Below are 52848 nucleotides of genomic sequence, written 5' to 3' on the forward strand. Positions count from 1 at the left end.
GTAGTAGACGCCGAGTGTCCCGTCCAGCCAGGCCGGCGACCACTTGGCCATCACGCCCCAGTCACCGCTGTTGTGCGGGTTCAGGTCATTACCCCGACGCACGTTGGTCAACGCGTCGCACGGTGCCAGGCCACACCCCAACGGGCTGCCCGGAACCACGGCGTTGGTGTTGCCCAACAGGAACGATTTCGCACCGAAGCCCACCAGGTCGGAACCACCGTAGTAGGTGCCCGCTTCCGGCAGGCGAGCGGCGTCCCAATCCAGGAAGTACTGGGCACCCACGGTCAACTCGGGGTTGACGGTGAACGTCATCGACAACTGGTTACGCGGAACGAACAGCTCCTTGGCTTCCGTACCCGGTGACGCGGCCAGTTTGGCCAGGTCTAGGCCGGACTGGCCGTAGCTGATCGAGTGCACCGGGTTGAGAATGGTCTCGCCCCAGAACACGTTGTGCTGACCGGCCTTGGCGCTGAACAACGATTCCTCACCCACTTCGGTGCTGTAGAACACGAACGCATCGAGAATCTCGCCCGACGGACCGCTGTAATAACGCTGGGCGTAGTTGCTCAGGTGCGGGCTGCCAAAACCGACGTTGTCGTTGGTGACGGGGGCCAGGCGTGGATCGTTGGCGACCAGGCCGGAGCGTGAGTCATTGCCGTTGACGAACGGGTTGGARTTGGAGCCGGTGTTGTCATACGCCTTGTCGTACCAGCTGGCAGCACTGACGCGAAAGCCCATGGCGTTCTTGTAGACCACGTCCATCTCGGTCAACAGGTCGACACGGTTGGTGATGTTGGTTCCGGACTTGCGGAAGTTGTAGTCGCCATCGTTGTTGTTTGGCGTCCCCAACATGCGCGTGTCGGCGCTTTCGGTGCGCACACCGTAGTTGTACTTGACGGTGTTATCGATACGCGCGGCCCAGTCCGGGTTGCCCGTATCCAGCTCAACCGCCTGGGCGGTCGGCATGGAAGCCGCCAGGATGGCCGAAGCCAGCAAGGTGTAGCGCGAAACCGTGAACCCTTGACGCATATTGTTGGGCATTGCGTGTCTCCGCCTGCTTATATTTTTTTACTAGCGTAGCGACATTCCCGCACTTCCTTGTTCCACGGGCTTTCCTGATTACATTTTTTTACGGGTCAAGGCACCGAATATGGCTGTGGAGTAAAAAATTCACAGACAAGCGGTGTTGAATTAAATATTTCAATGTTCTAGTCTCGATTCCACGTTGTACGAGATCAACCGCTGTTAGCACCTAAAAAACAAACAATCGGGAGCAAACATGAAAGCGAAAGTGATGTTGGGACTGTTCATGACGGCCGCAGTTTCTCTGCCAGCCTGGGCCGCGGACTGGACCGTGGGTGCTAACGTTGGCAACGTGCCTTGGGAGTTTCAGGACTCCAAAGGTGAGTTTGTCGGCTTCGAAGTCGATGTTGTAAATGAGGTGGCCAAACGCGCCGGAAAGAGCGTCGAGTTCGTCAACATTCCTTTCAACGGCCTGTTCAGTGCCGTGCAATCCAAACGAGTCGACATTGCAATTTCATCAATCACCATCACTCCGAAACGTCTTGAGTCGGTAGCCTTTGCGCAGCCTTACTTCGACAGTGACCAGTCCCTCACCGCACTGACCACGTCCAAGGTCAAGAGCCTGGGCGATATGAATGGCAAGGTGGTGGGCGTCGACACCGGCTCCACCGGTGACATGTGGATAGGTCAACACAAGGATGAGTACAAATTCGAAGATGTTTCGCGCTACGAAGGGCTTTCGCCGGCCATGCTCGATCTGGCTTCCGGGCGCATCGATGGCTACCTCAGCGACATTCCGGCGGTGCTCTATTACATCAAGGACAAGCCGCAGTACTCCATCGTTGCGCGAATTCCCACCGGCGAACGCTATTCGCTGATGCACGCTAAAGGTTGGGAAATGAGCGATCAGGTCAACGACATCATCAGCAAGATGAAAGAAGACGGCACACTCGGAAAGATCCACAAACAGTGGTTCGGCACCGAAGCCAACAAAGATTCGAGCACCCTGCAGGTGACCGCTGTCCTCAAGTAAGCCTTGCCGATGATGCGTGAAAGTGGCGACGCCAGTTCGCCACTTGTATTGACCGAGGTAACCCATGGATCTTTTGCAGACATTTTTTAACTGGAACGTGCTCGTCGAGTCGCTTCCGCTGATGATGCGCGGCCTGGGCGTGACCATTTTGCTGGGGGTGGTGAGTATTGCCCTTGGCCTGGTGGGCGGGCTTTTGCTGGCATTGCTGCGGTTGTACTCCTACGCACCTGTTCGAGCACTTGCGCGTATCTACATCGATATCATGCGCTCCATTCCACTGCTGGTTTTGTTGGTGCTCATCTACTACGCGCTGCCTTTTGTGGGCATTCGACTGTCGTCTTTTGCTGCCGCTGCCAGCGCGCTTTCGCTGGTGTCATGCGCCTACAGCGCGGAGATTTTTCGCTCGGGCATCGAGGCCATTCCCCGTGGCCAGTTCGAAGCTTCGGCCTCTCAGGGCATGAGCTTTTTCAATACCATGCGCGACGTTGTTTTGCCGCAGGCCATCCGCATCGTCATGCCGCCCATGACCAGCAATTGCATCAACGTCATGAAAGACACGGCGCTCGCCTCGGTGGTAGCGATGCCGGACTTGCTCAAGCAAGCCACCCAGGCGCAAGCGCTGGCGGCCAATCCGACGCCGCTGGTAGGGGCCGCGTTGCTGTACCTGTTGCTGCTGTTGCCGTTAGTGCAAATGGTCAGCTGGGTCGAACGTCGTAACGCCTCTGGAGGAAAAACCGCATGAGCACGTTGATCGACATTGAAAAACTCGACAAGTACTACGGCAACTTCAAGGCGTTAAGCGATATCAACCTGCAGGTTGAAGAAGGCGAAGTGGTGGTGATTCTGGGCCCTTCCGGCTCGGGGAAATCGACCTTGATCCGCTGCATCAATCTGCTGGAGAACTACCAGCAAGGGCATATCCGCGTGGCCGGCGAGCGGGTTGAAAGCGGTCCGCGACTGGCCGCCATCCGCAGTGAAGTGGGCATGGTGTTTCAGAGCTTCAACCTCTATCCGCACCTGACTGTGCTCGACAATGTGTCGCTGGCGCCGATTCGTGTGCGCGGTCTGAGCCGGCGTGATGCGCATGCCAGGGCCAAGGAACTCCTGGTGAAGGTCGGCATGGGCGATCACTCGCACAAATACCCCAGCCAATTGTCCGGCGGCCAGCAGCAGCGTGTTGCCATTGCCCGCACCATGGCCATGGAACCACGGGCGATCCTGTTCGACGAACCGACGTCGGCACTGGACCCGGAAATGGTGGGCGAGGTCCTCGATGTCATGCAAAACCTCGCGCGTTCCGGCGTCACGATGGTCGTGGTCACTCACGAAATGGGCTTTGCCCGGCGGGTCGCCGACCGGGTGATCTTCATGGAAAGCGGACGCATTGTTGAGCAGAACACCCCGGAGCCGTTTTTTACCGCGCCTCAGGAACCCCGCACGCAAGCGTTCCTGCAAGCCATCCTGCACCATTGAATCAGACTGGAGAAAAGTAGAGTGAATCCTCTCGATATAGATTACGTTCGCAAGCAATTTCCAGGTCTGGCCGGTGGCTATGCCTACATGGATAACGCCGGTGGCTCGATGGTGCTGAGCGCCGTGGCTGAGCGGGTCAGTGATTATCTGCTCAACAGCAGCGTGCAGCTGGGCGCTTCCTACCAACCTTCTGTCGATGCGGGCGAGCGCGTGATGCAGGCGCGTCACGCGGTGATGCAGTTGATCAACGCCGAGCATCCCGAAGAAGTGATCATGGGCGGCTCGACCACTCACTTGTTGCAAATACTGTGTCGTGCCATCGCTCCGTCCATCGTGGCAGGTGATGAAATCATCGTCACCAATTGTGATCACGAAGCCAACATCGGCCCTTGGGTCAAGCTGTGCGAAAGTCGCGGTGCGACCCTGCGGGTATGGCAGGTCAATCCTGATAGCTGTGAGCTTGAACTGGATGACCTTCAGGTTTTGCTCAATCACAAAACCCGTTATGTGGCCATGACCCACACGTCGAATATTCTCGGCTCGGTCAATCCGGTTGCCGAGGTTGCGCGGCGTGTCCATGCGGTAGGCGCCAAGCTGTGTGTGGACGCCGTCGCTTATGCGCCACACCGTCTGGTTGATGTGCAGGCCAGCGGCGCCGATTTCTACGTCTACAGTTTCTACAAAACCTTCGGTCCGCACTTTGCTGTGCTGTGGGGACGTCGGTATCTGTTGCTGGAGATGCCGAGCCTCAACCATTTCTTTATCGGCCAGGACGTAGTGCCTTACAAATTGCAGCCCGGTAACGTCAACTATGAGTTGTCCTTCGGCTGTATCGGCATTTGCGATTACCTGCTCGATATCAGCACCAGGCTTGGCGCAGAAGGCAGCGAGCGCAAACGCATGCAGGCGGCTTTCGATGCCTTCGAAGTGCAGGAAGATCTGCTTGCCGAGCGTTTGCTGGCCTTTTTACGTCAGCGCGAAGGTGTTCGAATCATTGGCAAGGCGCATACCCGCAATCGGGTGCCAACGATCAGTTTCGTGGTCGAGGGCGTTCAGTCCGAGGCGGTCGTGCGCAGGGTCGATGAGCATCGGATTGGCATCCGCTTTGGTGATTTCTATGCGCGGCGGCTTATCGAAGCCCTTGGGCTTGACCGGTTTGGCGGGGTAGTGCGAGTGTCGCTGGCGCATTACAACACGCTGGAAGAAGTCGACCGGCTCATCGCGGCGCTGGATCAAGCCATCACAGCGTTACGTTGATCGACGCACACACTTTTTATTTTACGAGCCTTCCCTATGGCCTTACCTGAAACCCTTGCAGCGCTGCGTGACTGTATCGCGGCCCAGCACGAACAACTGACCGGTCGCCTGCGCGATGCTGCACGATTCCTGATCGACAACCCGCATGAGGTCGCACTCAGCACGGTGGCCGAACTGGGTAAGCGTTCAAACATCGCACCGTCGGCTTATATTCGGCTGGCTCAGGCCCTGGGCTTTTCTGGTTTCAAGGACTTGCAGCGGTTGTTCCGCGCACCGCTGCAACAGGCTGCCGACACCCACTACAGCGAGCGAATCCGCCACTACGGCGGTGAGACCTTGCTGGAAGATCCGAGTGATGTCGGCGGGATTTTGCGCGAGTTCAGCCAGGCCAACATCGTTTCTCTGGAACACCTGGCGGAGGGCGGTGAGCAGGCCAATATCGAAGCGGCTATCGCCCACTTGCAAGCCGCTCGAACCACCTTCGTCATCGGCATGCGCCGCGCGTTTCCGGTGGCTGCGTACCTCAGTTATGCATTGAGCCGCGTCGGTCAGCGCACCGTGCATATCAGTGGTGCGGGCGGTACGTTGCCCGAACAGGTCAGTGCCATTGCCGATGATGATTTGTTGATTGCTGTCAGCTTTCCTCCGTACGCCCGTGACACCGTTGAGGCTTGTCGTCTGGCGAGGGAGGCGGGTGTGACGCTGGTTGCGATCACCGACAGCGTACTCAGCCCTATCGGGCAGATGGCCGATACGGTGATTGAGGTCAACGACGCCGAGTTACTGGGCTTTCGGTCACTCACCGCTTCGTTCTGCATTGCACAAACCCTGGCCATGGGGCTGGCCTTCCGCGAGTGGGGCTCCCTGAGTCATGAGCGGTTAAACGATATCGACTGTTAAACGCCCTGTTTTCAACTTTTTGATCCATTAGCCAGAACTTCAGGAGTACATCCCGATGGTTTCACCTGCCCGCGATTTGATCGGTTACGGTAAAAAACGCCCCCAAGGCACTTGGCCCAATGGTGCGCGTTTGGCCGTCAGCCTCGTCATAAACTACGAAGAAGGTTCCGAGCGCTCGCTGGCCATGGGTGACCCGGACCAGGAATCAATGACCGAGTGGGGCAGCTATTCAATACCCGACGGCACCCGCAATCTGGCGATGGAGTCGATGTATGAGTACGGTTCTCGCGTCGGGATCTGGCGCATTCTGGATATTCTCGAACAGCAATCGGTTCGTGCGACGTTTCATGCGTGCGCAGTGGCCTTTGAGCAAAACCCTGATGTCGCCCGTGCGGCGGTGGCCGGTGGTCATGAAATTTGCAGCCACGGCTATCGCTGGGAGGAAGTCTTTCGCCTGACCGAGGAGCAGGAGCGTGAACACATGCGCCTGGCGATCGAGTCATTCGAGCGCACCTGTGGCAAGCGTCCTGTTGGCTGGTATTGCCGCTATGGTGCCAGCGTCAACACACGTCGCCTGGTCGTGGAAGAGGGCGGCTTTCTCTACGATTCCGATGCCTACAACGACGATGTTCCCTACTTTGTCGAGGTTGAGGGGCAGCGTCACCTCGTGGTGCCTTACACCGCCGACGTGAACGATTTTCGCTACTGGAACTCGCCGGGGCTGTCCCAGGCATCGGACTTTTTCGAGTACATGAAAGAAAGCTTTGAGGTCCTTTATGAGGAGTCCGCTGAAGGACCCCGCATGATGTCGATCGGGTTGCATCCACGCATGGTGGGCCGTCCGGGGCGGGTGAGGGCGATCAAGCAATTCATCGAATATGCCAAGCAACACGGTGGGGTCTGGTTCGCTACACGAGAAGAAATCGCTCGTGCCTGGCTTCAACGAGCTTGATCGCGTGGCAATCACACCGGGTCAAAAAAGTGATGCGCTATTCCCCACTGTGATGAAAAAGTTCAGGGGGAACAGCCAGCCCGCCTGACCGGCTGGTGCCGGTTACTTCTGGAAGAGGCCTGATATGCAACCTTTTGATACGGTCATTCGCAACGCCCGCGTGGTAACCGCCGCGGACACGTTCACCAGCGATATCGGTATTCGTGATGGGCGCATCGTCTCCCTTGGCCTGGACCTGCCGCAAGGTCACCAGGAAATCGACGCGGCAGGCCGGCATGTCACCCCCGGTGGCATCGACAGCCATGTGCACCTCGACCAGCCGACTGGCGACGGCTCGGTGATGGCCGATGACTTCTTCAGCGGCACGGTCTCGGCGGCCTGCGGCGGCACCACCACCGTCATCCCGTTCGCCTGCCAGCAGAAGGGCGAAAGCCTGCGCTCTGCCGTCGATGACTACCATCGTCGGGCCGGTAACAAGCCGGTGATCGATTATGCCTTCCACCTGATCGTCACCGACCCCACCCCGCAGGTGCTGCGTGAAGAACTGCCGGCCTTGATTGCTGAAGGCTATACATCGTTCAAGATCTACATGACCTACGATGCGCTGAAGTTGGGCGACCGAGAGATTCTCGAGACGTTGTCGGTCGCGCGCCGTGAGGGCGCCATGGTGATGCTCCACGCCGAGAACAGCGATTGCATCGCCTGGCTTACCGAGCGACTACTGGCGGCCGGGCTGACTGCGCCGCGTTACCACGCCGCGTCGCGGCCGATGCTGGTGGAGCGCGAAGCGACCCATCGTGCCATCGCCCTTGCCGAGTTGGTGGACGTGCCGATCTTGATCGTGCACGTGTCGGGTCGCGAGGCCGTGGAGCAGATTCGCTGGGCCCAGAGCCAGGGGTTGAAGGTGTACGCCGAAACCTGTCCGCAGTACCTGTTCCTGACCGCCGACTCGCTGGGGTGTGACGACAGCTTCGAAGGTGCCAAGTGCATCTGCAGCCCGCCGCCGCGCGATGTTGCAAACCAGCAGGTGATCTGGGATGGCCTGGAGAACGGCTCGTTCGAGATTTTCTCGTCAGACCACGCACCCTTTCGCTTCGATGGCCCGAATGGCAAGAAGGCCCACGGTGAAGTGGTGTCGTTCGACCAGATCGCCAACGGCATTCCCGGTGTCGAAACCCGCATGGCACTGCTCTGGTCCGAAGGCGTGCGCACTGGGCGCATCACCCCGCAAAGCTTTGTTGCGCTGACCTCCACGAATGCCGCCAAGATGTATGGGCTGTATCCGCGCAAGGGCAGCATCGCTATTGGCGCGGATGCCGACCTGGTGATCTGGAACGAAGGTGAGTCAGTGCAGCTGTGCAACGAAATGCTGCACCACAACGTCGATTACACGCCTTACGCCGGCATGACGCTGAGCGCCTGGCCGGCCATGACCCTGTCTCGCGGTGAGGTGGTCTGGGACGGCGAGCCGCGCGGTGAGGCGGGTCGCGGCCAGTTTCTGCCGTGCGAGCGCCCGGCGCCCGCGCAACTGCGCCGACGTAAGACTGAGTTGCCATTGTGAGTGCGGTCGCGCAGGTGGCCGAGATCCTGATTCGTGCTTGGCGTGAGGGGCGCCAACAACCGTTGCCAACCCTGGAACTGGCTAGCGAAGCCGAAGCCTATGCCGTGCAGCACCAGGTAGCGGATGCCCTCGGCTGGTTCGCCTCCGGGCCGCCAGCGGCCTGGAAACTGGGCGGCGCTCCGGGAGGGCTGATCAGCGCCGCCGGGGTACCGGCAATGGCGGTACACCCGTCGGGTTGGCAGGTTCCGCCGGGCGATGCCTTCGGTTTCGGGATCGAGGGAGAACTGATCGTGCGCCTGTCGCGCGACCTCGATCAGCACACTGATCTGGCCATGGCCTGTGCGGCGGTTGATGTGTGGATGCCGGGCATCGAACTGTGTGGCACGCGCTGGCTGCAGGGCGATCAGGCCGCGCCACTGCTTCGGCTGGCCGACCAGCAACTCAACCGCGCGCTGGTACTCGGTGCACCGCAAAAGCTGGGGGAAATGCCGGATTGGTCAAGACAACAGGTGGCGTTGCGGGTGGCCGGGGAGCCTGAGTTCGTCGGCGTTGGCAGCCATCCATTCGGTGAGCCGCTGAGTTCGCTGCCGTGGCTGGCGCGTCACGCTGCTGCACTGGGCAGCCCCTTGCGAGCCGGTGACCTGGTGGCGAGTGGTAGCTGGACCGGTATCTACTGGGCGTCGGCCGGGGTGCAAGTGGAAGTTGAGTTTGCCGGGATAGGACGGGTTGCCTTGTCGACTTGATACGTTTCAAAGGCTTGCTGATGTTCAGTTTACGGAGCCAGCCGGCGCATTTCGAGTACATGAAAGAAAGCTTCGAGGTCCTTTATCAGGAGTCCGCTGAAGGCCCCCGCATGATGTCGATCGGGCTGCATCCACGCAGGGTGGGCCGTCCAGGGAGGGTGAGGGCGATCAAGCAGTTCATCGAGTATGCCAAGCAACACGGCGGGGTCTGGTTTGCCACGCGTGAAGAAATCGCTCGTGCCTGGCTTGAGCGAAGTTAAAGGCGTGGCACTCTGCTGATTTCAAATTGCGCTGAGCGCTGCGGACTGTTTCGCGCGCTCGGCAATCAAGCAAATCTGTTCAAACAAAATGACCGCGGCATTGATCGAGGTGATTTTGTTGGCGTGATCTTTAGTCGGCATTGGGCAGACCACATCCCCCCCGATCACGTTCATCCCACGCATGCCATGCAGCACTTGCATGACATCCCACATACTCAGGCCTGGGTAGCCGGGTTCGATGTTGGAGACGCCGGGTGCGTAAAGGGGGTCAAGGGAGTCCAGGTCAAACGTGATGTAGACCGGCGTATCGCCGATGATTTCGCGGATCTCCTTGAACACGGACTCAGGTCCCCGTTTATGAAATTCCAGTGCCTCAATGACCCGGTAACCGGCTTTCTCACTAAAATTCCCTTCGGTCTCGGCGTCCATGTGCCCGCGCATACCAATCTGGATCACTTTTTTCGGGTCGACTAACCCTTCGTCACACATGATCTTCGCCCAGGCACCAGCCCATTCGACATTGCCGAGGAATTTGTCCCCGTAATCACTTGCGTCATAAGAGTCATGGTGGGCGTCAAAGTGGACCATGGCCAGCGGTTGGTTGACGACAGTGGATTGTGAGCTCACCAGCGCGCGCAAAATGGGCAGCGTGATGGAATGGTCGCCGCCGATAGAAACGGGTTTGACGCCTGCGGCAACCAAAGGCATGTAGAACGCCTGGATATCCTTGATTGTTTGATCGTTGTGCATCGCGTTCGGCAGTGGCGCGTCACCCATGTCTCGAACCCTGCATTCATTCCACGGCGATAGCTTGAACTCCCGGTGGACGCGACGATAACCCATGGACACATCCCTCAACGCGCGGGGTCCAAAATGTTGATCTCGCTCATTCCAGCCATTGCCACTGGAGTGCGGGACGCCAATCAGTCCTATGTCGACTTCGGTCGGATCACGTTCAAGTTCACAGCGAAACAGAGTGGGAACCCCCCACCAGGCAAACATTTCCATCTGTTCGAAATTCTTGTCGGTCATCACTTGCCCCTTATCCAATGTGCAATGCATTTCGCAGGACGCCGCGTCACGGAACGCGGCGGATGGGGCGCAGCATGTCCGTTTGATTCCATTGGATAAATGCAAAGTAATCATTCCTGGCATTGATAACTATCAATGTATTGCGCGTTGCATCCGTGAAATTTTCTCTGTAGGTTTTCATGAAATTATAAAAACATAATTTCACGAGGCCTCGAATGTTCCAGCAATCCAAGCGACACGTCGCCAGCTATTACGCCCACAGTTGCGCCAATCTCTTGAGTGCCCGGCCCGCACTTGTGGGGGAGCGCGACACCGAAGTCGTGATCATCGGCGCCGGGTTCAGTGGCCTGCACACCGCATTGCGCCTGGCGTTGGCCGGCCGGCGCGTGACGCTGCTGGAGGCCAGCCGTGTAGCGTGGGCCGCTTCGGGGCGCAATGGAGGGCAGGCCATTCTCGGCTGGTCCTGTGACATGCCACCGCTGGAAGCTGCATTGGGTTATGAGCGCGCAAGGCGCCTGTGGGACGGCATGCGTTGGGCCGCTCAGGAGTTGCGTGAATTACCGGGGCGACACGGTTTCGACTGTGACTATCGTGCCGGACACCTGTGGACCTCGGTCATGCCGCGCCGGGTCAGCCTGCTGACCGAGTGGCAATACGAGGCCGGTCACAAATGGGGGCATGATGGCTTGCAGTTCATCCCGCGTAAGCAGTTGTCCGATTGGGTTGCCAGCGATCGCTATCAGGCCGGTCTCTACGATCCAGAAGGTGCTCACCTCAATCCACTGAAACTGGCGTTGGGCCTGGCGGCGGCTATTGAGTGTGCTGGCGGTCGCATCCATGAACAGAGCAAAGCGTTGAGTTATCGAGAAGAGGGCGGTCGTTTCCGGGTGGATACCGAGCATGGGTCGGTAAAGGCCGATGTGCTGGTACTGGCCTGCAATGCCTATCTGGACCGGCTCGATCCGCAACTGTCCAGTTGTGTGTTGCCGGTCGGGACGTATCAAGTGGCGACCGCCCCCCTGACGCCAGAGCAGGCCACGGCGCTGCTGCCGAGCAATGTGTGCGTGACCGATAACCAGTTTGTCCTCGACTACTTCCGTCGCACACCAGACAACCGCTTGCTGTTCGGTGGCGGCTGCACCTACCTGGGCGGCATGCCCAAGGACATTGCCGCGGCAACACGACCGTTTCTGGAACGGGTCTTCCCGCAGCTCAAGGGTGTTGATCTGGAGTTTGCCTGGGGCGGACACATTGACCTCACCTTGAACCGTACACCGGACGTCGGACGTCGGGGTAATCGTTACTGGCTACAGGGTTACTCCGGCCACGGCGTGCTCCCGACACTGGCGGCCGCCCGCGCGGTGGCTGATGCGATTCTCGGTCAGGAGGATGAACTGGCGTTGTATCAAGGCTTGAGCAATGGCCGTTTTCCCGGCGGCAAGTACCTGGCCGCGCCGCTGGAAGCGATAGGCAAGGCCTGGTATCGACTGCGCGACAGCATTTGATGAGTCATTTACCGGAACCCCAGCCATGAACAAGCAAGAAGAAATCGCCGCGCTGGCGATCCTGATTCACGATCTGCGCAAACACAAGAAATTCACTTTGAAGGACCTGGCTGACCAGATCGGTCGCTCGGTAGGTTTTCTGTCGCAAGTCGAGCGAGGTCTGTCTCGGCCCACCGTGGCAGATCTGACGGCGATCAGTGAAACCCTGGACGTACCGACGACGTATTTCTACAGCCTGCCCAAACCCAAGGAGTTGGCGTGGGTCACGCGGCCGGACGAACGCCGCACCTTGTACTTCGCCAACGGCATTACCGACATTCTGGTTTCGCCAAAAATACGCGCCTCATTTTCCATGCTCGAAAGTCATCTGGAAGCCGGGGCCAGCAGTGGTGACAGGCACCTGACCGACAGCTCGGAGCAGGGCGGCTACGTACTTGAGGGCGAGTTGACGCTGTGGCTGGGCGACGATGAAGACCCTGTCACGTTACGAACCGGCGACAGTTTTCAGTTCGACAGCCATACCCGATGCCGTTACGGCAACCTTACTGAGCAGCTCACGCGAGTGCTTTGGGTTTACACCTGATAACAAGACAAGGACCAACAATGATGGATGCTACCTGCTCTGATCTGCTGGCTGAGGTGCGGGCATTTCGCCAACGCTACCCCGAGGTGCGTTATGTCGACCTGATTTCCCTGGACATTCCGGGGCATTTTTACGGCAAGCGTTATCCCGTAGACATGCTGGAAAAAGTGGCGGCCGGCAGCGCGCTCAAGCTGCCGCAGAACTGTGTGCTGTTGGGCGTGCAGGGCGGGTTGTTCAAAATCGGTGACTACTGCTTCAACGACGGTGACCCGGACGCACCGCGCCGGCTGGTCCCTGGCACCCTCAAACCGGTGACTTGGGAAGCGCAGCCGCTGGGACAGATGCTGATTACTTCGGACGGCACCGAAAAGCCGATTGTGTTCGAACCGCGCGAAGTGCTGGCGCAAGTACTGGACCGGCTGGCGCGCAAAGGTATTCACCCGGTGGTGGCCTTCGAACTGGAGTTCTACCTGTTCGATAAACAGCTGCGTGACGGCTTGCCTCAGTTCCCACGCGATGGTGTGTCGGACGATGCCGATGATCAGCCGAACATGCACATCGAGCGCTTGTCGCGCTTTGCGCCTGTGCTGGACGAAATGGTGGAGGCGACGCGGGCTCAGGGCATTGATGCCACCGTGATTACCGCCGAACTGGGGCCGGGCCAGTTCGAGATCAACTTCGGTCATCTCGACGATGGTCTGCGTGCTGCCGACTGGGCCGCTCTGTTTTGTCGTAGCACCCGTGGCGTTGCGCTCAAGCACGGATACCGCGCCAGCTTCATGGCCAAGCCTTACTTGCAGCATCCGGGCAGCGGCATGCATGTGCATGTCAGTTTGTATGACAGTGCTGGCAATAACCTGTTGGCGGCTAACCAACAGCAAGCGCTACGCCATGCCGTGGCGGGGTGCTTGGAACTGCTGCCGCACAGCATGCCGATCTTCGCGCCGAACCAGAATGCCATGCGCCGTCTGGGTGGTACGGTGAACGTGGCCACTCAAGCGAGCTGGGGTTTCGAAGATCGCGATGCGTGCTTGCGTATTCCGGAGTCAGATACGAAAAACCTGCGCATCGAATATCGTCTGGCCGGTGCCGATGCCAACCCTTATCTGGTACTGGCGGCGATTCTGGTGGGATTGGAACATGGCCTGGAAGCAGGCAAAGAGCCGATCCCGCCGCTCAACGAAGACCGCAACAGTGGCATCGGCTTTCCGCTGGACATGCTTGAAGCCGTTCGCGCGATGCAGCACCAACCACAACTACGCAAAGGTTTGGGGGCGGAGTTTGTGGAGGTCTATTGCGAAAACAAACGTCAGGATCATCTGGCGTTCATGCAGGAGATCAGTGCCCGGGAATATCGCTGGTATCTGTAACGCGTGGGTGTTGAGGGGGGCACGWCACCTCAACACCCGCTGACTAGTTGTGGGCGCTGTCACTGAAGGCCTGCATCAAATCTTCTACCAGCGCTTGCTGGGCTTCGCTTGGTTGAYGGCCGCGATGGCACGTCAGGTGAAACTGCACGTTGAAGCCCAGCCGCTGCGGTTTCAGTGCCCGCAGCAATCCTCGCGCTTCCCACGGTGCAGCGATGTGCTGGGGGAGATAACCGATGTGTGCGCCCGAAAGAATGAAGGCCAGGCTGCCCTCGACCTGCTCGGTGCGGCCGGTGCTGTGGTTGGGCAGGTAGGGTTCGGTCGCATGGACGAATCGATAGGGGTATCGCACACCGTCACAGGCATCCAGTTGAGCCTGACTAACCTGCGCTACCCCGAACAGCGGATGACTTTTGGCGCAGTACAGTTGTTGCTGTTCGCTGAACAGCGGATGGTAATCCAGCGCGCTTTGCTGGCCGGAGAAGTAACCGATCGCCAGGTGCAGCTGGTCCTGGAGCAAACGGCGCTCAAGTTCAGCCGGCATGGCGCTGACCAGATCGATCTGCACCGCCTGATTGCGTTTGCGGAACAACCCGATGGCATTGGCCACACGTTCTAGTACTTGTGAGTCGAGTGACTCGGATAACCCGATCGACAACTCGCCAAGCAGCGTGTCGGCCATCCCTAAGGCCTCACCCTTGAACAGCTCGATCGATGAGAACAACTTGCGCGTGGCTTGCAGCACTCGCTCACCCTTGGGCGTCAGGTGAAAACCTGCCTTGCCGCGTTCGCACAGGCGATACCCTAGGCGAGTTTCGAGCTTGGCCATTTGCGTGCTGATGGTTGACTGGCCGATACGTAGTTCACCCTGGGCGGCGCTGAAACCGCCACATTCCACCACACAGACAAACAAGCGCAGTAGCTGCAAATCAAGGTCGCGTACCTGGCTGAACATCGCGGCTCCAAACATTGATGGGGATGAATGCCAAAGTAGCATGCTTCATATTTATTCGAATCATGCGCCGGCATAGGATCCTTGTATCGTTGCTAATCGAAGGAGTCACCGGATGCGTGTCGTGATTGGAGTGTTGTGCATGGGGTTGGGGCTCGGGGCYCACGCTGCTGATACTCAGCTCAATATTTACAGCTGGACGGAGTACGTGCCGGAATCGGTCATCCAGAACTTCAAGAAAGAAACGGGCATCGAGGTCAGATACGATGTTTTCTCCAGCGCCGATGAGCAAGACAGCAAGCTGCTGACCGGACGCAGCGGATACGACGTGATGTTCCCGTCCGCGAGTTCGTTGGCGGTGGCGATCAAGGCCAAGGCTGTGCAACCGGTCGAGCACAATCAACTGGCGAATTACGCCAACCTTGATCCCGAGCTACTGCTGAAACTGGCCAATAGTGATCCTGGCAATCAGTACGGGGTACCGTACGCATGGGGCACGGTAGGTTTGGGTATCAATCGCCAGGCGGTCGCCAAACGGATACCCGATGCACCGGTGAACAGCCTCGACCTGCTGTTCAAACCTGAATACGCCAGCAAGCTCAAAGACTGCGGTATCGCCGTGCTGGACTCGCCCCAGGAAGTGATCGGCATCGTCCTCAACTACCTCGGCCACTCACCCTACAGCAACGATGCGGGTGAACTGAAACAGGTACAACAACTGCTGGCACAGCTGCAGCCAAACTTGCGCTACATCAGCAGCAGTCGGCAAATCGACGATCTGGCCAAGGGCGAGGTGTGCCTGACACTGGTCTATAACGGCGACGCCTCGACAGCGGCCGCGCGCGCCAGCGACGCCAAACAGCCCTTTGAAGTGATCTACCGCATTCCGCGCGAAGGCACACTGGTCTGGTTCGACACCATGGCGATCCCTGTGGATGCACCGCACCCGCAGGCCGCTCGTGCATTCATTGATTTTATGTTGCGGCCGGAGTCCATCGCCGCCCTGACCAATAGCCTGTTCTATGCAAACGCAAACAAGGCCGCTACCCCGCTGATCGACAAGGCTGTGACCAATGATCCTGACATCTACCCACCCGAGGAGGTTCGCGCGCGGTTATTCAGCGAAAAGTTACTGCCGCTCAGCGCCCAGCGAGATCGCACGCGCCTTTGGAATACATTTCGTACCAAAACCTGACTGGGTTCTGTGTGAACAGGAGGGGGCAACCCATGGCTCTGGTCGCAGGAATTTGAATTGCACCGCGTTGCCCGGCAGAATCGCCTCCCGATCTGGCTAAGGTGCCGGACGTTCGTGGTGAAAAGGAACAGCGGTGAACGAACAGACATTGTCCATGCGCCTGGAGCGCGTGGCGGCGCATGTGCCAGCAGGTGCGCGCCTGGCCGATATCGGCTCGGATCACGGCTACCTGCCGGTTGCGTTGATGCGCCGGGGTGTCATCGCGGCGGCGGTGGCCGGCGAGCTGGCATTGACGCCGTTTCGCTCGGCCGAACGCACCGTGCGCGAAAACGACCTTGATCAGCAGATCACCGTGCGCCTGGCCAATGGCCTGGATGCGATCGAACCGGGAGACGGGATCACGGCGATCAGCCTCTGTGGCATGGGCGGCGAGACGATCCGTGACATCCTCGACAGTGGCAAGGCGCGCCTTGGCGGCCAGGAGCGCCTGATCCTGCAGCCCAACGGTGGCGAGCAGCCGCTGCGCCAATGGCTGATGGACAATGGCTACCGCATCCTCTGCGAGGAATTGCTGCGGGAAAACCGCTTCGACTACGAAATCATCGTCGCCGAGCGCGACGGGCCGGTGATGTACACCGACGAGGAACTGTATTTCGGCCCGCTGCAGATGCAGGCCCGCAGCCCAGCGTTCCTGATCAAGTGGCAGCGCATACTGCGCGAGAAGCAGAAGACCCTGAGCAACTTCGCCCGGGCGCGGCAGGCCGTGCCCGAGGAGAAGGTGCAGGACATCGCCCGGCAGGCCCGGTGGATCACCGAGTTGCTGGCTTGAGCCCGTCCTGGGTGTCTGGGCTATAAGGAGTCGAAATGTCTTACCAAACAGGAAGGGAAGCGTTTATGCAAGGAGTCCGGGCGCTCCTTCCATTGATTCCCGGTGTCGTTCCATTCGGCTTGCTGACCGGAGTCATGGCGATCAATTTGGGCCTGTCACCTGGTACCACCATGGGCATGACCCTGCTGTTCTACTCAGGATCCGCTCAGATGGTCGCACTGCAATTGCTTCATACGGGTATTGTACCGGTGGCGATTGTGGCCACGGCCCTGGTCATCAATCTGCGTTTCATCATGTACAGCGCGTCTCTGGCGCCTCATCTGCATCATTTGCCCCGGCGCTGGACGTGGCCGATGTCCTACATGCTTTCTGACCAGTCCTACGCACTGTGCAGTCTCAAGCTTTCATCTGGCGAGCTAGGGCAATTCGCACACCACTACTATGCCGGCACCGCCGTTGCCATGTGGTTGTCATGGCAATTGTCGGTATTGGCGGGCGTTTACCTGGGCGCAAGCATCCCCGAAACCTGGTCCTTAAGCTTTGCCATACCGCTTTCTTTCCTGGCGCTTCTGGTTCCCGGGATACGCAGTGCAGCGAGTCTGGGCGCCGCCTCGGTCGGCGGGCTGCTTGCCGTGTTTGCCGTCGATATGCCCTATAACCTCGGGCTGGTAACCGCTTCCATCGGCGGTGTCATGGCGGGTCTACTGATCGAGCGTCTTCGCAAAAGCCCATTGCGCGATGCGCAGCCCCATGACGTCGAGAGGGAGACGCCATGAGTGATTTAGCGTTGTGGGGGCTGTTCCTGGCGGTCGGTATGGGAACGTTCGCCATGCGACTTTCCTTTGTCGAACTCTATGGTCGATTGCGAATTCCGGCGCTGCTGCGTCGAGCCTTGCTTTATGTTCCGGCGAGTGTGCTGGCAGCGCTTGTACTACCTGCCGTGGTGTACCCCAATGGGCAGAGTGAATTCGTGTTGAGTAACCCTCAGATACCCGCCGCCATTATTGCTGCGTGGGTTGCTTGGCAGACTCGAAATACTGTCCTGACGCTGGCGGTCGGGATGGGGGCGCTGTGGCTTTTCAAATTTTTGGGTGTGTAATGTGCCCATGCGCCGCCGGTGCGACTCGAGCAGCAGCGTGAGCTTTCGTTGAAGGGGGCTGCGCAATCCAATCGTTTTAATCTGAAGTCGACTATTTACCTTATATGCGGAAAACCATATATTCGTTTTTCCGTATATGAGCTGAGACTTCACGCTGACCAGCAAAGCCCGTGTCCTTTCGCTGGGGAGCGTTTCGATCAGTCATAAACAAACACTGAGAAACGAAATGACTGACCCTCTGACACCGACCACTGTTTTCAAATGCCTGGCTGACGACACTCGGGTCCGCACGATGCTGCTCGTCACCCGTGAAGGTGAGCTATGTGTTTGCGAGCTGACCTGCGCACTGAATGAGAGCCAGCCAAAAGTCTCCAGACACCTCGCGCAGTTGCGCAGCTGCGGTTTGTTGTCTGACCGTCGGCAAGGCCAATGGGTGTATTACCGGCTGCACCCGAATCTCCCTGATTGGGTCCATCAAGTGCTCACCATAGTGCTTGAAAGCAACGCGCATTGGTTGAGYTCTGACGCCAAACGCCTTGATGGAATGGGTGAGCGTCCTCAACGGGCACTGGCCTGCTGTGAAAGCTGAATCGCCTGATTGCGCCTTCGACTACGAGGTCGCTCGATGAAAATCCTGTTCTTCTGCACTGCCAATAGCTGGCGCAGCATCTTTTGTGAAGCAGTGAAACGCCGCTGGTTCGATGAATTCAAGAGCGCCATCGCGCAGGACAAAGACTATGTTTGATGACCATATGCCCCAACTCGATACCGGACTGATTGATCTCCCGTCGGCAGACAAACTCGGTATCGAAAAGGCCTCCACCCACAAGCCGCGCATTTTGCTGCTGTACGGATCGACTCGTGAGCGTTCTTTCAGTCGCCTGATGGTAGAAGAGGCCGCTCGACTGCTGGAGCACTTCGGCGCCGAGACGCGAATATTCAATCCATCCGGCTTGCCGTTGCCAGATGACGCACCCGACGATCATCCACGTGTGAAGGAGTTGCTCGACTTGGTGTTGTGGTCAGAGGGACAAGTCTGGTGCTCTCCAGAGCGTCACGGCAATATGAGCGCAGTGTTCAAGGCCCAGATCGATTGGGTGCCACTCGCAATGGGCGCCGTACGCCCGACCCAGGGCAAAACCCTCGCCGTCATGCAGGTGTGCGGTGGCTCGCAGTCGTTTAACGTGGTCAATCAGCTGCGAGTGCTGGGTCGTTGGATGCGCATGTTTACCATCCCTAACCAATCCTCCGTACCGAAGGCCTATTTGGAATTCGATGACAACGGCCGGATGAAACCTTCTCCCTTCTACGACCGTGTCGTTGATGTGATGGAAGAGTTGGTGAAATTCACGCTGCTGCTTCGTGACCGTCAGGACTATCTGGTTGATCGTTATTCCGAGCGCAAAGAGTCGGCGCAAGAACTCATGAAACGTGTCAATCAGCGCTCCATCTGAGGATTTTTCCAGCATGCCACTCGCCATTCAGCATCCTTCCCCTATCGAATACATCGGCCAGTTCGCCACCCGACCGAACTCCCACTGACAGCTGATTCAGAGACAACAACATGACTATCAAAGTTGGCATCAATGGTTTTGGCCGGATCGGTCGCCTCGCTCTGCGAGCAGCCTGGAGCTGGCCGGAGTTTGAGTTCGTGCAGATCAACGATCCAGCAGGTGACGCGGCGACTCATGCGCACCTGCTGAACTTCGATTCGGTACACGGCCGTTGGAACTGCCAGGCCGATTCCGAGGGCGACAGCATTGTCATCGACGGCAAACGCATCAAGGTAACGGCCAACAAGGCGATTGCCGACACTGATTGGTCGGGCTGTGATCTGGTGATTGAAGCCAGCGGCAAGATGAAGACCGTCGCTGTGCTTCAGGCTTACCTCGACCAAGGGGTGAAGCGCGTGGTGGTCAGCGCTCCCGTGAAGGAAGAGGGCGCGTTGAACATCGTCATGGGCGTCAATCATCAACTGTTCAATGCGGCGGAACATCGCATCGTCACCGCCGCTTCGTGTACCACCAACTGCTTGGCGCCAGTGGTGAAAGTGATCCACGAAAAGCTGGGCATTCGCCACGGTTCGATTACCACCATCCACGACCTGACCAACACCCAAAGCATTCTCGACCAGCCGCACAAGGATCTGCGCCGTGCGCGTGCTTCGGGTATGAGCCTGATTCCAACCAGCACCGGCTCGGCCACGGCCATCGCTGAAATCTTCCCGGAGCTGCGCGGACGCCTGAATGGTCACGCCGTTCGCGTGCCGTTGGCCAACGCTTCGCTGACTGACTGTGTCTTTGAAGTCGAGCGGGCGACCACGGTCGAAGAGGTCAATCAGTTCCTCAAGGACGCTTCCGAGAACGAGCTCAAAGACATTCTCGGATTCGAGGAGCGTCCACTGGTGTCCATCGACTACCGCACCGACCCGCGATCATCAATTATCGATGCGCTGTCGACCATGGTCATCAATGGCACCCAGGTCAAACTCTATGCCTGGTACGACAACGAATGGGGCTATGCCAATCGCACCGTCGAACTGGCCAGGATGGTCGGTCTGGCAGTCTGAGGAGCGGTCATGAAAGCGTTGTCAGCCCTCGCGCCACAAGTTCGGCAGTACCTGCTCGTGACCGGTAATTATTGGGCCTTTACCCTCACCGACGGCGCCTTGCGCATGTTGGTGGTACTGCACTTTCACGCGCTGGGCTACAGCCCACTGCAAATCGCGGCGCTGTTTCTGTTCTACGAACTCTTTGGCGTGATCACTAACCTGGTGGGTGGCTACCTCGGCGCCCGACTGGGTCTGAACCGAACCATGAACATCGGGCTGGGCCTCCAGGTCGCGGCGCTGCTGATGCTGACGGTTCCTGTCGCCTGGCTGACCATCCCATGGGTGATGGGCGCGCAGGCACTGTCGGGGATTGCCAAAGACCTGAACAAGATGAGCGCGAAGAGCTCGATCAAGCTGCTGGTTCCGGATGGGCAGCAGGGAAAGCTCTACCAGTGGGTGGCGATCCTCACCGGCTCGAAGAACGCACTCAAGGGTGTCGGCTTCTTTCTCGGCGGAGCCTTGCTGGCCTTGATCGGCTTCAAAGGCGCATTGTTGGCGATGGCGGGTGTCCTGGCGCTGATCTGGATCAGCAGCTTGATCCTGTTGAAGAAGGACTTGGGCAAGGCCAAAGCCAAGCCAAAATTTCGCGACATCCTGTCCAAGAGCCGGGCGATCAATATCCTCTCGGCAGCGCGGATGTTCCTGTTCGGTGCCCGTGATGTCTGGTTCGTGGTGGCCTTGCCGGTGTACCTGAGCAGTGTCTTCGGCTGGGACTTCTGGAAGGTTGGCGGGTTTCTCGCGGCCTGGGTGATTGGCTACGGCATCGTGCAATCCTTCGCGCCCAACATCACCGGAAAGAAGCGTGGGCACGTGCCGGATGGTCGTGCAGCGTTTCTTTGGGCACTTGCACTGGCGGGCCTGCCTGCGGCCATTGCTCTCGGGCTGAACACCGGCCTGTCGCAACAAGTAGTGCTGCTGGGTGGGCTGATGGTGTTTGGCGTGCTGTTCGCGGTGAATTCGTCGCTGCACAGCTACCTGATCGTGTCTTACGCCAAGGAAGACGGCGTGTCGCTGGATGTGGGGTTTTATTACATGTCGAACGCCTTGGGGCGGTTGATCGGCACGGTGCTATCCGGCTGGGTTTACCAGGTGTCCGGGCTAGGGGCGTGTCTATGGATATCGAGTGCATTCGTGCTGCTTGCAGCGTTGATTTCAATTGCATTGCCCCGTCACGCGCTGAGTGAATAACTGCTTCGCGCGATAGCAGGCATGACGGGCCAGGCTCTGCAAATCCCCTGAACAAGAGCGGCCGGATATCACTGGCCTGGCGTAGAATCCTCAAACCGCGCCCCAGCCCGAGACGGCCCCTCCATGCAGACCCCCACCCAATCAACCCCACTTTGGAAAACCTACCTGCTTTTCCTCGCCCCGATGGTCCTGTCGAATTTCCTCCAATCCATGTCAGGCACCGTCAACAGCATCTATATCGGCCAGATGCTCGGCACCCAGGCCCTGGCGGCCGTGTCAGGCATGTTCCCCATCGTTTTCTTCTTCATCGCCTTGGTGATCGGCTTGGGCGCGGGGGCCAGTGTGTTGATCGGCCAGGCCTGGGGCGCGCGCGAGTCGCATCTGGTGAAGACCATTGCCGCGACCACCTTGCTGTTGGGCGCAATGATCGGTCTGTCCGCCGCGGTGCTGGGCAGTGTGTTCGCCAGGCCAGCCCTGCAGGGTTTGGGCACGCCGGCCGATGTGCTGGACGACGCGGTGTCCTACGCCCACGTGATGATGTGGATCATGCCGTCGCTGCTGGTCTACGTGCTATTTACCCAACTGTTGCGCGGCGTGAGCGACACGCTGTCGCCGCTGATCGCGTTGGTGGTGTCGACCTGTATCGGGTTGGCGCTGACGCCGGCGTTGATTCGTGGGTGGTTCGGGTTGCCGATGATGGGGATTCAGAGTGCGGCGTATGCCGGGTTGGCGGGTAACTTGTCGGCGATGGGGTGGCTGGCGTGGCGATTGATTCGCAAGGGGCATCCGTTGGCGCCGGATCGGGAAATGTTTGCGGCGATGAAGCTGGATCCGGTGATTCTTGGCAAGGTGTTGCGCATCGGCTTGCCGACAGGCTTGCAGATGGTGGTGTTGTCGGTATCGGAGCTGGTGATTCTGGCGCTGGTGAACCAGCACGGTTCGCAGGCGACGGCGGCGTATGGGGCTGTGACGCAGATCGTCAATTACGTGCAGTTTCCGGCGCTGTCGATTGCGATCACGGCGTCGATTCTCGGGGCCCAGGCGATTGGGGCAGGGCGCCTGGAACGCATGGGGCCGATTTTGCGCACGGGGCTGCTGATCAATGTGTGCCTGACCGGCGGGTTGGTGCTGCTGGGTTACCTGTTGTCGCACTGGTTGCTGGGGCTGTTCCTGACGGATGACTCGACGCGGGCAATGGCCGAGCACTTGTTGCACATCATGCTCTGGAGTCTGTTGGTGTTTGGCTTCCAGGCGATTGTCGGCGGCATCATGCGCGCCAGCGGCACGGTGTTGGTGCCGATGGCGGTGTCGATTTTTTGCGTGGTGCTGGTGCAGTTGCCGGTGGCGTATGTGCTGGACGGGTATTTTGGTTTGCCGGGCGTGTGGATGGCATTCCCGGTGGCGTATCTGGGGATGCTGGCGTTGCAGACCGCGTATTACCGCTTTGTTTGGCGGCATCAGAAAATCCAGCGATTGGTGTAAGCGGCGCCGCTTGATGTCGGCCAGCGTCAGGCCGACAATTCTCTGGGACTGCGTGATGAAACCGACGGGCGTGATCGCCTGAGGAGGTTTTCGAATGAGTCCCCCATCGAACATCGTTTTGCAGGACCGTGCAGCGGCCGGTCGGCGTCTGGTGGCGCCGTTGCTCGCCTATGCCCATCGCCCGGAAGTGATCGTCCTCGCCTTGCCCCGTGGTGGCGTGCCGGTAGCCTATGAGGTGGCCACGGCGCTGGACGTTCGCCTCGACCTGATGCTGGTGCGCAAGCTCGGTGTACCGTCGCACGAGGAGTTCGCCATGGGCGCGATAGCCAGTGGCGGCATCCAGATTCTCAATGAACAGGCTTTGCGGGCGCATCCGATTGATAAGGTCGCATTCGATGCGGTGGTCGCCCGGGAGACGCGGGAGCTGTTGCGGCGCGAGCAGGTTTACCGGGGAGCGCGCGCGTCGGTGCAACTCAAGGATCAAGTGGTGATTCTGATCGACGATGGTCTGGCGACAGGCGCCTCGATGATGGCGGCGATTCACGCGGCGCGGGTGCATGCGCCGTCTGGCATCGTGGTCGCGGTGCCGGTTGGGCCACCCGAGACGGTCGAGGCGTTGCGCAGTGAGGTGGATGAATTGATCTGTCCGCTCATGCCTGAGTGGCTGATGTCGATTGGTCATTGGTACATGGATTTTTCCCAGACGTCGGATGCAGAAGTCATCAGGTTGTTGCAACGGGCCTGGGAGAAAGAGGACTGCGCCGATCCACCCTGAGAGTTGCCAACGTAAAAAGTATGACTGTTTTAGTTGTTGTGTCCTGAATGCGATTTGCTCGCTATTACACGCGCCTTGGCAGGGTGGATAACTAATGGATCCAAAAAGTTTATTGTGAAGTCTATGTAAATTAAGCAGGCCAGTTGTCATGGGCCTATCAGGGAAGTTGCTGACTTAGTATCGACGCGATAAGTCACAAATTCTAACTACCGTTTGTCGGTAGTGCGCTCAAAAAATGAACATTCGGGTATTCTGGGGCTCTCATTCTTCAGCAGTCATTCATGACCTGCGCCAGAATCCGTAGTAAAGAAGTGGAAAAGTGAACCTCATGTGCATTGAATGCTATGGGGGTTTTTTTTCACTTAAACCCGGGAGAAACACTTAAGCAGATCGTTGGTTCGCTTAGCGAATTAATGATCATGGCCGTGCCAAGTCTACGATTTGGCTTATCTTGAATCAGTAAGATCGAACAGGTATTTTTGAATAAATACATAACCTGTGGAGCATCGATCAGTACTGTCGAATAAGGTGGAGAGCGTACCGTGGCGATAAATACAATTATGAGCCTGATAGAAAACAAAGAATTCATGGAGTTCTTGCGATTGGGCGTTATTTATGTCCATTTAGTTGCGTGTTGTGTCGCCATTGGTTTGGTGTTGACCAGTGATATTGCGATGGTGAGAGATCTATTTAAGCGAAAAACATTTACGGAGCATGATAATGCTCACATGGAAAGTCTGCAGAAATCTGTCTTTATTGCGTTGATAGCCTTGTGGGTAACCGGTGCTGCGATCATCGGTATTGATTACCTGGACAAAGGCATGAACTACTTTATGAATCCAAAGCTTCAAGCCAAAGTCATTATTGTCGCCTTGCTGACGTACAACGGTATCGTGTTGCATCGCCTGGTACTGCCTGCTCTGCAAAAGGCCGGCTCATTGCTCAATCTCGGGTTCAGCGCCCGGATGATGGCGCTGTTCTGCGGCTCACTGTCGGCAGTGTCCTGGATGTACGCGGCCATGTTGGGAGTCGGGCGTCCGCTGGCCTGGAAGTATTCCCTGACTGAACTATTGATGGCTTATCCGGTGTTGATTGCACTGGGTTTCCTGATGATGTTTGCGTTGACTCAACGAGCGAAACAACCGGACTACGCAATTGCGTCCCCGCGGACATTCGCAGCCGCTTGTTAAGTCGGTCAAGCGATTAGACCTTACAGGCTTGTTCGGAGCCTGACAGAAGCGACCTCCTTTGTGCAGGGCAACTAATGCCAGCATCAAGGAGGTCGTTTTTTTTTGCAGCCACACTCACCGTGGCATGGGCGCCTAGTGAAACTTTAGCCAGTCCTGAAACCGCGTAGCACCGACGATGGGGTTGGCGCCCGGTGTCAGCGACTGGTCATTGATCGGCGCACCAAAGTAAGGAACCGTGTCGTCCGCTACAGGTTGGCGCGGGTCGTTGGTGTGTTTCAGGTAGTCGCTTGCGAATTCGACGAGAGGGCGGTTATCAGGCCCCGCCACTTCGACGGTCTGATTGACAGGCGCTTTCAGCGCGATAGCTGTCAATGCCTGCGCAACATCCGCCGAGGCCACCGGTTGCAACGCAGCGGACGTCAAGTGAATGGTGTCGCCTTCTTCACGCCCGGAGTGGGCAATGGCATGGATAAACTCAAAGAACTGCGTAGCCCGCAAAATGGTGTAGGGAATGCCCGACTTTTTGATCAGTGTTTCCTGCGCCATTTTTGCCCGGAAGTAACCGCTGTCGAGCATCCGTTCCGTGCCGACGACCGACAGGGCCACATGGTGTTTGACGCCATCGAGCTTTTCCGCCGCCAACAGGTTGTGCCCGGCGGTTTCAAAAAAATGCAACGCCGCGTGGTCTTCGAAAGAGGGTGAGTTCGCGACGTCGACCACCACGTCGGCGCCTTTCAACGCCTGCGTCAGCCCTTCGCCGCTGATGACATTCACGCCGGTACTCGGTGACGCCGCGAAGGCTTCATGGCCCAGATCCTGCAAATTCTGGCAGACTTTACTGCCGATCAGCCCGGTACCTCCGATGACGACGATCTTCATGTCCAGTCTCCCGCCGTGGTGAGTGCAGCAATTATTAAACACCCGCAAAGGTGGCAGGATCGGACGCTGATCCGGATTGGCCGACAGGTGGTCGCAAGTCGCCACGGCAGGTGGAAGAATTGGTCGTTCTTTGCTTTAGTCCTCCTATCGGTAGCGTAGGTGTGCGGGCGTTTCAGCTCATGACCGGACGCCTTGACCGGAGAATCCCATGATTGTTCGATTCCCGCGGCTCGCTGTTCTGGCTGCCTTGCTGACTGTTGGCGTCTTGCCCTGCGCGCAAGCTGTCCAGTACACGCAGGTCAATCAGGCTGCGAGCAAAATCTCCTTCACGTACAACCAGTTCAGTTCGCGGGTGTACGGCACGTTTGGCAAGTTTGAAGCCAGGCTTGATTTCGACACGGCCAACCCCGCCGCGGCCCATGCGTCGCTTTCTATCCAGCTCGACAGCATTGATGCCGGCAGCAGTGATGCCAACGCTGAATTGCAAAAGCCGGCGTGGTTCGATTCGGCGGCTTATCCCGTGGCAACCTTTGAATCGACCGACGTGAAAGCCCTTGGTGACGACAAGTACACAATCATCGGCAGGCTGACGCTCAGAGGCGTCACTCGCGAGGTAGCGGTTCCGGTCCACCTGAAAGCGGGGAACGCCGTCGGAATCTTCGATGGCCAGTTAACGCTCAAGCGAAGCGACTTCAAAGTCGGCGACGGTGAATATGCCGATGCCGTCGTTTCCGACGACATCAATATCCGGTTCAAGATGGTTGCGCCGCAGCAGTAATACGTTTGTTTACCCGGGTGGCTGGGTGTCACAATCGATTTTTGGCACAGCATCATGATCAGGAGGATCAAATGGGTGGCCCAGGATTTCGGCGCGATCAGGATTCATTCATCTCAGCGCAAGTGCGTGGTGACCGATTGCGCCAGCTATTCCATCAATCCGTGTCGGCGGTGTTCGGCAGTTACCTGGCGGCGATCATGCTGTGTTGGCTGTGCTGGGGGCGTATTGATCACCGCGTCGTGTACGGCTGGGTTGTCCTGCTAAGCGCCTCGTCGTTGCTGCGCATCCTGATGTTTATTGTCTATTTTCGTAGCCCGGAAAGTCAGCGCACACCTCAACGCTGGGAGCGGACCTATTGGGTAACGCTGATGTTATCTGCCGGTATCTGGGGCGCAGGCGCTTTGGCGGTCATACCTGCAGACGACCTGCTGGCCCAGTCGCTGGTCATGCTCTTCGCCGTCGGCATGTCGGTCAGTGCGGTGTCGTGTTACTCGTCCTATCGGTACATGACGTTAGCGTCGATTGGCCTGGTGTTGTTGCCGTGTACCACGTGGCTGTTGTTTCAACCGTCGACCCTGCAATCCGGCATGGCGCTGGCGGTCATTGTGTTCGCCTCATTTGTCGTCAACGCGACTAGTAAAATGTCCGAAGCCCTGGAAACAGCTTTCCGCCTGACCCGTGAAATGGAACAGGCGCACCGCACTTCCACACTCGCCGCACAAACCGATGAACTCACCGGGTTGAAAAACCGCCGGGCTTTTTTTGAGCGCGCGCAGCAATTGTTCAATGATTGCCAACACAAACGGTTGCCACTGTGCGTGGTGATGCTGGATATGGATCACTTCAAGCACATCAACGACACCTACGGTCATCAGGTCGGCGACCAGGTATTGCGTCAAATGGGTATCGTCATCAGCGGCTGTTTTCGCGAAAAGGACGTTTACGGCCGGTTGGGTGGCGAGGAGTTCGCCATCCTGCTGCCGGACACGTCCATTGAAGTCGCCCTGAATCTGGCCGAGCAACTGATCCAGTCTATCGGTGGTTTGATGTCCGGCCCTGTCCACCGCATATCCGCCAGTCTCGGTATCGCTTCCATGGAGTTCCACGACAATGATCTGCAACGTTTGATGAACAATGCGGACAAAGCGCTTTATCGGGCCAAGGCCCGCGGGCGTAATCAGGTGGCTGTTTCAGAGTAAGGGCAGGTCGGGCCTGAACGAACAAGGTTTCGAAGCGTGCAGGAAGTGTTCGTCTGCCTGTTAAACATCTGTGGAAGGGGTTTGTTTAAACGCCTTCAAAGTTACGTCCTGAAAGCTACAAAACCTTGCGCCGTTGCCTACGGCTACGCCAGAATCCGCCGGCTTGTGCGCCTTGGGCTCGCTCAGTAACCTGATTCCCGTCACTGCCCATCAGTGATCGGGTTTAGTCGCCCGGGGTTATAAGTAAGGTGCACAAGCGCTTGTCAGTCAGGTATTCCCATGCCTGCACTTGATGGCAGTTGTGCGCAGGGCGCCTTTGGGCGCGCCGGCTTTGCTAGCTTCCCCGGTCGACTAACCTGCGTACAGCTGCCTCCCTCTCGTTTAGTCGCAGGAGGGTTGGCGCCCAATCACGGAAGCAAGCTTATGTTCAAAGTAACGCCCAACCCACCAGACACCGATCCAGTGTCCCCGTACGAACCCGATTCAAAAAAACTCAATGAGGCCGCCGAGCGGGCTCTGAACTTCCACTTTCCGTCGAATGCCGACATCAAAGCCACCGCGCGAACGCGCAGTACTCTGTTTTCCGTGGACCCTGCGGCCACTACCGAAACCCTGGCGGTTTTTTTGGTCGAGACGCTGGCCTCGGTCGATGTGATGGTCCATCAGTTGGTGGATCATCTAGAGGGTGAATCGCGCTACGCCCTGCTGGGTATTTCAAACAGCATCATGGTGGCGGAAATCACGGCAAACCGGGTGCTGGATACGATTGAGCCACCCGTGTAACCGCTGTCCTGTGGCGAGGGAGCAAGTTCCCTCGCCACAGGGGCGCCTGTCGATGCCGCTTCAACGCACGCTGATCGGCACCGTTATCGTCTTGCCAAACGCAGACGTGACAGTGATGGTCGCGTTTGGCGCCGGTCCGGCACCGGAGGTCGCCACCAACACTCGCCACTTCGCACCCGTACCGACTTGCGTGAGCGTGGCCTTGCCCAGATTAAGCGGCCCGGTGGTACTGGACGCGGTCACCGTCACGGTGTTGCCGGCAAAACGCGTGGTGGTCCCGGAAATATCCCAGGTGTAGCGATTGTCGGTACGAACGGTGACGAAAGCGCTGGTGACCGCCAGAGTCTCGTTGGCCGCTGCAGCGGTGACATTGACGGACACCGTCGCCGGGTCCGACTTCGCGTCCTTGGCATCGCTGGCGCGATAGGTGAAGGTCGCGGTGAACGGTGCGGGGACGATGGCCGGTGGGGTGTAGATCACCCGCAAGCCGTCGGTGCTGACCACGCCTTTACCGGAATCCGGCTGGTTCAGCTCCACTACTTTAAGTGGCACGTTACCGTCAGGGTCGGTGTCGTTGGCCAGCACGTTGATGGTCAGCGGCTGGCCGTTGCTAGCGGTGGCGCTTTCGGGGTTGGCTACGGGTTTTTGGTTGTCTCCATCGTTATTGGTACCGTCATTGCCGGTGCGGAAGGTAGGCAGTGCCACGGAGGCGACGTAGGTCACACCGTCCCAACCTGGCAAGGGTGTTGGCATCAACTGGAACTGGCCCGGATGCTCGATATCCCAGCGCAACAGCATCGCGTTGTCTTCATGCTGGGTGTTGTGGCAGTGCTCCATGTAAGTGCCGGCGAACTCGCGGAAGCGGATTGCCACTTCAACCTCTTGTGAACTGTCGACGCCTTCGCCAATGCGATAGACGTCCTTGCGTGCCCATTTCTCCCAATCCGGTGGTGCCTTGCCATCGCGCTTGAGAACAACGCCTTCTTCGAAATGCACATGGACCGGGTGGGTCCAGCCGTTACCGCCGTTCTTGATTTTCCATACTTCGAGGGTGCCGTCGCCGGAGAAACCTGCGTCCGTCGGGCCGTTGGCCAATTGCGGTGCGGCATCCAGCCGGCGTGGGTCCATGCTGTAACCGAAACCGCCATCGGTCTTGATCGTCCACGGCGCTAGATCGGTGCCGTCGGAACGTCCGAAAATGAACTCACGATGGCGCGCAGCGGTGAGTTTGGCCTGATCGGTCGGGTTATCGCGATCAATGGTCAGCGGGATCATGATCTTGCCGGCGGGTTTGCCGGGTTTGGCCGGCTCATAGGCGACCGGGTCCATGCTCAGGTCCTGACCGGAGTAAGGCTGTACCAGAAATTCCAGAAACTTGCCCACTGCCGGATCGCCGTTGTCCCATTTCAGGCCAGTACTGGTTAGCTTGAGCACCGCTTTGTATTTTTCGGACAGCACGTCGGCCAGCGACAGGGGTATTTTCTCCGGGCCTTTACCGGTCTGGTGATCCATCAGGTTGACGAAGAACAGTTTGTCGCCGGTGCTGATGCCGTATTTCGCAAAGTTGACAATGATGTCGTAGCGTTCGGCGATGCCTTGGACCGGCAGAATGGCGTTGTGATTCTGAAAGTCACCGTCGCCATCCATGTCCATGCTGCCGTCGAAAGGCAGGCTGTGCGCCATGATGTTGCCGTCGTTGGCGATCATGTGGAACGGCACGCGATTGTAGGAAACCCCTGAGCCTGCCGGGCCCGGAAATTCACCGCCGTTGCCGCTGATCTGCCGTACCAGCGCTATTCTGAAGTAGCGAGACACCGAGCCATTGAGGACACGGAACCGATAGCTGCGCGCCCGTACTTTCAGCACCGGTTGGTACTGCCAGTTGACCAGTACCTGATCCCCGAGAAAGCCGTCGGTGTTGAACGGGTTGAACCACAACTGGCCGTTGGCGTCCCAGGCCTTGTCGGCAATCATCAGGTTCACATCGTAGTCACGGTTACCCCACGGCATTGCTGAACCACTGGGGAAGCGCAAGTTGACGCCGTCTTCGATCGCCTCGTTACCGCGATCCAGGGCGCTGTAGTAGTTCATCATCACCGCGTTGCCCTTGTAGACGTTTTGTGCGGTGAAATCGAGCATGTGGTCGTGGAACCAGTGGGTGCTCATGGTTTCGCGCCAGTCGCCACGAATCCTGATTTTGCCGTTGTCGCAGGTTTTCAGCCCGGGACTGGCGTCGTTGACGTACAGGGTTTCGCCGGGCTCGCAAGGGAATGCCGCGCGCGGATCCTGCGCCGTGGTGTTGATGGTGTCGTAACCGGCCAGCTGGATCGGCCAGCGATAATCGTAATACTGCCCCGGAAAGAAAAACGCGTTGGCATAACCATCGCTTTCCGCCGGGGAGTGCCCGTTGTGTTCGTGGGTGGTGAGGGTATGCAAGCCGAAACCGGCATTGGCCGCCGGGTCGATCGGCAGCGCGTTGTAGTGGCGCATCAGCACCGGTTGGCCGTATCGGACCATCAGCAGTTTTACCGGAAAGGTGCCGTCGAAGGTCCACAGAGACTTGTAGTTTTGCACCGGCATTTTCGGGTGGAAACGCGCGTCGATGCCCTTGGTGGTGCCAGCGGTAGCCGGAATATCCGAGGTTTGGTAATAGAGCCCGCCGGGGGCAAATTCACCCTTGGCGTAGTTGTGCAATTGCTTGCGGTCACGCATGCCCAGGTTGGTCCGTGCGCCGGCTTGCACGGTCTTGAAATCGACCTGCGGGTAGAACTCGTTCCAGCGCTGATGCGACCAGCCTTTTCCCGGTGGACGGCCTTCGGCGGGCGAGCCGACCGGATGGCGGTTGAGGAAGGCTTCGATCTGCGACTTCCACGGGTTGCGGTCCAGCACATTGGAGTATTGCGACGGGAACGGATACAGCCCCGGCTGGCGCATGAACGCATCCAGCGCGGCACTCGACGGGACGCTGCGGGCGATGCTGTTCGGGTCCTGCTGGGGCGCCGGGCCGGCGAGCGGCACGGGGAACGACAGCGGCGGTTGCGGCAGGCTCGGGTCGAGCTTTTCAGTGCCAAATTCCTCGAACAGCAGCAATTGCTGGGTGAACGGTTGAGCGCCAAACAGGGGGCTGGGCTTGCCATTCGTGGGGAAGTTGAACGTCGTTTGTACCGCAGGTGGCAACACGTTTTCGGTGCGGGTCGTGTCCTTGTTGCCATACATACCGTTGGGCAGGGCATATGAACCCTGGTTCGCCTCCGGCATGGTCTTCAGTGCTCCCAGCGCAGCGGCGGGATCAGCCGGCTGGTTGATGTACGCTGAGGGATCGGTGGGTGGTGGTTGTCCGACATCATCGATGGGGGCAGCGTTCAGGGTGGTCACACTGAAGGTGATCATCACCACCGAAGTAATGCCCTGCGCCATGGAATAGCCGAATGACTTGTTCGCAGGGACTGAGCTGTTCATGATTGTTCTCATTGGGGCATGCCACGGTGATGGCACTCGCACTTTGGCCGAAGCAAAAGCTGAGCCATGAGCGCAATCAGACCAAAGTCTTAGTAGAAAAGTCATGTAACAAACAAATGGGTTATCCCGGCATTGGGGAAAAGTGCGTAAAACTGGGGGGGAATTCCTCATTGTTGGGGAATCAAGTGTTCTATTCGCGACAACCCCTGTAGCCGCTGGCAGCAGCAGCGAGGCGATCAATCTGTGACAATACCCGGGCCGATGCCCAGTAAGCCTTATCCCGGAGTCAGAATTTCAATGCCCCAACTCACCCACTTCGCAGCCCCGTGCCCGGAGCACATCAACAGCCAGATTCTGCAACTGGTCGTCGATAACCTGACCGACATCAGCATGGTCGGCATTGCGCCGAGCAATCCGCTGTACAACGTGTACCAATACACGGTCGGCTTCGAAGTGCACCTGTACCTGGAAGCGCTCAATGGGGAGAAGGGGATTGCGGTCGAGTTGATCGTCGCCACCGACGATGAAGACCCGTCGAAGGTCATCGGGTTCCTGCTGTACCTGCCGATCAAAGACGATCCCCAGGCGTGCGGTGTGGCCTACATGGCAGTCGACGCGAGCCATCGTCGTCAAGGTGTCGCGCGGGCCATGCTGCAAGACATGATCCACCGCTACCCGCACGCCGAGTTGACCTGCGCCGTCGCCAAGGTGCCGTGGTTCGAATCGATGGGCTATCAGGTGTTGGGCGTACGCGGCACGCAAGTGCTGATGAACACCCGCGACTACAGCAGTGAAGGTTTGATGGGCCTCCTGGATGTGGCCTCGATCTACAGTTCTTTAGAGGTTCGGCAGATCCATCACTACTTGCTGCAAAAACACGGCAAGCGCGCAATGATCGATGCCGAGAAGCAACGCGACCGGCATCTGGACCAGATGACCCGCAACGCCAAGGTGTTTGTGCTGAATCGTTTGGGCCAGAACGCGGCGAACGAGCCGCGTCTGGACTAGACCCGTAAGTCCTTTCGGGAGCGCACGGTCGTCGAGCCGTGATATTCTGCGCGCCAACTTGGTTTGACCTGTTCAGTTGGCCCGTCCCGCAGACGTGCCGACAGGATCAATGTCGCTCAAGCAGCTGAAGCCAATAATGATAAGAAGTCAGTTCAGTAGGGACATATAACTGGGGTCGACGCAGACAGTCGGCCTTGTGTGCCCACCCTCCAATCATCATGCACGAACACCCACGACATCCTGCCTGAATGCCGTGAAGCAAGGGTTTTGTCGTGAAGATGGAAGGGCGGATGGCGTTTTATCATAGGTGCAACAGATGTTTAAAAAAATGAACACGGCCCTGCTGGGGCTGGCTTTGTCGATAGGGATCACGTCCGTTCATGCGGAAGAGGCAAAGAAAGTCGATGTGCTGCTGATTGGCGGCGGCATCATGAGCGCAACATTGGGTGTCTGGCTCAATGAGCTGGAACCTGGCACCTCGATGGAAATGATCGAACGTCTCGACGGCGTCGCCCTGGAAAGCTCCAACGGCTGGAACAACGCTGGTACCGGTCACTCCGCCCTGGCCGAGTTGAACTACACCCCGGAAGACGACAAGGGCAACGTTCAGATCCCCAAAGCCGTTGAAATCAACGAAGCGTTCCAGATCTCCCGTCAGTTCTGGTCCTGGCAAGTTCAGCAAGGCGTGCTGAAGAACCCGCGTTCGTTCATCAACTCCACACCGCACATGAGCTTTGTGTGGGGCGATGACAACATCAAGTTCCTGAAAAAGCGTTACGAAGCCCTGCAAGCGAGCCCGCTGTTCGCCGGCATGCAGTACTCCGAAGATCCTGACGTGATCAAGAAGTGGGTTCCGCTGATGATGGAAGGGCGCGACCCGAACCAGAAAGTCGCGGCCACTTGGTCGCCGATCGGCACTGACGTGAATTTCGGCGAGATCACCCGCCAGTTCGTGGCGCACCTGCAAACCACGCCCAACTTCGACTTGAAGCTGTCCAGCGAAGTGCAGGACATCTCCAGGAACGCAGACGGCACCTGGCGCGTCAGCTACAAAAACCTGAAAGATGGCAGCAAAGCCRAAACCGACGCCAGGTTCGTGTTCATCGGCGCAGGCGGCGGTGCACTGCACCTGCTGCAGAAATCCGGCATCCCTGAAGCCAAGGAATACGCAGGCTTCCCGGTAGGCGGCTCGTTCCTCGTGACCGAAAACCCGACCATCGCCGAACAACACCTGGCCAAGGCCTACGGCAAAGCCTCCGTTGGAGCACCGCCGATGTCGGTTCCGCACCTGGACACCCGAGTTCTGGACGGCAAGCGCGTCATCCTGTTTGGCCCATTCGCGACCTTCAGCACCAAGTTCCTCAAGGAAGGCTCGTACCTGGACCTGTTGACCACCACCACCACGCACAACGTGTGGCCCATGACCAAGGTCGGCATCAAGGAATACCCGTTGGTTGAGTACCTTGCAGGTCAGTTGATGCTGTCGGATGAAGACCGCATGAACGCCCTGAAAGAATACTTCCCGAACGCCAAAGCCGAAGACTGGCGCCTGTGGCAAGCCGGCCAGCGCGTGCAAATCATCAAGCGTGATGAAGCCGCCGGTGGCGTGTTGAAGCTCGGTACCGAAATCGTTTCGTCGGCTGACGGCTCGATTGCCGGCCTGCTGGGCGCCTCGCCAGGCGCATCGACCGCTGCACCGATCATGCTGACCGTGCTGCAGAAAGTCTTCAAAGACAAAGTGGCTTCGCCAGCCTGGCAGGAAAAACTGCACCAGATCGTGCCGAGCTATGGCACTCAGCTCAATGGCAATCCTGAGAAAGTGGCTGAGGAGTGGGCTTACACCGCAAAGGTGTTGGAACTGACTCCGCCGCCGGCGATGGGGCAGGTGGTGGCTCCGGCTGCTGCTCCGGCTGATGCGGGTAAGGCACCGAAGGCTAATGCTGCGACTGATATGGCTCTGTAACCAGAGAGCTAATAAAAGCCCACTGAACCGGTGACGGTCAGTGGGCTTTTTTGTGGGACATGGTTTTCAAAGGGCAGATTCATCCGGCCCACATGACTGCTTTCGGCCCAGGCTGTGTGAAAACGCATGGGCAGCCCCATCTCCATCCGTGTCCCTAACCGTCGATCGGCTTTCTCCTGCGCGGGTTGACCTGTAGCCAGAAAGGGCTAATTTACATTGCGTGGGAAAAAATCCCACTCTTAAAAATTCAGGAGATACTGGAAACTGACAGTTTGCTCCCATGCCGCTCCCGGATTGCAACGCTGATTGCGTTGGCACTGCTCGCGGTAAATCACCAGGAGAATGCACGATGAACACTTACCTGCTTTTCAAGAGAGGATTRCTGGCGCTGGCAATTGGTGGTGTCCTCTCGGCTTCCATCGTTTTGGTACCAGATTCCATTTCCCATGACTCGAGTGCCTATGCCAAGGATGGTGGTGGTGGTGGTGGTGGTGGTGGTGGTGGTGGCAACGGCGGTGGCAGTGGCGGCCATGGCGGCAACAGTGGGAGCGGTGGCAGTGGAGGCCACGGCGGTAACAGTGGGAACGGCGGCAACAGTGGGAGTGGTGGCAACGGTGGACACARCGGCAGCGACCATGGGAATGGGAACGGGAATTCAGGCCATGCCAGCTCTGGGAGTTCGAACTCCGGTCGCAGTGGTACCCATGCAGAAGCGGGTGATGACCACGGCAACCACGCCCGCGGCGAGGCTGGTGACGACCATGGCGTCCACGTCGGCGGTGAGCCTGGCGACGACCACGGCGTCCACGTTGGCGGCGAGGCTGGTGACGACCACGGCGTCCACGTTGGCGGTGAGCCTGGTGACGACAATGGCAACCATGTTGGCGGCGAACCCGGCGACGACAACAGCCGGAGCTGAAGCGGCCTGATGACCTCATGCAAAACCCTGGAGACCGGTTTTGTATGAGGTGCGGCAAAAAAAGCGCCTGCTTTTATGGGATTAATTCCCACGTAGCTATACTGGGGTTAACTGTCCAGGAATGCGCTGAATGCAATCGTCCACCTTGCCCACCTCGCTCCTCAAAGCCTTGCGACATGTCATGCGGCCGCTGGTACGCCTGATGCTGCGCAAAGGCGTCACCTACCTGGTGTTTGCCGACCTGCTCAAGGAGGTTTTCGTCGAAGTAGCGGACCGTGAGTTCCGTCTGGACGACAAGGCACCGACCGACAGTCGCATCAGCCTGCTCACCGGCGTGCACCGCAAGGATGTGCGGCGCTTGCGCAACACCAGCGACCCCGATTCTTCCACGCTTCCGGAAAACATCACTTTCGGTGCGCAACTGGTCAACGCATGGACCAACGCGCCCTTTTGCAACGACGCCGGCCAGCCATCACCACTGCCTCGATTGGCCAGTGTCGGCGGCGACCGCTCCTTTGACGCCTTGGTGGCGAAAGTCAGCACGGATATCAGAGCGCGGGTGGTGTTGGACGAGTGGCTGCGTCTGGGCGTCGTCCGCCTTGATGAACAAGAGTGCGTGCACCTCGAAGCCCAGGCCTTCGTGCCACAAAAGGGCTTCGATGAGAAAACTGCTTACCTGGGGCACAACCTGCACGATCATGCCTGCGCTGCGGTACACAACCTGACCAGCGAAGGTCCGGCCTTTTTTGAACGCAGCGTCCACTATGACGCACTGGCCCCGATGAGCGTCGAGGCGTTGCGCGAGGCCGTTGCCAGCGAGGGAATGCAGGCCCTGTTGAGTTTCAACCGGCTCGCCGCCGACCTGGAATTCCGGGATCTGCCCAGCCTTGAACCTCGCCAGCGCATCACGGTCGGCTTGTACTTCTACACTGAAGCTTCCGATCCCAATTCGCCGATGGCTCCTAAGCCATGACCGTCAATTTGCGCCTGTTTCGTGCAATTGCCCTCGCTCTGGGCCTCGGACTTCCGATTGTGTTGCAAGCCGCCCCGGCCTGTGTAAGCCAGAATGACGCGGGCATGAGCGAAGTTCCGGTCCTCCAGGTTCCGGGGGGCACCGGCGGCACGGGGGTAGCGCCTGGCGGCATGGGCGGTACCGGCGTCAGCACCGACAACGGCGGGATTGGCGGTACCGGTGCACCRCTGAAAAAGCGCCCTGGCGGCATTGGCGGCACCGGTGCCGTTGCAGGCGGCGTGGGTGGCACGGGCATCAGCAATGATAACGGTGGGGTCGGTGGCACGGGCATTGTTGGCACCATCACCGGGTTCGCCTCTATCTGCGTCAATGGCGTGGAAGTGCACTTCAACAACAATGTTCCGGTCAGCGAGAACGGCATTGCCACTACCAGCACTCAGCTGGCAGTAGGCCAAGTGGTTGCCGTGGAAGCGTTCAATTCCAAGCGAGGTCTGGAGGCGGGGCGCATTTCTATCCTGCACGTCTACGAAGGCCCGTTGACAGCCCTGCCTAGAGACTCCATGCCCATGCGTGTCATGGGGCAACCGGTACGCTTGGCCGGCGGAGCTCAAGTCGCTGCTGGTCTGCGCCCGGGTGATCCGGTACGGGTCAGCGGGCTGCGCGATGCTCGTGGCGAAGTGGTGGCCAGCCGCATCGACCGGGCGCCCGGCCTCAAGGAGGCCAGTGCCATCGGCCCGGTGGATCGCAGCGGCTATCTCCAGGGGCTCAAACTCAGCAATCACCCAGGCCCGGCGCAGGAAATGCTGGTGCGCGGCCAGTGGTCCGGTCGCGAGCTGGACGTGACCCAAAGCCGCCCCGACCCGAGCCTGCCCTTCATTGGCCGGGCACACAATGCGGTGATCGAGGGCCTGGTACAGGGCCGGCAGGACCGCCATTTGGTGGTCGGTGGCTTTAATGTGACGCTGGCACGCGACACCGTGTTTGTCGGTGTGCAGCCTTCGGAGCTGGCGCTGGATCGACGCGTGCGGGTCAACGGCGTGTTCACCGGCGCGCGGGACGTGCAGGCAACGCGTATCGAATTACCCCGCGAGCGCTCCGATTCGCCAGCCAGCAACCAGCACGGGCGACTCCGAACCAACGAGCAAAACACGGACGACTCAAGTGGTTCGAGCAACTCGAGCGCCGCCAACAGTTCCGGCAACTCCGGCAGTTCGGGGAACTCCGGCGGAGACAGAAGCGGCCGCACCGAGAGCGAAGACAGTGTCGGCGACAATATTCGCCACGGGGGCAATGACAGTCATGGCGGTGGCGACAAGAAAGAAAGCGTGGACAAGTCCGGCAAGTCAGAGCGTATCGAGAAGGTCGAGCAACCCGACAAAGTCGAGAAAATGGAGAAAGTAGAAAAGATAGAGAAAGTCGAAAAGGCCGGACGTCCGGAGAAAGTCGAGAGAGTTGAACGACCAGAAAAAGTCGAGAAGGTAGAGAAAGTCGAGAAAGTCGAGAAAGTCGAGAAGGTAGAGAAGGTGGAGAAGGTGGAGAAGGTGGAGAGGGTGGAGAAAGTCGAGAAAGTAGAGAAAGTAGAGAAGGTTGAGAAAGTCGATCGCTCTGGCAAGACGGATTAAACAGTGCAGTCATGATGCACTATCGTCATTAGTAACTAGGCTGGGTAAGTCACACAACAAAGCATGGGTGTGAACTTCGATGACGCAAGACACGAGGTGAACATGAGCCCCAAGCGCATCCTGCTCGTCGGTTTGCTTGCCAGCCTGGCCTTGCCAGCCTTGGCCGATAACTTCACGACCTCGATCGGAACCGACTACTCTCGGGGCGACTATGGCACTGGTACTACGTCCGAAACCTGGTACGTCCCGCTGGTGGGCAAATACGAAACCGGTCCCATGACCTACAAGCTCACTGTGCCCTGGCTGCGCATTACCAATCCTTCGGTCGGCCCTGACGGCGATCCGTTGCCCGGTGGCTGCGGCAAAGTGGAAAGCGGTTTGGGCGACACGGTCGCCGGTGCCGACTATGCGGTGCTTGACGGTAGCGTTGGCGGGCTGTTCGTGGACCTGATCGGCAAGGTCAAGTTGCCCACAGCTGACGAAGACGAGTGCCTGGGCACGGGCAAAACCGACTACTCCGCCCAAGTCGATGTCGCCAAAGCCTTCGGCCCTGTGACCGGGTTTGCTACCTTGGGTTGGAAAAAGTACGGCGATCCGTCGGACACCGACTTCGACAACCCGATATTCGCCGGCCTGGGCTTCGCCATACCCGTGTTCGCGCGCACCACGGCGGGCGCATCCTACGACTGGCGGCAGAAGGTCGTTTCCACGGGTGACCAGATCAAGGAACTCACTCTCTTCCTCACGCACAAGCTCAATCAGAACTGGAAGTTTCAGTTGTATGCCGTCAAGGGCTTTTCCGACGCCAGCCCGGATGGCGAGGCTGGATTGTTGCTCAGCCAAGCTTTCTGATACTCCAGTTTGAGACCACGCATATCCGTCAGCCTGGGGGCGCGCTACACCGATTAGCTACTGGCGTGATTGGCCGCCTTGGCTTTGCTTTGAGCTACAGCGGCTTCAGCCTTCTGTTTCTGTGCAACCTGAAAGACTTCCATTGATGCTTTCCGGGCCGACTCCATGCGATTGAACGTCTTGTCACCACCACCTGTGGCCATCGCCAGAGAAGAAGCGGTCAGAGCGGCGATTACGAAGAGAGCTTTCATGGATTTCATTTGGGTATCCTCAAGTAAAACTTTGTGAACTGCTAACAGCGGGTTTTGTTTGCTAAAGCTGAACTTCCTTGTTCAACGTGGCCTCATCATCCAGCCAGGGCGGTGTTTCTTAGTGCCCAGGTGCCTTGTTCCATGCGCCCTTCAGCGTCTCTGCTTTTTGCCCAGGCAGTGAGCAGTACCATCATCCCGAATCCACCGACGATGAGAAACGGATAGGCTGCCAGCAACTCGACCAGCGAGTACTTCCAGGCCAGCGGGCGACCCACACCGAGCATGGCGGCATAGAACCACGACACGCCAGAGAGGGCACCCGAGAACAGCGCCAGCATGCGCAGGTTGTAGGTGAGCTTCAGTAACGAACCGGCTTTCTTCAAAGCGGGCATGACAGCGCTATGCAACAGGAAGCCGTTAAAGGTCAACAGCACAACTATGCCGATTTTGGCCTGTAGTTTTGGATTGAGGAAATACTCCATCCCCTTGCCGGCATAATCTATCCCGACAATACCGATGCCCGTAATCCAAAGAGCTACAAGTGCAACGACTACGGTTTTTTGAAGGCTTTCCATGTGCGCATCATCATGGTGACCTGACGCATCCCCCTTCAGGAGTTGCTTGATCATTGCAATGTCGCTGGTCAAAACCAGCCCGATTGCCACACAGCAGGCGATAAGATGAAAATAAACAACGCCCAAACGCAAATATTCCACGGTGGACGAAGAAAACATACTAAGTTCCATGGTGACCTCTTGGTTGTAACAGTGAATCAACATGGCGCTCAGCACGGCTTAACTTGAGTTTACCGTTGCTGACTGCCATTTAGATTCAGCAGTTTCTATTAGTTAATCTTGCAGCATTACGCTGCCAAGATAAAAGTGAGTTTTGCGAATTGACTTTTAATCATTCGCTCATGTCAATTTTCAGGTAACAAAAAACATCATCCGCACTTTGTGCATATGAGGTTTAACTTCCACTTCTGGGGGGGGCAGGCAAGCCCCGGAACCCTAACGGCGAGGGGATCAGGCAATGCTGGTGGGGTCGGCGGGGCTTCCACCCCATTCGAGGAAACGAATCTTGTGAACTTCACCCTCGCTGTCTTCGTAGACCAGGGTCACCGGTACCATGCCGGTCTTATCGGATGTATCGGTGCGCTGCAGTACCCGTTTCACATCGATTTCCATTCCGTAGTGGTATTCGACGGCTGATACATGCGCGCCGGGTTCAAGCAGGTTGTTCTGGTCGAACATACTTGGTGCGAGACTGGAAATTACGGCACTGACAATTGTGGCCATGCTCATAAGGTTGTACCTCCACTGAAGTTCGCTTAACGGGGGCTTAATGTGACACGTGTTGGAGGTGAAGTTCACTAAACCGCGACGAACGCGCCTGCCTGAAGAGCCTGTAGCGGCTGCAAACTCCCAGCAATTCCCCGCGCTTGACGCCCCTCGACCATTCGTCCTTTAAACCCCGTATTTGTTGGCAAAACTCCTTTTTTGCATGAGGTCATAACATGTCATGACAGTGGTGGTTGTGACCGTACATGGACCAAAAACGCCAGCTATCGAACTTGGAGAAATATCGGGTATTGGCTGATTTTTGCCTGTCGCGAAGGACAGAAAGCGACCCATAGTAGTCAGTCATCCGAGGCGCTACTCTCGCAGGAACGCTCCTTCAGGTGCCGACAACAACGAAATGAAATGCATATTTGATCGTTTACGTGGCAGGGCCGGAAAGCTAAAGCGGTAAACCATGGGGGTCGATGTCCATGGGGATGTACAGGTGTGGAAAACCCTCGCCATAGGGACGAGGGCTAATGGATAAAAAAGACGCTACGTCCGCTTAATCGTTAGAACTGTTCCGCGCTCAGGCCATACAACGAGGCACTGCCGGCCCGAACGGATTGTTCCAGGCTCAAAATGCGTGGTAGCAAGCGGTGGATGTAAAACTCGGCAGTGGCGATTTTCGCGTCGTAGAAATCTTCGTCTTCGCTGCGCTTTTTCCGGGCAACCTGAGCCATACGCGCCCAGAGCCAGGCGTAGGCGACGTAACCGAAAAGGTGCAAATACTCCACCGAGGCAGCGCCGACTTCATTGCGGTTGGTTGCCGCCCTGTCCTGCAGCCAGTCGCTGATGTCCTCCAGCCGCTGCACGGCATCGCGCAGTTGTGTGGCGTAGAGTGCATCGGGCTGAGCGGCGAAACGGCGAATCTCGCCGGTGAACTGGCGAAGCACGATGCCTTTATCGGCGAGCACTTTGCGTCCAAGCAGGTCCAATGCCTGGATGCCATTGGTGCCTTCGTAGATCTGTGCAATGCGCACATCACGGACCAATTGTTCCTGGCCCCATTCGCGGATGTAGCCATGGCCGCCGAAAACCTGTTGGCCATTGATGCAGCTTTCCAGGCCAGTGTCGGTAAAAAACGCCTTGGCCACCGGCGTCAGTAGCGCAACCAGGTCCTGTGCACTATCGCGTTCGTCGGCATCGTTGGAAAACTTCGACAGATCCAGTTGCTGCCCGACATAACTGGCGAATGCGCGGCCGCCCTCGGTCATGGCTTTCATGCCGAGCAGCATGCGCCGCACATCCGGGTGAACGATGATCGGGTCGGCCAGTTTGTCCGGGGACACGGCGCCGGTGGGTGCCCGACTCTGAATGCGTTCCCGAGCGTAGGCGACGGCACTCTGGTAGGACGCTTCGGCGCAGCCGATGCCCTGAATGCCGATGGACAGGCGTTCGTAATTCATCATGGTGAACATCGCCGCCAAGCCTTTGTTCTCTTCACCGACCAGCCAGCCACTGGCACCGTCGAAGTTCATCACACAGGTGGCGGAGGCCTTGATGCCCATCTTGTGTTCGATCGAACCACAACTTACGGCGTTGGCAGCGCCGAGGGAGCCGTCGGCATTGACCAACACTTTAGGTACGACAAACAGTGAAATGCCTTTCGCGCCCGCAGGCGCGTTCGGCAGTTTGGCCAGTACCAGATGAACGATGTTCTCGGTCAGGTCCTGATCGCCGCCGGTGATGAAAATCTTGCTGCCGGTGATCTTGTAGCTGCCGTCAGCCTCAGGTTCGGCGCGGGTGCGGATGAGCCCAAGGTCGGTGCCGGCATGGGCCTCGGTCAGGCACATGGAGCCGGCCCAACGGCCTTCATACATCGGTGGCAGATAGAGGTTTTTCRGGGTGTCACTGGCGTGGGCATCCAGCGCCAGGCAGGCACCGGAACTCAATGCTGAATACAGCGCAAAACTTGAATTGGCGCCGTAGAGCATTTCTTCGAACTGCACGGCCAGCATTTTCGGCATGCCCATACCACCGAACTCGGCGTTGCCGGACAGTCCCACCCAACCGCCTTCGATGTAGGTCGCGTAAGCCTGTTTGAAACCGATGGGGGTGGTGACGCGCCCCTCATGCCACTGCGCGCCTTCTTCGTCGCCGCTGCGATTGAGGGGCGCAATCAGGTGCGAAGTGACTTTTGCCGCCTCCTCAAGAATGGCGTCTGCCGTATCGGTGTCGATGTTGTCGGCCAAGGCGGGCAGGCGCGCCCACATGGCCGGGGCATCGAACACTTCGTGCAGCACAAAGCGCATGTCGCGCAGCGGGGCTTTAAATTCGGGCATAACGTAAACCTCGTTGGGACAGTTGTGTCACGGGCACAGCGCCGCACAGGCGGGCCGTGCCCTTTTAATCAATGGTTCGAAGCGGCGGCAGCGCCGAGGCCGGTCTGAGCTCGAACAAATTGGTCGGCGTAGGCGTCACGTTCTTTGTCGGCGCGTGCACTGCGGTCGAGTCTGGACACCACGACGATCACCAGGAAGGCCAGCGGCATGGAGAACAGGGCGGGATGGTCGTACGGGAAGATCGCTTGAGCATGACCGAGTACGGTCACCCAGACAGGTGGCGACAGGATGACCAGTGCCAGTGCGCAGATCAGGCCGGCAAAACCGCCCAGGATCGCACCTTTGGTCGTCAGGCCTTTCCAGTACATGGCCATGATCAGCACCGGGAAGTTGGTCGAAGCGGCGATGCCGAACGTCAGGCCCACCAGAATGGCGACGTTCATCTTCTCGAACACAATGCCCAGCAGAATCGCGATGATGCCCAAGCCTACAGTGGCCATGCGGGTCACGCGCATTTCCTGTTTCTCGTTCGCGGTGCCTTTCTTGTACACGGTGGCGTAGAGGTCATGGGAAATCGCCGAAGCACCGGCCAACGCCAGACCGGACACCACCGCAAGGATGGTTGCGAACGCTACAGCGGCGAGGAAGCCGAAGAAGAGATTGCCGCCGACAGCTTTGGCCAGGTGCATGGCAACCATGTTGCCGCCGCCAATCAAGACACCGCCGACTTCGCCATTGACGTAGTACTGCGGATCAGTGCCTATGATCACCATTGAGACAAAGCCCAGGGTACAGACCACGAGAAAGAAGAAGCCGATGAAACCGGTGGCGTAGAACACCGACTTGCGCGCTTCCTTGGCGCTAGGCACGGTGAAGAAACGCATCAGGATGTGCGGCAGTCCGGCGATCCCGAATACCAGCCCCAGCGACATCGACACAGTGTTTATCGGGTCGGCGAGCATTGAGCCTGGGCCCATGATGTTCCAGCCACTGGCGTGAACCTTGACGGCTTTGTCGGCCAGGGTTTCATAGCTGAATCCGAACTGCGACATGGACATCACCGCGAGGGTGGTGCCGCCGGCGAGCAGCAGTACAGCCTTGATGATCTGGACCCAGGTTGTGGCGATCATTCCGCCGAAGATCACGTAAACCAGCATCAGCGCGCCAACGATCATCACCGCAATCGGGTAGTCGAGGCCGAACAGCAACTTGATCAGTTGGCCCGCACCGACCATCTGCACGATCAGATAGCAGCACACCACCGTCAGCGAGCCGAAGGCTGCGAAGATCCGTACCTTGTTCTGGTCCAGTCGATAGGAAACGATGTCAGCGAAGGTATAGCGTCCGAGGTTTCRCAGGCGCTCGGCCATCAGGAAGGTAATGATGGGCCAGCCAACGAAGAATCCGATGGTATAGATAAAGCCATCGTAACCCTTGGCGAATACCAGGCTGGAAAGCCCCAACAGGGTGGCTGCGGACATATAGTCGCCAGCAATCGCCAAGCCATTCTGAAACCCGGTGATACCACCGCCCGCCGTGTAAAAGTCCGAGGTGGATTTGGTTTGGCGCGCGGCCCACCAAGTGATGGCCAACGTGCCAAGGACGAACACGAAGAACATGCCGATCGCATTCAGGTTCAGTGGTTGCTTTTCCACCACCCCCATCGCCGGTGCGGCCAGCGCAACGGAGACTGGCAGCAGACCAGTAGCAGCGAGGATCAGTTTACGTAACAGAGTCATCACTTGCTCTCCTCGAGAATGGCTGCGCCCAATGCGTCAAAGCGCGTATTGGCGCTGTAGACATACCAACCGGTCAGTAACCAGGAAAACACGATGATTGCCGCGCCAACCGGCATGCCCAAGGTCATCATCTGATGTTCGCCGAGCGGTGCATGCAGCCACTGCGGGGCAAAAGCCACCACCAGCATGAACAGGTAATAAGAGCCCAATACGATGGCGCTCAACGACCAGGCCAGGCGTGAACGGGTGCTCACCAGTTGAATGAATTTCGGATTGCGCCGAATGCGTTCGCAAYGTTGCGTATCGGTTGAATGGATGTCGCTCATCAGTAGCTCCACATTGTTTTTGTTATCGGTATGTCAGGGCAGCGCACAGCCGAATTCGGCCTGCACGAATCCAAAGCAGCAGGTCAAACACCTGCTGCTTGATGGATGCAATGTCAGATGGGGTTAGAGCGCCTTGGCCCGGTCGCGCAACACATACTTCTGGATCTTGCCTGTGGAAGTCTTGGGCAAGAGGGTGAAGATCACTGTGCGCGGCACTTTGAATCCGGCCAGATGCTCGCGGCAGAAACTGATGATGTCAGCCTCGCGAACGTCGTGATGATCAGCCTTCAAGGTGACGAACGCGCAGGGCGTTTCGCCCCATTTCTCATCGGGACGCGCAACCACGGCTGCTTCCAGTACACCCGGGTGGCGATAGAGCACGCCTTCGAGTTCGATGGTGGAAATGTTCTCGCCGCCCGAGATGATGATGTCCTTGAGCCGGTCCTTGATTTCGACGTATCCGTCGGGATGCCAAACTGCCAAGTCACCCGTGTGGAACCAGCCGCCTTCGAACGCATCGGCCGTGGCGGTCGGATTCTTCAGATAGCCCTTCATGACGGTGTTGCCGCGCAAGAAGATCTCACCGATAGTCTGGCCGTCACGTGGGGTTGGCTCCAACGTTGTGCTATCGCCGACCATCACGCCTTCGAGCGTCGGGTAGCGCACGCCCTGTCGCGACTTGATTTGCGCCCGCTGCTCCAGAGGAAACTCATCCCATTCGGCGTGCCAGGCGCAAACCGTCACTGGGCCATAGGTTTCGGTCAGGCCAAACACGTGAGTGACCTTGATGCCCATCTCTTCGACGGCACCGATCACTTTGGCCGGTGGCGCAGCGCCGGCGACCAAGGCATTGACCGGGTGATCGATGGCCGCTTTCGCCGATGCAGGCATGTTCACCAGGGCATTGAGTACGATTGGCGCACCGCACAGGTGAGTGACCTGATGCTCGCGGATCAGCGTGAGAACTTTCTGCGGATCGACCCGGCGCAGGAATACGTGCACACCACCCAAAGCGGTAATGGTCCATGGGTAGCACCAGCCATTGCAATGGAACATCGGCAGGGTCCAAAGGTAAACCGGGTGGTTGCCAATGGCCCAAGTCATCTGGTTACCCAACGCGCTCAGGTAAGCGCCGCGATGGTGGTAAACCACGCCCTTGGGGTTGCCGGTGGTGCCTGACGTGTAATTCAGCGAAATGGCTTCCCACTCGTCGACCGGCCATTGCCAGTCGAATGCCGGGTCGCCTTCGGCCAGCAGTGCTTCGTAGTCCAGATCGCTAGCGGCTTGTCCTTCACCGTATTCCGGGTCATTGACATCAATCACCAGAGGCGGGTGATCCAGCATGCCGAGCGCCGCGTGGATCACGCCATGGAACTCGCGGTCGGTAATCAACACCTTGGCCTCGCCATGCTGCAGCATGAATGCGATCGCCTCGGCATCCAGGCGGACATTGAGCGGGTTGAGCACAGCGCCGATCATTGGCACACCGAAATGCACTTCAAGCATCTCGGGAATGTTCGGCAGCATCACCGCCACTGTGTCGCCCTTGCCGATACCGCGACCGGCCAGCGCCGAGGCAAGACGTCGGCAACGGGTATAGGTCTGCGCCCAAGTGCGGCGAATCGATCCGTGGATAACGGCAAGGTGGTTCGGATAAGTGCTGGCGGTACGCTCGATGAAGCTGAGCGGAGACAAGGCAATGTGGTTGACAGCCGACGGGCCTAGGCCTTGTTCATAGATAGACATGTGCGGGTACTCGATGGCTGATTGTTAGCTCTATGGTTGACCTTGCAGCGTAGTCGCCGAGGCCACCTTCAAATTCCGGTCAACTTTATATAACATTCAGCCTCGCATATGGAAGTACAACCTATGGTGTATGGTATATATACTATATGTTCTTCTTCTGGCTCTGAATCGCTCCCGCTAGCCCTCCAAGGCTGGTATATGCTTGGTTTCCCTGACAATGTAGACCCGCAATGACCCTGACCCCAGTTCGATTGCACAGTTGGCTGCGCTTGCAGCGCGAGGGTGTTTCTCTGGCCGCGCGGGCCGATGCGTTGTGTCGGGCGCTGCAGGATTGCCCGGAAGTACAGCGGGCGGTTTACCTGAGTTGGCAGCCCAATGCGCGGATCTACAGCCATGAGGGCGCCGCCCAACATTTTCCTCCAGGACTTGGCGACCCGGCGCTGGCCAGCGATCAATTGCTCTTCGAGCACTTGGTCGAGGCAGGGCGTCTGGACCTGGCTCAAGTCCGTCAACTCGATTGCTGGTTGTCCGGCCGGTTGCGGCGGGCCGCGATCAGCCATGGCCAGGTGTTTGATCTGGCCTTGCAGCCGGGGCAGCCGGGGTTGTTGCTGGTAGAAGTGTGCGAGGGCGTGAGCCTCGATTGGCTGGGCTGGATGCAGGATTTGCTGACAACGCTGCTGAGCAGCGTAAACGGCATGCTGCGTGGTTCGCCGCTGCTGGGCCATGATCCGCAACCGAGCTTGTTGCTCGATGCACAAGGCCGCCCACTGGAGTTCAACGCCGCACTGTTGTCGCTGCTCGCCGAGAAGCCCCTGACCGATGTGCTGGGCTTTTTACCGGTCAATCATCGGGTGCTGGTTCGTGCCTGCCTGGACCAGCAGCGCGCCGTCGAAGGCGTCGAGGCTCAATTCGAAGAACAGATACTGATCTGGACGTTTATTCCCGATCCCCAGGACAACCGAGTGCTCGCCCGTTGCCGCGACGCTACGGCTCAAATGCTGGCGGCGCGTGAAGCGACTACCGCACGACGTCTGTACCGTTTGATCATCGAGAACACCACCGACCTGATTTCCCGACACACACCGGATGGGCACGTTCTCGATGCGTCCCCGGCATCCTGGACTTTGCTCGGTTACTGGCCCGAAGAGTTGCGCGGCCAACTGGCCCAGGGCCTGTTTCATCGCCAGGATTTGACCGGCCTTGTGCAACGCGCGCGCGATGCGCTTGAGCAGGATGGCTATCACACCATGACTTATCGCATCCGCCATCGCGACGGCCATTACCTGTGGTTCGAAACCGCCAGCCGGGCGATCCGGGAAACCTACACCGGGGCGGTGGTCGAAGTCGTCAGCATCTCACGGGACATTACGGCCCGAGTGCAAGCCGAGGAGAACAAACGACGCCTGGCCGAAGTGGTCGAGGCCTACATCGATCCGGTGTTGTTCATCGACCCCGAGGGGCAAGTCACTTACCTCAATCCAGCCGCGCGACGCATTCTGGTGATTGATGAGCATCAACCAATGCCGGCCCTGGCCGCGTTATTCGCAAGCGGCGATTTTGCGCGTCTGCAACGTGATGGCTGGAGTAGCGCCGAGCGCGACGGTGTCTGGAGCACCGATGCGCGGTTGCAACCACCGGGCGGCGGCACATCGGTGCCGGTGTCGCTGGTACTACTGGCACACCGTTCCGCCGGGGGCAATCGTTATTACTCGTTGGTCGCGCGGGACATGACCGAGCGCGAGCTGCGGGAAGTGCAGCAGCGCCGTCATCAGGACGAACTGGCACACACCGCACGATTGGTCACTCTCGGTGAACTGGCCTCGGGGATCGCCCACGAAATCAACCAGCCGCTGGCTGCCGTGGTCAATTATGCGAATGCCAGCCAGCACTATTTACAGACGCTGGATTCCAATCCCCAGGCCGCCGCAAGAGTGAAGCAAGGCTTGGAGCGCATTACCCATCACGCCACTCACGCCTCCGAAGTGATCCGGCGTTTACGCTCCTTTTTGCGCAAGGGACAGCGTCGCATGCAGGCGCTGAATTTGACCGACGTCGCCCGTGAAGCCGTGCGTTTGTGTGCCTGGGAGGCGACTAATTGCCAAGTGACAATCGAGGATCGACTGCCGGATAATCTGCCACCCGTTTATGCCGACCGCGTGTTGCTGGAACAGGTGCTGCTCAATTTGTTGCGCAATGCCATCGACGCCAACCGTGAGCAACATCCCGGGCAGCCTTCTTTGATCGTGATGGCCGTGGAGCAGGGCAGTGGCGGCTGTGTGGAAATCCGTGTGCGAGACCAAGGGCCGGGCGTCAGCGAGACGGAACTGGAGCAGATATTTACCCCGTTCTACACCAGCAAGGCCGATGGCCTGGGGCTCGGTCTGTCCATGAGCCGCAGCATCATCGAAGGTTTCGGTGGCGAATTGAATGCCCGGCGCCAGCCTGTCGGGCTGCTGATGTGTTGCCGCTTGCCGCTTGCCGGCCCAACAAAACAACAATAGGAATCAGGTAATGGCAGGTGTAACGGAGCACGTTGTGTATGTGGTCGATGATGACCAGGGCATGCTCGAATCGACGATCTGGTTATTGGAATCGGTCGGGCTCAAGGCCTTGCCGTTTACCAGTGGCGTCGCGTTTCTCGATGCCTGTGATGCAAGCCTCGATGCCTGCGTGCTGCTGGACGTTCGCATGCCCGGCATGGGCGGATTGAATGTGCAGGAAGAAATGCGCGCGCGCCAACTGAACCTGCCGATCATCTTCGTCAGCGGGCATGCGGATGTGCCGATCGTGGTGCGCGCGTTCAAGGCCGGTGCCCATGATTTTATCGAGAAGCCTTACAACGAACAGCTGTTGCTGGACAGCGTGCAACAGGCGCTCAGCAACTGTGCCGCCAACCGTTCGGGTAACCAGGGCCACGAAGCCTTGCAGGCGCGCATGCTGACCTTGACCCCGCGCGAGCGCGATATCCTGTTACCGCTGGTGCAGGGTTACACCACCCGCGAAATCGCGGAGCAACTGGGCGTCAGTGCGAAAACCGTTGATCTGTATCGCGCGCGCGTCATGAAACGCATGCAGGCCAACACGTTGCCGGACCTGGTGGGTATGGCCATCGCGGCGGGGATGGTCGATCCGCTGAAGTTGCGTTGATTCCTGGCTCTTTGTATTTCCAATGTTGTTGGTTGCGTCTGGATTCCACTGCAATGGTCGTCTTTACGTTGACCAACCGCCTTTAGGCGCGAGCTTTCTTGCGTTGGCATTGAGCCGGTCAACGGTAAATATTGCATGGCAAACGCATCAACGGTAGCACTGCTCCTATAAGGGCGGTGTGGACATCAACCGCGGTGACGGCCGCGGAAGTAGTTGATCAGGCCTTGGGTCGAGGCATCGTCAGCCGGGGTTTCTTCACTGCCGACGAGGCGGTTGTAGACGCCTTTGCCCAGTTCCTTACCCAGCTCCACGCCCCACTGATCGAAGGCGTTGATGCCCCAGATCACGCTTTGCACGAAGACTTTGTGTTCGTACATCGCCACCAGTGCGCCGAGGCGACGCGGGCTGATGCGTTCCACTACCAAGGTATTGCTTGGACGGTTGCCCGGGATCACCTTGTGCGGCGCGAGTTTCTGCACGTCGTCTTCGCTCATGCCTTTGTCACGCAGCTCGGCTTGCGCTTCGGCAAGGGTCTTGCCGAGCATCAGCGCCTGGCTCTGCGACAGGCAGTTGGCGTACAGCCACTGGTGGTGGTCGGACACCGGGTTGAAGCTGACGATCGGCACGATGAAGTCGGCCGGGATCAGTTGGGAGCCTTGGTGCAGCAGCTGGTGATAGGCGTGTTGACCGTTGCAACCGACACCACCCCAGATGACCGGGCCGGTGTCGGTGGACACCGGAGTACCGTCCTGACGCACGCTCTTGCCGTTGGACTCCATGTCCAGCTGTTGCAAGTGCTTGGTGATGTTGCGCAGATAGTGGTCATACGGCAGGATCGCGTGGCTTTGCGCGCCCCAGAAATTGCCGTACCACACACCGAGCAGGGCCAGCAGCACCGGCATGTTCTGTTCGAATGGCGCGCTCTGGAAGTGCTGGTCCATGGTGTAGGCCCCGGACAGCAGTTCCTTGAAGTTCGACATGCCGATGGCCAGCGCGATGGGCAAGCCGATGGCCGACCACAGCGAGTAACGACCGCCGACCCAGTCCCACATCGGGAAGATGTTTTCTTCGCGAATACCGAACGCCACCGCCGCGGCATTGTTGCTGGAAACGGCGATGAAGTGACGATACAGCTCGGCTTCCGAACCTCCCTGAGCCAGGTACCAGGCGCGTGCGGCCTGGGCATTCTTCAGGGTTTCGAGGGTATTGAAGGATTTCGACGATACGATGAACAGCGTGGTCTCGGCACGCAGCTTCATGGTCAGTTCGTGGAACTCACTGCCATCGATGTTCGCCAGGTAGTGGCAACGCACGCCTTTCTGGGCGTAGGACAGCAGCGCCTCGGACACCAGCTCCGGGCCGAGGAACGAGCCACCGATGCCGATGTTCACCACGTCAGTGATCGGCTTCTCGGTGTAACCGCGCCACAAACCGTCGTGGATGCGGCCCACGAGGTCGGTGATCTGGTTCAGCACTTTGTGCACTTCCGGCATCACGTTGACGCCATTCACCGACAGCTTGTCGCCCACCGGGCGGCGCAACGCGGTGTGCAGGGCCGGGCGACCTTCGGAGGCGTTGACGATTTCGCCTTCGAACAGCGACTTGATCGCGCCCTTGAGGTCGACTTCATTGGCCAGGCCCACCAGCAGATTGCGGGTCTCGGCGTTGATCAGGTTCTTCGAATAATCGAGAAACAGCCCGCAGCTGCTCAGGGTAAATTGAGTAAAACGCTGCGGGTCGGCATTGAAGGCTTCGCGCATGCTGAAATCCTGCATGGCTTGGCGGTGATCATTCAGCGCTTGCCAGGCGGGCAGAGCGGTCACGTCGTTAGGGGTGCGGTAGTACGCCATCGCTGCGGGTTTCCTTTTTACTTGAACGGCTTTGTGAACACTAAAAATCCCGGAGCGCTGCGGGTAGGCGTCCGGTCAACTGTGTCGACACGATTTCATGGCACAGGGCGAATACAGTAAACCTCACGCTGCAATCTGTCTTGGCTTTGTCGGATTCGATCCCAGTACATTTATACATCGAAGCCGGGAACGGTCCGACAAACGGCCTGATCAGGCAACCTGAACCGGAATGGCATTACTGGTGTGGCTCAGTTCGTTGCCGGGCGCCATGTAGAGCATGCGCGGCTTGAAGTTGAGCAGCTCGGCTTCACTGTAATGAGCGTAAGCGCAGATGATCACGCGGTCGCCGACCTTGGCTTTGTGGGCGGCGGCACCGTTGACCGAGATCATGCGCGAGCCTTCTTCGCCACGAATCGCGTAAGTGGTGAAGCGTTCGCCGTTGTCGACGTTATAGATCTGGATTTGCTCGTATTCACGGATGCCGGACAAGTCCAGCCATTCGCCGTCGATGGCGCAAGAACCTTCGTAATCAAGTACTGCGTGGGTGACTTCGGCGCGATGCAGCTTGGCCTTGAGCATGATGGCGTGCATGAGTGTTTTCCAAGGTCGGAATCGAACGGCGGGCAGTTTGCCCGAAGCCTCAAAGGGCAGCAATACGATGTAGGAATTGACGCGGGAGACCAATGTAGGAGCTGGCTTGCCAGCGAAGRCGGTGGGTC

Annotated in this window: 48 protein-coding genes; 34 read left to right on the forward strand and 14 right to left on the reverse strand. The window is 58.4% G+C overall.

Annotated elements, in window-relative coordinates; translation table 11 throughout:
• The coding region (locus AC1DSG_RS03505) for a DUF1302 domain-containing protein (protein WP_477789609.1) at positions 1 to 1041 on the reverse strand (1041 nt) is incomplete at its 3' end.
• Positions 1042 to 1279: 238 nt separating this feature from the next.
• On the opposite strand from AC1DSG_RS03505, the gene AC1DSG_RS03510 reads away from it, so the two are divergent.
• From AC1DSG_RS03510 to AC1DSG_RS03550, 9 genes are all read left to right on the forward strand, one after another.
• Positions 1280 to 2056, forward strand: coding sequence for a transporter substrate-binding domain-containing protein (locus AC1DSG_RS03510; RefSeq protein WP_477789610.1), 777 nt, complete (start codon positions 1280 to 1282; stop codon positions 2054 to 2056).
• A 64-nt stretch (positions 2057 to 2120) separates the two neighbouring features.
• Positions 2121 to 2798, forward strand: coding sequence for an amino acid ABC transporter permease (locus AC1DSG_RS03515; RefSeq protein WP_180202993.1), 678 nt, complete (start codon positions 2121 to 2123; stop codon positions 2796 to 2798).
• Positions 2795 to 3529, forward strand: coding sequence for an amino acid ABC transporter ATP-binding protein (locus AC1DSG_RS03520; protein WP_477789611.1), 735 nt, complete (start codon positions 2795 to 2797; stop codon positions 3527 to 3529). Before AC1DSG_RS03515 ends, AC1DSG_RS03520 begins: the two co-directional genes overlap by 4 nt.
• A gap of 21 nt (positions 3530 to 3550) precedes the next feature.
• Entirely contained in the window at positions 3551 to 4786 is a 1236-nt protein-coding gene (locus tag AC1DSG_RS03525) for a cysteine desulfurase-like protein (RefSeq protein WP_477789612.1), read from the forward strand.
• Positions 4787 to 4822: 36 nt separating this feature from the next.
• A complete protein-coding gene (locus AC1DSG_RS03530) occupies positions 4823 to 5686 on the forward strand; it encodes a MurR/RpiR family transcriptional regulator (protein WP_477789613.1) in 864 nt (287 codons plus the stop codon).
• 55 nt (positions 5687 to 5741) lie between these two features.
• Positions 5742 to 6638 carry an allantoinase PuuE gene (locus AC1DSG_RS03535; protein WP_477789614.1) on the forward strand — a complete coding sequence of 299 codons (897 nt, stop codon included), beginning with the start codon at positions 5742 to 5744 and terminating at the stop codon, positions 6636 to 6638.
• Between the two features lie 124 nt (positions 6639 to 6762).
• Positions 6763 to 8199, forward strand: coding sequence for a dihydropyrimidinase (gene hydA, locus AC1DSG_RS03540; protein WP_477789615.1), 1437 nt, complete (start codon positions 6763 to 6765; stop codon positions 8197 to 8199).
• The gene (locus AC1DSG_RS03545; protein ID WP_477789616.1) at positions 8196 to 8942 is read left to right on the forward strand and encodes a 2-keto-4-pentenoate hydratase; all 747 of its coding nucleotides are present in this window, start codon (positions 8196 to 8198) and stop codon (positions 8940 to 8942) included. The genes hydA and AC1DSG_RS03545 overlap by 4 nt, the downstream gene beginning before the upstream one ends.
• Positions 8943 to 8962: 20 nt before the next feature.
• Positions 8963 to 9202 (forward strand): hypothetical protein, encoded by a 240-nt coding sequence (locus tag AC1DSG_RS03550; protein ID WP_477789617.1) that lies wholly within the window; start codon positions 8963 to 8965, stop codon positions 9200 to 9202.
• Between the two features lie 21 nt (positions 9203 to 9223).
• Here AC1DSG_RS03550 and AC1DSG_RS03555 read toward each other — a convergent pair whose 3' ends face one another.
• Positions 9224 to 10234 carry an arginase family protein gene (locus AC1DSG_RS03555; RefSeq protein ID WP_477789618.1) on the reverse strand — a complete coding sequence of 337 codons (1011 nt, stop codon included), beginning with the start codon at positions 10232 to 10234 and terminating at the stop codon, positions 9224 to 9226.
• 215 nt (positions 10235 to 10449) lie between these two features.
• Here AC1DSG_RS03555 and AC1DSG_RS03560 point away from each other — a divergent pair, with 215 nt between their 5' ends.
• The 3 genes from AC1DSG_RS03560 to AC1DSG_RS03570 are packed head-to-tail and all read left to right on the forward strand — an operon-like array spanning position 10450 to position 13692.
• The gene (locus AC1DSG_RS03560) at positions 10450 to 11739 is read left to right on the forward strand and encodes an NAD(P)/FAD-dependent oxidoreductase (RefSeq protein WP_477789619.1); all 1290 of its coding nucleotides are present in this window, start codon (positions 10450 to 10452) and stop codon (positions 11737 to 11739) included.
• 25 nt (positions 11740 to 11764) lie between these two features.
• Positions 11765 to 12322 (forward strand): helix-turn-helix domain-containing protein, encoded by a 558-nt coding sequence (locus AC1DSG_RS03565; RefSeq protein WP_477789620.1) that lies wholly within the window; start codon positions 11765 to 11767, stop codon positions 12320 to 12322.
• 23 nt (positions 12323 to 12345) lie between these two features.
• A complete protein-coding gene (locus AC1DSG_RS03570; protein ID WP_477789653.1) occupies positions 12346 to 13692 on the forward strand; it encodes a glutamine synthetase family protein in 1347 nt (448 codons plus the stop codon).
• 43 nt (positions 13693 to 13735) lie between these two features.
• Here AC1DSG_RS03570 and AC1DSG_RS03575 read toward each other — a convergent pair whose 3' ends face one another.
• Positions 13736 to 14644 (reverse strand): LysR family transcriptional regulator, encoded by a 909-nt coding sequence (locus tag AC1DSG_RS03575; protein WP_477789621.1) that lies wholly within the window; start codon positions 14642 to 14644, stop codon positions 13736 to 13738.
• A gap of 112 nt (positions 14645 to 14756) precedes the next feature.
• Between AC1DSG_RS03575 and AC1DSG_RS03580 the strand changes: the two genes are divergently transcribed.
• The 11 genes from AC1DSG_RS03580 (at position 14757) to AC1DSG_RS03630 (ending at position 25010) form a co-directional block, all read left to right on the forward strand.
• On the forward strand, positions 14757 to 15836 hold the full coding sequence (locus tag AC1DSG_RS03580; RefSeq protein WP_477789622.1) for an extracellular solute-binding protein: 1080 nt from the start codon (positions 14757 to 14759) through the stop codon (positions 15834 to 15836).
• 133 nt (positions 15837 to 15969) lie between these two features.
• On the forward strand, positions 15970 to 16665 hold the full coding sequence (locus tag AC1DSG_RS03585; protein ID WP_477789623.1) for a tRNA (adenine(22)-N(1))-methyltransferase: 696 nt from the start codon (positions 15970 to 15972) through the stop codon (positions 16663 to 16665).
• A gap of 35 nt (positions 16666 to 16700) precedes the next feature.
• Positions 16701 to 17441: an AzlC family ABC transporter permease gene (locus tag AC1DSG_RS03590; RefSeq protein WP_477789624.1), complete on the forward strand. Its 741-nt coding sequence runs from the start codon at positions 16701 to 16703 to the stop codon at positions 17439 to 17441.
• On the forward strand, positions 17438 to 17764 hold the full coding sequence (locus tag AC1DSG_RS03595) for an AzlD domain-containing protein (protein ID WP_477789625.1): 327 nt from the start codon (positions 17438 to 17440) through the stop codon (positions 17762 to 17764). The genes AC1DSG_RS03590 and AC1DSG_RS03595 overlap by 4 nt, the downstream gene beginning before the upstream one ends.
• 226 nt (positions 17765 to 17990) lie before the next feature.
• Positions 17991 to 18353 (forward strand): metalloregulator ArsR/SmtB family transcription factor, encoded by a 363-nt coding sequence (locus tag AC1DSG_RS03600; protein ID WP_477789626.1) that lies wholly within the window; start codon positions 17991 to 17993, stop codon positions 18351 to 18353.
• Positions 18354 to 18501: 148 nt separating this feature from the next.
• Positions 18502 to 19218 carry an arsenical resistance protein ArsH gene (gene arsH / locus AC1DSG_RS03605; protein ID WP_477789627.1) on the forward strand — a complete coding sequence of 239 codons (717 nt, stop codon included), beginning with the start codon at positions 18502 to 18504 and terminating at the stop codon, positions 19216 to 19218.
• 110 nt (positions 19219 to 19328) lie between these two features.
• Complete coding sequence (locus AC1DSG_RS03610; RefSeq protein WP_477789628.1) at positions 19329 to 20333, forward strand: ArsJ-associated glyceraldehyde-3-phosphate dehydrogenase; 1005 nt, start codon at positions 19329 to 19331, stop codon at positions 20331 to 20333.
• A 9-nt stretch (positions 20334 to 20342) separates the two neighbouring features.
• Complete coding sequence (arsJ, locus tag AC1DSG_RS03615; RefSeq protein ID WP_477789629.1) at positions 20343 to 21563, forward strand: organoarsenical effux MFS transporter ArsJ; 1221 nt, start codon at positions 20343 to 20345, stop codon at positions 21561 to 21563.
• A 123-nt stretch (positions 21564 to 21686) separates the two neighbouring features.
• Positions 21687 to 23045 carry an MATE family efflux transporter gene (locus tag AC1DSG_RS03620; protein ID WP_477789630.1) on the forward strand — a complete coding sequence of 453 codons (1359 nt, stop codon included), beginning with the start codon at positions 21687 to 21689 and terminating at the stop codon, positions 23043 to 23045.
• A gap of 94 nt (positions 23046 to 23139) precedes the next feature.
• Positions 23140 to 23820 (forward strand): phosphoribosyltransferase, encoded by a 681-nt coding sequence (locus tag AC1DSG_RS03625; protein ID WP_477789631.1) that lies wholly within the window; start codon positions 23140 to 23142, stop codon positions 23818 to 23820.
• 542 nt (positions 23821 to 24362) lie between these two features.
• Complete coding sequence (locus AC1DSG_RS03630) at positions 24363 to 25010, forward strand: hypothetical protein (protein WP_477789632.1); 648 nt, start codon at positions 24363 to 24365, stop codon at positions 25008 to 25010.
• A gap of 132 nt (positions 25011 to 25142) precedes the next feature.
• Here the strand turns inward: AC1DSG_RS03630 and AC1DSG_RS03635 are convergent, their stop codons facing one another.
• Positions 25143 to 25889, reverse strand: coding sequence for an SDR family oxidoreductase (locus AC1DSG_RS03635; RefSeq protein WP_477789633.1), 747 nt, complete (start codon positions 25887 to 25889; stop codon positions 25143 to 25145).
• A 208-nt stretch (positions 25890 to 26097) separates the two neighbouring features.
• On the opposite strand from AC1DSG_RS03635, the gene AC1DSG_RS03640 reads away from it, so the two are divergent.
• From AC1DSG_RS03640 to AC1DSG_RS03650, 3 genes are all read left to right on the forward strand, one after another.
• Entirely contained in the window at positions 26098 to 26667 is a 570-nt protein-coding gene (locus AC1DSG_RS03640; RefSeq protein WP_477789634.1) for a YceI family protein, read from the forward strand.
• Between the two features lie 71 nt (positions 26668 to 26738).
• Positions 26739 to 27866: a GGDEF domain-containing protein gene (locus AC1DSG_RS03645; protein WP_477789635.1), complete on the forward strand. Its 1128-nt coding sequence runs from the start codon at positions 26739 to 26741 to the stop codon at positions 27864 to 27866.
• A 423-nt stretch (positions 27867 to 28289) separates the two neighbouring features.
• Positions 28290 to 28649 (forward strand): DUF6124 family protein, encoded by a 360-nt coding sequence (locus tag AC1DSG_RS03650; RefSeq protein ID WP_477789636.1) that lies wholly within the window; start codon positions 28290 to 28292, stop codon positions 28647 to 28649.
• Positions 28650 to 28709: 60 nt separating this feature from the next.
• Here AC1DSG_RS03650 and AC1DSG_RS03655 read toward each other — a convergent pair whose 3' ends face one another.
• Positions 28710 to 32066 carry an Ig-like domain-containing protein gene (locus AC1DSG_RS03655; protein WP_477789654.1) on the reverse strand — a complete coding sequence of 1119 codons (3357 nt, stop codon included), beginning with the start codon at positions 32064 to 32066 and terminating at the stop codon, positions 28710 to 28712.
• 339 nt (positions 32067 to 32405) lie between these two features.
• On the opposite strand from AC1DSG_RS03655, the gene AC1DSG_RS03660 reads away from it, so the two are divergent.
• From AC1DSG_RS03660 to AC1DSG_RS03685, 6 genes are all read left to right on the forward strand, one after another.
• Positions 32406 to 33116 (forward strand): GNAT family N-acetyltransferase, encoded by a 711-nt coding sequence (locus AC1DSG_RS03660; RefSeq protein WP_477789637.1) that lies wholly within the window; start codon positions 32406 to 32408, stop codon positions 33114 to 33116.
• Positions 33117 to 33432: 316 nt separating this feature from the next.
• The gene (gene mqo, locus AC1DSG_RS03665; RefSeq protein WP_477789638.1) at positions 33433 to 35079 is read left to right on the forward strand and encodes a malate dehydrogenase (quinone); all 1647 of its coding nucleotides are present in this window, start codon (positions 33433 to 33435) and stop codon (positions 35077 to 35079) included.
• 349 nt (positions 35080 to 35428) lie between these two features.
• The gene (locus tag AC1DSG_RS03670; protein ID WP_477789639.1) at positions 35429 to 35998 is read left to right on the forward strand and encodes a hypothetical protein; all 570 of its coding nucleotides are present in this window, start codon (positions 35429 to 35431) and stop codon (positions 35996 to 35998) included.
• Positions 35999 to 36128: 130 nt separating this feature from the next.
• Positions 36129 to 36971 (forward strand): DUF6502 family protein, encoded by an 843-nt coding sequence (locus AC1DSG_RS03675; RefSeq protein ID WP_477789640.1) that lies wholly within the window; start codon positions 36129 to 36131, stop codon positions 36969 to 36971.
• Positions 36968 to 38593 (forward strand): DUF5666 domain-containing protein, encoded by a 1626-nt coding sequence (locus AC1DSG_RS03680; RefSeq protein WP_477789641.1) that lies wholly within the window; start codon positions 36968 to 36970, stop codon positions 38591 to 38593. The genes AC1DSG_RS03675 and AC1DSG_RS03680 overlap by 4 nt, the downstream gene beginning before the upstream one ends.
• 102 nt (positions 38594 to 38695) lie before the next feature.
• Positions 38696 to 39445, forward strand: a complete 750-nt coding sequence (locus tag AC1DSG_RS03685) for a transporter family protein (RefSeq protein ID WP_477789642.1) — start codon at positions 38696 to 38698, stop codon at positions 39443 to 39445.
• A gap of 53 nt (positions 39446 to 39498) precedes the next feature.
• Here the strand turns inward: AC1DSG_RS03685 and AC1DSG_RS03690 are convergent, their stop codons facing one another.
• The 7 genes from AC1DSG_RS03690 to AC1DSG_RS03720 all read right to left on the reverse strand — a co-directional run bounded on the left by AC1DSG_RS03690 (position 39499) and on the right by AC1DSG_RS03720 (position 47132).
• Entirely contained in the window at positions 39499 to 39705 is a 207-nt protein-coding gene (locus AC1DSG_RS03690; protein ID WP_477789643.1) for a co-regulatory protein PtrA N-terminal domain-containing protein, read from the reverse strand.
• A gap of 86 nt (positions 39706 to 39791) precedes the next feature.
• Positions 39792 to 40442, reverse strand: coding sequence for a hypothetical protein (locus tag AC1DSG_RS03695; protein WP_477789644.1), 651 nt, complete (start codon positions 40440 to 40442; stop codon positions 39792 to 39794).
• 279 nt (positions 40443 to 40721) lie between these two features.
• A complete protein-coding gene (locus tag AC1DSG_RS03700; protein WP_477789645.1) occupies positions 40722 to 41000 on the reverse strand; it encodes a DUF2790 domain-containing protein in 279 nt (92 codons plus the stop codon).
• 548 nt (positions 41001 to 41548) lie between these two features.
• Complete coding sequence (locus tag AC1DSG_RS03705) at positions 41549 to 43321, reverse strand: acyl-CoA dehydrogenase C-terminal domain-containing protein (RefSeq protein WP_477789646.1); 1773 nt, start codon at positions 43319 to 43321, stop codon at positions 41549 to 41551.
• Between the two features lie 68 nt (positions 43322 to 43389).
• Positions 43390 to 45060 (reverse strand): cation acetate symporter, encoded by a 1671-nt coding sequence (locus AC1DSG_RS03710; protein ID WP_477789647.1) that lies wholly within the window; start codon positions 45058 to 45060, stop codon positions 43390 to 43392.
• Positions 45060 to 45386, reverse strand: a complete 327-nt coding sequence (locus tag AC1DSG_RS03715; RefSeq protein WP_477789648.1) for a DUF485 domain-containing protein — start codon at positions 45384 to 45386, stop codon at positions 45060 to 45062. The genes AC1DSG_RS03710 and AC1DSG_RS03715 overlap by 1 nt, the downstream gene beginning before the upstream one ends.
• Before the next feature lie 123 nt (positions 45387 to 45509).
• Positions 45510 to 47132, reverse strand: a complete 1623-nt coding sequence (locus AC1DSG_RS03720) for an acyl-CoA synthetase (protein ID WP_477789649.1) — start codon at positions 47130 to 47132, stop codon at positions 45510 to 45512.
• Between the two features lie 230 nt (positions 47133 to 47362).
• Here AC1DSG_RS03720 and AC1DSG_RS03725 point away from each other — a divergent pair, with 230 nt between their 5' ends.
• A complete protein-coding gene (locus AC1DSG_RS03725; RefSeq protein ID WP_477789650.1) occupies positions 47363 to 49633 on the forward strand; it encodes a PAS domain-containing sensor histidine kinase in 2271 nt (756 codons plus the stop codon).
• Between the two features lie 10 nt (positions 49634 to 49643).
• The gene (locus AC1DSG_RS03730; protein WP_477789651.1) at positions 49644 to 50279 is read left to right on the forward strand and encodes a response regulator transcription factor; all 636 of its coding nucleotides are present in this window, start codon (positions 49644 to 49646) and stop codon (positions 50277 to 50279) included.
• Between the two features lie 185 nt (positions 50280 to 50464).
• Here the strand turns inward: AC1DSG_RS03730 and pgi are convergent, their stop codons facing one another.
• Together pgi and panD are read right to left on the reverse strand one after the other, a co-directional pair.
• On the reverse strand, positions 50465 to 52129 hold the full coding sequence (gene pgi, locus AC1DSG_RS03735) for a glucose-6-phosphate isomerase (protein WP_477789652.1): 1665 nt from the start codon (positions 52127 to 52129) through the stop codon (positions 50465 to 50467).
• A gap of 210 nt (positions 52130 to 52339) precedes the next feature.
• Entirely contained in the window at positions 52340 to 52720 is a 381-nt protein-coding gene (gene panD / locus AC1DSG_RS03740) for an aspartate 1-decarboxylase (RefSeq protein WP_003228271.1), read from the reverse strand.
• Between the last annotated feature and the right edge of the window lie 128 nt (positions 52721 to 52848).

This window comes from Pseudomonas sp. P5_A12, from assembly GCF_056400685.1.

Excerpts from the sequence above, each read along its gene's own strand:
- AC1DSG_RS03510 (WP_477789610.1), top strand. The coding sequence starts at position 1,280 with ATGAAAGCGAAAGTGATGTTGGGACTGTTCATGACGGCCGCAGTTTCT.
- AC1DSG_RS03555 (WP_477789618.1), bottom strand. The coding sequence starts at position 10,234 with ATGACCGACAAGAATTTCGAACAGATGGAAATGTTTGCCTGGTGGGGG.
- AC1DSG_RS03625 (WP_477789631.1), top strand. The coding sequence starts at position 23,140 with ATGAGTCCCCCATCGAACATCGTTTTGCAGGACCGTGCAGCGGCCGGT.
- AC1DSG_RS03675 (WP_477789640.1), top strand. The coding sequence starts at position 36,129 with ATGCAATCGTCCACCTTGCCCACCTCGCTCCTCAAAGCCTTGCGACAT.
- AC1DSG_RS03570 (WP_477789653.1), top strand. The coding sequence starts at position 12,346 with ATGGATGCTACCTGCTCTGATCTGCTGGCTGAGGTGCGGGCATTTCGC.
- AC1DSG_RS03700 (WP_477789645.1), bottom strand. The coding sequence starts at position 41,000 with ATGAGCATGGCCACAATTGTCAGTGCCGTAATTTCCAGTCTCGCACCA.
- AC1DSG_RS03590 (WP_477789624.1), top strand. The coding sequence starts at position 16,701 with ATGTCTTACCAAACAGGAAGGGAAGCGTTTATGCAAGGAGTCCGGGCG.
- AC1DSG_RS03610 (WP_477789628.1), top strand. The coding sequence starts at position 19,329 with ATGACTATCAAAGTTGGCATCAATGGTTTTGGCCGGATCGGTCGCCTC.
- AC1DSG_RS03655 (WP_477789654.1), bottom strand. The coding sequence starts at position 32,066 with ATGGCGCAGGGCATTACTTCGGTGGTGATGATCACCTTCAGTGTGACC.
- AC1DSG_RS03725 (WP_477789650.1), top strand. The coding sequence starts at position 47,363 with ATGACCCTGACCCCAGTTCGATTGCACAGTTGGCTGCGCTTGCAGCGC.
- AC1DSG_RS03530 (WP_477789613.1), top strand. The coding sequence starts at position 4,823 with ATGGCCTTACCTGAAACCCTTGCAGCGCTGCGTGACTGTATCGCGGCC.
- AC1DSG_RS03730 (WP_477789651.1), top strand. The coding sequence starts at position 49,644 with ATGGCAGGTGTAACGGAGCACGTTGTGTATGTGGTCGATGATGACCAG.
- AC1DSG_RS03620 (WP_477789630.1), top strand. The coding sequence starts at position 21,687 with ATGCAGACCCCCACCCAATCAACCCCACTTTGGAAAACCTACCTGCTT.
- AC1DSG_RS03720 (WP_477789649.1), bottom strand. The coding sequence starts at position 47,132 with ATGTCTATCTATGAACAAGGCCTAGGCCCGTCGGCTGTCAACCACATT.
- AC1DSG_RS03635 (WP_477789633.1), bottom strand. The coding sequence starts at position 25,889 with ATGAAGATCGTCGTCATCGGAGGTACCGGGCTGATCGGCAGTAAAGTC.
- AC1DSG_RS03565 (WP_477789620.1), top strand. The coding sequence starts at position 11,765 with ATGAACAAGCAAGAAGAAATCGCCGCGCTGGCGATCCTGATTCACGAT.
- AC1DSG_RS03640 (WP_477789634.1), top strand. The coding sequence starts at position 26,098 with ATGATTGTTCGATTCCCGCGGCTCGCTGTTCTGGCTGCCTTGCTGACT.
- AC1DSG_RS03560 (WP_477789619.1), top strand. The coding sequence starts at position 10,450 with ATGTTCCAGCAATCCAAGCGACACGTCGCCAGCTATTACGCCCACAGT.
- AC1DSG_RS03550 (WP_477789617.1), top strand. The coding sequence starts at position 8,963 with ATGTTCAGTTTACGGAGCCAGCCGGCGCATTTCGAGTACATGAAAGAA.
- AC1DSG_RS03535 (WP_477789614.1), top strand. The coding sequence starts at position 5,742 with ATGGTTTCACCTGCCCGCGATTTGATCGGTTACGGTAAAAAACGCCCC.
- AC1DSG_RS03690 (WP_477789643.1), bottom strand. The coding sequence starts at position 39,705 with ATGAAATCCATGAAAGCTCTCTTCGTAATCGCCGCTCTGACCGCTTCT.
- panD (WP_003228271.1), bottom strand. The coding sequence starts at position 52,720 with ATGCACGCCATCATGCTCAAGGCCAAGCTGCATCGCGCCGAAGTCACC.
- AC1DSG_RS03660 (WP_477789637.1), top strand. The coding sequence starts at position 32,406 with ATGCCCCAACTCACCCACTTCGCAGCCCCGTGCCCGGAGCACATCAAC.
- pgi (WP_477789652.1), bottom strand. The coding sequence starts at position 52,129 with ATGGCGTACTACCGCACCCCTAACGACGTGACCGCTCTGCCCGCCTGG.
- arsH (WP_477789627.1), top strand. The coding sequence starts at position 18,502 with ATGTTTGATGACCATATGCCCCAACTCGATACCGGACTGATTGATCTC.
- arsJ (WP_477789629.1), top strand. The coding sequence starts at position 20,343 with ATGAAAGCGTTGTCAGCCCTCGCGCCACAAGTTCGGCAGTACCTGCTC.
- AC1DSG_RS03685 (WP_477789642.1), top strand. The coding sequence starts at position 38,696 with ATGAGCCCCAAGCGCATCCTGCTCGTCGGTTTGCTTGCCAGCCTGGCC.
- AC1DSG_RS03650 (WP_477789636.1), top strand. The coding sequence starts at position 28,290 with ATGTTCAAAGTAACGCCCAACCCACCAGACACCGATCCAGTGTCCCCG.
- AC1DSG_RS03695 (WP_477789644.1), bottom strand. The coding sequence starts at position 40,442 with ATGGAACTTAGTATGTTTTCTTCGTCCACCGTGGAATATTTGCGTTTG.
- AC1DSG_RS03595 (WP_477789625.1), top strand. The coding sequence starts at position 17,438 with ATGAGTGATTTAGCGTTGTGGGGGCTGTTCCTGGCGGTCGGTATGGGA.
- AC1DSG_RS03645 (WP_477789635.1), top strand. The coding sequence starts at position 26,739 with ATGGGTGGCCCAGGATTTCGGCGCGATCAGGATTCATTCATCTCAGCG.
- hydA (WP_477789615.1), top strand. The coding sequence starts at position 6,763 with ATGCAACCTTTTGATACGGTCATTCGCAACGCCCGCGTGGTAACCGCC.
- AC1DSG_RS03515 (WP_180202993.1), top strand. The coding sequence starts at position 2,121 with ATGGATCTTTTGCAGACATTTTTTAACTGGAACGTGCTCGTCGAGTCG.
- AC1DSG_RS03520 (WP_477789611.1), top strand. The coding sequence starts at position 2,795 with ATGAGCACGTTGATCGACATTGAAAAACTCGACAAGTACTACGGCAAC.